This is a genomic window from Phenylobacterium sp., assembly GCF_024508875.1.
Lineage (GTDB): Bacteria > Pseudomonadota > Alphaproteobacteria > Caulobacterales > Caulobacteraceae > Phenylobacterium.
In genome coordinates this window covers 1-42,383 of record NZ_JANINU010000097.1, presented here as the reverse complement: position 1 = coordinate 42,383, position 42,383 = coordinate 1, and the positions used below count along the sequence as shown (strand labels likewise).

Genomic DNA, 42,383 nt, shown 5'->3' with positions numbered 1-42,383 from the left:
ATCGCCTATTTCGACAAGGACCGCGGCGCCGAGCCGTTCATCCGCGCCATCGGCGGCCGCTACGACGTGATCTCGCCGGGGGAGCCGACGGGCTTCAACCCGCTCGCCCTGCCCGACACGCCGGGCAACCGCGCCTTCCTAGCCGACTGGGTGGCCCAGCTTCTCACCACCGAGGGCGAGACGCTGGACTCCGAGGACCGGGCGATGATCGCCGACGCGATCGACGCCAACTTCGCCCAACCTCCCGGCCACCGCCGTCTGCGCTACCTGCGCGAGCTGTTCCGCGGCGCGCGGCGCCCGCACGCCGGCGACCTGGCCTCGCGCCTGTCGGCCTGGTGCGAGGGCGGCGACCACGCCTGGCTGTTCGACAACGCCGACGACCTGCTGGACATCGAGACCCGCATCCTGGGCTTCGACATGACCAAGGTCCTGGACGCGCCCGCGATCCGCATTCCAGCGATGATGTACCTGTTCCACCGGCTGGAGCAGCGCCTGGACGGCAACCCGGCCATGTTCATCGTCGACGAGGGTTGGAAGGTCCTGGACGACCCGGTCTTCGTCCGCCGCATCAAGGACTGGGAAAAGACCATCCGGAAGCGCAACGGCCTGGTCGGCTTCTGCACCCAGTCGGCCTCGGACGCGCTGGACAGCCGCATCGCCTCGGCGATCATCGAGCAGGCTGCGACCCAGATCTTCTTCCCCAACGCGCGCGCCAAGCCGGCCGACTACATCGACGGCTTCGGCCTGACCGAGCATGAGTTCGAGCTGGTCCGGTCCCTGCCCGACACCTCGCGCTGCTTCCTGATCAAGCGCGGCGACCACAGCGTGGTGGCGCGTCTCGACCTGGCCGGCCTCTCGGGCGAACTGGCCGTCCTCGCCGGCACCGAGCGCGCCGTGCGCCGCCTCGACGCCCTGCGCGAACAGGTCGGCGACGAGCCGGCCGCCTGGTTGCCCGCCTTCATGAACGAGCGCGACAGCCGCAAGGGCCGGAGCGCGGCATGAACGCCTGCCCGGCCATGATGGACGACGGCGTGATCCGCGGCGTGATGGCCACGGTGGAGTGCCAGACGCGCGCCTACGCCCAGGGCGGCTATCTGGCCCTGACCACCGGCTCGTCGGTGTTCCAGTCGGCCCTGACAGCGCTGCTGGTCATCTACGTGGCGCTGATCGGCTACCGGATGCTCTTCGCGCAAGGGGCGGTCCGGCTCGCGGATGCGCCCGGCATCGCCCTGAAGGTCGGGTTGATTCTGGCGTTGGTCACGAGCTGGGCGACGTTCCAGACGCTGGTGTTCGACACCGCCGCGCGCGCGCCGGTGGAGATCGCCAGCCTCGTCGCCGGCCCCACGCAGGAGGCGAGCAACACGGGCCTCGCCGCCAGCCCGGTCGACGGCCTGCAGGCCGCCTACCAGGAGTTCAGCGAGACCGCCGCCGCCTACGGTAAGCTCGCCGGCCCCAACGCGAAGGGCTATTCCAGTCCTCAGGCGGCCGCTGCAGAAACGGCGGCCGGAGCCGCCCTCGCCCTGTTCGTCGCCAGCGCCGGCGTGATCTCCGCCGCCACGCTCTCGATCGGCGTGCTGACCGCCGTAGGCCCGATCTTCATCGTCCTGGCCTTGATCCCCTACACCCGCGGACTGTTCGTCGGCTGGCTGCGGGCGATCACCGCGTCGGCGCTGATCCCGATGGTCGCCTGGGTGCTGATCGTCCTGATGCTCTCCGTCATCGATCCGTGGGTCGCCGCGCTGGGCGAACAGCGCGTTGGTCTGCAGCTCGACCCGCAGACGACCATGAGCGCCGCCGCCCTGGTCTTCGTCTTCGCCGCCGGCCAGGCCGCCCTGGTGATCGGCGCCAGCGTCATGGCCTTCGCCTTCCGGTTGCCGACGATGAACGGCGATCAAGGCTCACGGGGGGCCGCCACCACCCCCGCTCAGGCTGCCGGACCGCAGACGATCCCCCTGCCCTCGCGCGCCGAACGCCTCGCGCTCGACCTGCAACGCGACCAGGCCCAGGCCGCCTCGCGCAGCCGCACGGCTTCCGCCGCCGCAGCGGCGAGCGCCGCGTCTGCCGCCGCCACCCGCAACGTCTCCGTCACCCTCGACGAGACCCGCCGCCTGGGCGACACCTACCGTCGCCCCGCCTTCACCGCGCGCCGCGCGGGAGCTTCCCGATGATCCGCCTCAAAGCCCTCTCCCCCCTGGTCGTCGCGGCCAGCCTTACCGTGGCCGGCCCTGCCCTGGCCGTCACGCCCCACCCTGGCGGCGGCGACCCGCGCATCCACGTCGTCGAGTACGACCCTCAGGAAGTCGTCGAGCTCAAGGTCGCCCTCGGCTACCAGCTTTCGGTCGAGTTCGATCCGGCGGAGAAGATCGAGAACGTCGCCATCGGCGACTCGCTCGGTTGGCAGGTGACGCCGAACCGGCGCGCGAACCTGCTCTTCCTGAAGCCCATGTCGCAGCGCCCGCCGACCAACATGACGGTCATCACGAACCTGCGGCGTTACAACTTCGAACTCGGGCTCCGCCCCCGCGCGGGCGCCAAGAACGCACCGTTCAGCGTGCGTTTCCTCTATGCGCCGCCGGTGGTCGCCTATGTCGCGCCGCCTCCGCCCCCGGCCCCGCCGGTCGAGCGCAACGCCGCCTACTCGTACGAGGGTTCGGGCCGCACCCTGCCCGTGAAGGTCTTCGACGACGGCCTGGACACCTATTTCACCTTCCGCCAGGGCGAGGACCTGCCGGCCATCTTCGCCGTCGACGCCGACGGCGCGGAGGCGGTGGTCAACACCCGCCAGCGCGACGGCTACGTCGTCGCCGACCGAGTGGCCCGCGGCTTCGTCCTGCGTCGCGGCGGCGAGGTGACCCGCATCTACAACGACGGCTTCCGCATCGAGGAGGCCAGCGCGCTGCGGCAGCGCAAGAAGGACCCCTGGTGGCGGCGATGACGCGCAAGACCGAAATCTCCAACCAGCCCCTCAGCCCCGTGTTTGCGCGGGCCGCCAAGGCGCGCCCCCGCGTCGAAGCCCCGGACTCGCCCTGGACCGTCTGGGCGGGCGTTGCCGGCGCCGCCGTGCTGGGCGTGATGGTGTTCAACGGCTTGGCCAGCAGCCGCGAGGCGCATGCGCAGACGCCCCAGCCGCAGCCTGCCGCGGCTCCGACGCCCCAGCCTGCGCCGGCCGCGCAGCCGGCTCCGGTCCCCGCGCCGGCGACCGCCGCGCCGCCGCCGGTGGTGATGCAGTCGGTGGCCCCGCCCGCCGATCCCGAGCAGGCCCACTGGCGGGCTCCGACCGTCGTGGTCGACTTCAGCAACGCCGGCGCCCCCGCCGGCGACGCCGTCCAACTGGCCCAGGCCGCCACGACCGCCGCCGCGCCGCTGCCAGCCAACGACGTGCGCCAGTCGGCCGACGAGCGCTTCGCCGCCGGCGTCACGCGCGGCCTCGGAGACACGGCCCGGGCCAGCCAGATGCGCGATCTGGGCCGGGTGGTCCCGCAGGGCTCGGTGATCCCGGCGACCCTGGAGACGGCGATCAATTCCGACCTGCCGGGCGCGGTCCGCGCCGTGGTCAGCCGCGACGTGCGCAGCTTCGACGGCAGCCGGGTGCTTATCCCGCGCGGCTCGCGGCTCGTCGGCCAGTACAAGAGCGCGGCGGCCGTCGGCCAGACGCGCGCCTTCGTCGTCTGGTCGCGGATCATCACACCCACCGGCGTCACCATCGACGTCGGCTCCCCGGCGACCGACGAGCTGGGCCGCGGCGGCCTGGCCGGAGAGGTCGACACCCACTTCGTCCGCCGCTTCGGCTCGTCGATCCTGCTGACGGTGATCAGCGCCGGCGGCCAGGCCCTGGCCAACAGCGCCACCAACGGCGACAGCACCACGCTGGTGATCGGCTCGGCCGGCCAGGGCGGCGGCAATCCCGCGGCCATCGCGCTGCAGAAGCAGATCGACATGCCCGACACCATCAAGGTCGCCCAAGGCGCCCCGGTGCAGGTCTCGGTGGCGCGCGACCTCGACTTCTCGGGCGTCGTGCGATGAACGCCAACGTCTACCTCTCGGCCTATCTGGCGCCCCTGGCGCCCTGGCTGTCGCGACCGGACGTCACCGACGTTCTGATCAACCGTCCTGGCGAGGTGTGGGTCGAGACGACCGACGGCGCCATGTGCCGCGAGCCGGCCGACGAGCTGAACGAGCAGGCGCTGCAACGTCTCGCCCGCCAGATCGCCGCCGCCAGCCACCAGGGCGTCAACCGCGAGCAGCCTTTGCTGTCGGCAACCCTCCCCGACGGCGCGCGGGTTCAGGTGGTCGCGCCGCCCGCCACCCGCGGCGGTCTCGCCATGGCGGTACGCAAGCACCTCATCTCCGACCTCTCGGTCGCCGACCTCGCCAAGGACGGCCTGTTCGACGCCGCGCACCGGACCGACGCCGCCAAGGCCCGCGAAGCCGACGCCGAGCTGGAGGCGATCCTGGAGGGCGGCGACCTGCACACCTTCCTCAAGCTGGCCGTGAAGCGCCGCAAGACGATCGTGATCTCGGGCGGCACCGGCAGCGGCAAGACCACCCTGCTGAACGCCCTGGTCAAGGAGATCGACCGCGACGAGCGCCTGGTGGTCATCGAGGACGCGCCCGAGGTGCGCCTGGATCATGCCAACAGCGTTGGGCTCGTGGCAGTCCGCGGCGAACTGGGCGAGGCCAAGGTGGACGCAGACGCCCTCCTGGCCGCCTCGCTGCGCCTGCGCCCCGACCGCATCCTGCTGGGCGAACTGCGCGGCAAGGAGGCCTTCGCCTTCCTTCGCGCGGTGAACAGCGGCCACCCCGGCTCGCTCACGACCATCCATGCCGACAGTCCGGCCGGCGCCCTCGACCAGATCGCCCTACTGGCCCTCACGTCGGGCGTCGACCTGGGCTGGGAAAAGGTGCAGACCTACGTCAGCCGCGTAATCGACGTCGTCGTCCAGCTCGACCGGGTGGACGGCGCGCGCCGGGTGAGTGAAGTGCTGTTCCGCCCGAGGTAGTGTCCGGCGCGTCGACGCGCCGCATCGGTAACCATCTCTGTCGAAACATTCCTAAAGCGTTTTCGTGGCTAGGTATTCGGATGAACAACGCCCGAGCCTTCCTCGACCGGCGAGCCGAACCCCGCGTATCCGTAAACGCGCGTGGCCGGATCATGCACGGCGAAAAGCTGGGCATCTGGGCCGACTGCCTGATCAAGGACCTCAGCGATAGCGGCGCGAAGATCGAGCTTTCGCACCTCCACAAGGTCCCGCCGCGCTTTATCCTGATCCACTTCCAGGCCGGCATGGCCTTCGAAGTCGTGCTCAAGTGGCGGCGCGGCGACCTCGCCGGCATGGCGTTCGAAGTGAAGCACGACCTGGAACAGCCGGTTCCCCAGCGTCTCGAAGCCGTTCGAGCGGCCTGGCTGGCGCTGCGCTAAACGAACCCCAGGTAGCGCGTCCCGAAATTCCTTAGGCGCGGAAAGATCACGTCGATGTCGGCGTCCGAGACCCCGAACCAGCGGCCCAGCGTCGCTCCGTACTGATCCACCGACGTGGTCGGGATCGTCACGTTGCTGATGTTGTCCGGATTGTTGAAGCCGCTGACGTCAGCGCCGAGCGTCGGATACTGGCCGTATATGTCGCCGCCGCGAACCGCGCCGCCCATGATGAAGTGATGGCCGCCCCAGGCGTGGTCGGTGCCGTCGCCGTTCGTGGTGAACGTCCGCGCGAAATCCGAGGCGGTGAAGGTCGTCACCTGGCTGCGCCGGTCCAACCCGCCGATGTTCGACAGCGCCCCGTCGAAGTAGGAGAGCGCCTGGGCGACCTTGGCAAGGAGGTTCGGCTGGGTCGTGTTCTGGAAATCGTGAGTGTCCCAGCCGCCCAGGCTGACGAAGAACACCTGCCGGCGCACGCCCAGGCTGGAGCTGGCGGCGATCATCCGCGCGACGGTCTGGAGCTGCAGCGCCAGGGTGTTGGTTTCCGTCCGGCCCGTGATCGGGTTGGTGAAGGTCGGCGCGGTCGCCACGCTGGTCACCGTGGCTTGGGTGAACGCGCTGTTGATCGTGCTCGAGGCCGCGATCGAACGGGCGACGACCGTCGAGTAGTCGGCGGCGAAGTTGCTGGTCAGGTCGGTGTCCGTGACGAGGTCCCGCACCCGCGACGGCGCCAGGCTGGAGCCGAAGAGGCTTGAGCCCGACTGGCCCGAGATCACCACCGCGGGCTGGTTGCCGGTCGAAAGCTGGTACTGCACGACCGACTGGCCCGACAGGAACACCGCGTTGCCGGCCGCCGAGACGGCGGTGAACAGGGTGTTCTGGCCGTTCATGCTGGCGACCAGATCGGCGAAGCGGCCGCCCCAGCCCGTGCGGGCGCCCTCCGTCGAAAGCGCCTGCCAGGTGGACTGCTGGTCGTTGTGCGAGAAAAGGCTGGTCGGAACCGGCACGGACTTGGCCTGGTACTGAGCCTTGGTGATCGGCTGGACGAGCGTCCCGACATTGGCCAGCACCGCCAGTCGGCCCTGACCGAACAGGGTCTGCAAAGAGCCCATGAACGGATGCAGCGCGAAGGTGCGGCTGCTGGCATTGGTGCCGGCGGGGATCGCCTGCGCCGTCTTCGGCGCGATGGGCAAGACACCGCCCCAGGCCTCCGGGGACTCCGCGTCAGCCACCCGGCCGGTCACGGGGTTGGTCTGTCCCACCGGCGTCGCGGGCGTTCCGGCCGGCATCAGGGCGATCGGATCGGCGCCGGTGTTCCGCGCGGCGAAGTAGCGGCCCCAGGAGTCCTGGTCGGTGGCCAGCACCATGTTGTGGGAGTCGTTGCCGCCGTAGAGGAAGACGCACACCAGCGCCTTGTAGTCTGGGGCGGATTGGCCGGCGGCCGAGCCCGCGGCGGCGAGCTGCAGGGCGAACGGCGCGGCGGTCCCCAGCGCGCCGAACGCGCCGCCCAGGCGCAGGAGGTGGCGACGGTCCATTGTCCGGCTCATCGCTGCACCAGGTATTCGGACGAGGCCATGGTCATGTAGGCCGCAAGCTTCGCGCGGTTGAGCAGCGCTGCCTGAGGGTTGGTCGCCGGCACCGTGATCCCATTCACCGCCTCGACGATGCGCGTGCGCAGCCTGGACGACATGGCGCCGTTCGTCAGCAGCAGGTTCATCCGGTCGACCAGGGCGTTCGCGTCCGCGGCCAGGGCCGTCTCGGCGGAATAGGTCGTGCGGACATCGCGCGCGCCTGACACGGTGGCGCCGATGCCCGCGTCCACCGTGGTCTGCATCGTGTTGAGGTAGCCGGCCACCGTCACCTCGTCGACGATCTGGAACTCGGGGCCCACCAGCCCCGCCGCGCCGATCCGGCTATTGGGCGGCGAGTAGCCGGGGCGGAAGAAGTTGAACACCGACGGCGAGGTGAGGGCCGACTGGCCGAGCGATGTGTTGGCGCTCGTCGACGGGATTTGCCAGTCGCCCGACGTGGACGTCGCGCCGAACGCACGGGCCCAGTGGGCCATGCGCACCACGGGTTCGCGCACCTTTCCGTAGTTCAGCCCCACCGCCGTACCGGCGTTGCGCGCCTCGGCATCGAGCAGGATGGCCCGCACCACGGCCGCCATGTCGCCCCGCACGCCGGCCCCATTGTTGTTGAATACGCTGGCGACGCGCTGGACGTAGGCGGGGCTGGGATTGCTGGTCACCAGCCGCTGGATGAGCTGCCGGGAGATGAACGGCCCCACGTTCGGATGGTTGAACAGAGTGTCCAGCGCGATCTTCAGCTCCCCGGATGGATTGGCAGTCGCCGTGGTGGTCGCGGGGATCGTCATGCCGAGGAACGTCTTTGCGCTGGTCGAGTGGAACGCCGCGTAGGGGATCATCGAGCGCACGGCGGCGTCGGCGGCCTTGTTCCCGCCCCTGAACGTCGTGCTGGTCGGCGCAGGCGAATAGTAGCTGTAGCCCGTGAACACCTTGGCCAGGCCGCTGATGTCGTCGGCGGTGTAGGCGGCGATCGGCCGCCCGGAGATGTCCGTCTTAACGGAGCCGTCCAGGTTGAGCTGGTAGAGCCCGATGGTCATGAGCTGCATGACCTCCCGCGCGTAGTTCTCGTCCGGGTTCCGGCCGGTGGCGGGGTCTTCCTTTTGATTGCCCAGCCAGGTCAGGTAGATCCCCATCATCGGGTGCAGCGTCACCTGCTCCAAAAGGGTCCGGAAGTTGCCGAACGCGTTGGCGCCGAGCATGTCGTAGTACGAGCCCGCGCCGCGGACATCGATGTTGGCGTCCGTCAGCGAGATGACGAAGATTTCAGACAGCGCCAACTTCATCCTCTGGCGCAACTGGTCCGGCCCGGTGATCGCCTGTTCCCAGTACGAATAGTAGAAGTCGTTGGCGCTCAGGCTCGCCGATGGGTTCGCCGCGCGTAGCGTCGCTAGCCGCGCCTCCAGGTCGGACTGGTGGCTGGGCGGCGCCGCCATCGACATCTGCTGGTCGATCCACTGCGAATAGCCGGTCGTCCGCACCTGGCTGATCGCGCCGTCGGTTGCGCCATAGCTGGCCTGGGACAGGAAGCGCGAGGCCTCCGCCGCGGTGGGCTGGGCATCGCCCGCGCCCGTCGTGCGCACGCCGCTGCAAGCCACCAGGCTCAGCGCCGCCAACAGCGCGGCCCAGCGCGCCAACCCGCGCGTCGCGATCACCCTTGCCTGCACGCCCCAGCCCCCTTGGCTGCCCCACGTCCGCGACGGAACTTGCCGCCGGAAGCGTTTACGTCTCCGATGTAACGGTGGTTTACACGCTGCTTTGTTTCGCGTCCGTCGGCCAGCGACTTTCCGCTCGCCAGGACGAAGGACCGCAGCCTAGGGGGGCAGGATGGCGACCTTAACGGCCGGCTCGCTCGGCGTCGACTTCGACCTGCTGGATCTGGGCCCTCTCGCCGGCGCGACGCAAAGCGCGGCCACGCCGACCTCGGTCTCCCTCAGCATCTCGGGGGTTACGGCGCAGATCTTCGGCTCGGGGTTCACCTATGGCTCATCGGGGCCGCCATCGACCGGGACGATCCAGCGCATCGTCGTGAGCGTGGATGCCGGCCTCGCCTACGATATCGCGGGTCTGAACGTATCGTCCGCCGCGTTCCGCGGCTGGGTCTCCGCGGGAGACAACGCCGCCGCCAAGGCAGGCCTGTTCGTCGGCGACGACCAATTCGTGGGCTCCCCCGCGGCCGACAGGCTCTACGCCTACGCCGGGAACGACACGGTTGGCGGCGGCCAGGGGGCCGACACCATCGTCGAGCAGTCGGGCTCGAACTACCTGCGCGGCGACGAGGGCGACGACCAGATCACCGGTGGCTCGGGCTTCGACGACATCAACGGCAACATGGGGAACGACACCGCCTCGGGCGGACTGGGCGACGACTGGGTCGTGGGCGGCAAGGACAACGACCGCCTGTTCGGCGAGGACGGCGGCGACCTCGTCTACGGCAACCTGGGCGACGACTATTGCGACGGCGGCGCGGGCAACGACACGATCCGCGGCGGCCAGCAGAACGACAGCCTGAGCGGCGGCGGCGGCGACGACTTCGTCTCAGGTGACCGCGGCGACGACACCATGACCGGCGGCCCGGGGGCCGACATGTTCCACTCCTCGGCCGACGCCGGCGTCGACCGCGTCATCGACTTCAATGTGAACGAGGGCGACCGGGTCCTGCTCGATCCCGGCACGACCTACAGCGTCGCCCAGGTCGGCGGCGACACCGTCATCACCATGAGCGCCGGCCAAGTGATCCTCGCGGGCGTCTCCATGTCCACCCTCATCGCCAGCACGATCATCGTCGGCTGAGGCGGCGCGACGGTCGGAGCTACGCGGACGCGGCCGTCAGCTTGCCGGTGCGGCGCAGGCGATCGCCCACCTCGGTAAGCACCAGCAGGCCGCGCCCCGACCGGCGGATGTAGCCCTTGGCGAGGGCGTGCGCGACCTCCGGAGCGAAAGGCCGCAGGGCGGGGTCGTCTTCGGCCAGTCCCTCCTCCGAACGCCGCAGCAGGCGAAGCAGCGGGCGCACAGCCCTCACCTCGTCCTCCTCGAGCGCCGGCTGATTGTTGCGGAAGCCGTAGACGACGATCACCAGCAGGGAGATCGCCAGGAACGGCAGGAAGAGGGCTTCCATCGGCGGACTTCTCGGAAACGCGGCTGTTGAGGGCCGAAAATGCTTACCAGGCGGACACTAAGACGCGAGCGCCGACGGCCGCAAGAGCCTCGAATTCGTAGCTCCCACCACGGCTAAGCTATAAATCTGCTTAAGGAATTCTGAATCAAATACAATATTAACCGTCAACATTCTCGGTTTCGAAACATCGCTCCGGTAACCCTCTCTCTCAAGGGCGACAACGGCGGCCAAGCAAGGCCGTCCCCACTTCGGTCGATGGAGAGAGCTGTGGAAATCACAGTCAACAGCACGCAGGCGCTGAGTTCGGCGCTGCGCACGGTCCAATCTGGCGACACCATCAAGCTGGCGGCGGGCCAGTATTCGGATGTCGTCCTCTACAACATCAAGGTCGCCGGGAACATCACGATCACTTCGGCCGACCCCGCCCACCAGGCCACGATCAACGGCCTGATCGTCAACGGCTCGTCCGGCGTCACCTTCAAGGGCCTCGAGTTCTACGTCGACCCGACCAAGCAAGACGGGACGTATCAGATCTTCGGATCGTCGAACATCAACTTCGACCGCATCAATATGCACGGGTCGCTGGACGGGAATCCGCAGAACGACAAGACGGGTCTGGTCTTCCAGGAGGTCAAGAACGTCTCTGTCACCAACTCGGAATTCCAGCAGGTTTCGTTCGCGGTGGGCCATCAGAACAGCGACGGCGTCACCGTCTCCAACAACTACTTCCACGACATCCGTTCGGATGGCGTCCGCGGCGGCGGCTCATCGCATGTGACGATCACCAACAATCAGTTCCGTGACTTCTACCCGATCGAAAGCGACCACCCTGACGCGATTCAGTTCTGGACGACGAACGCGAAGTCTTCGGCCAGCGATATCGTCATCACCGGCAATATCGTGATGCGCGGCGCGGGCCAGCCCACGCAGGGTATCTTCTTCCGCGATGAGCAGGAGATCTACCCCTATAAGAACGTGACGATCTCCGACAACATCGTCATTGGCGCAAACTATAACGCCATCACTGTGAACCACGCCGAGAACGTCAAGATCACCAACAACACTGTGGCGGGGCTGGTCGATCAGCGGTCCTGGATCTCGGTCGGCACCAGCACGGGCGTGACCGTCACGAACAACAAGGCCACCGAGTTCGGGCTGGGGGCGACCAACACCGGGCTCGTCAGCAGCGGCAACACCCAGATCGCCGCCGCCACCGACGGGGGCAAGGCCGCCCTCGACACCTACCTTGCGGCCCACAGCACGGACACGGCTCTGGTCGCCAGCGTGACCACCCACTTCGCCACCGCCGCGACGCTGACGGTGAAGGCCATCGACGCCGTCATCGCCCAGGTCATCACCATCTCCGGTGGCGAGAGCGCCGACTATCTGGCGGTCGATGGCACGAAGTCCACGATGCTTAAGGGCGGCGGCGGCAACGACCAGTTGATCGGCGGCGGCCTGGGGAACAACACGCTGCACGGCGGCGGCGGCGACGACACGTTCTACGTCCGCTCCGCGCGGGACACGGTTGTCGAGGACGCCAACAGCGGCAACGACCTGGTGTGGTCAAGCGTCGACTACACGCTGCCGAACAATGTCGAACAGCTCTTCCTCAAGGACGGCGCCCGCGTCGGAACGGGCAACGCGCTCGACAACCGCATCGTCGGCCAAGACGGCAACGACACCATCAGCGGCCTGGGCGGCAACGACCTGCTGCAAGGCAACGCGGGCGACGACTACGTTTCGGGCGGCGATGGGAACGACACCCTCTATCTGGGCGCGGGCAATGATACCGGCCTCGGCGGAGAAGGCGTGGAGTTCATCGCCGCAGGCGCCGGCAACGACTCGATCTCGGGTGGCGGCGGCAACGACACCCTGCAGGCCGAGACGGGGGCCGACACCATGTCGGGCGGCCTCGGCGCGGATGTGTTCGCGTTCATCGATGGCGACCTCGGCACGGCGGTGACGGACCACATCACCGACTTCTCGTCGGCTCAGGGCGATCACATCGCGCTGATCATGATGGACGCCAACACGCTGAAGTCCGGCGACCAGGCCTTCGCCTTCATCGGCACGCAGAGCTTCCACAAGGTCGCGGGCGAACTGCGCTACGAGGTGGTGGGCGGATCGGCATGCGTGATGGGCGACACCAACGGCGATGGCGTCGCCGACTTCAAGCTGTGGCTCGACGGCGTGAAGAGCGTCTCGCAGGGCGACTTCTGGCTGTAACGATAGGGGCGCCGCCCTTGCGGGCGGTGTTCCCGGGGCTGAGGGGCCGGCGCACGCGCCGGCCCCTTTTGCCGTTCCGGCCGGTGATTGGTAACACACCGGTCGAACCAATCGTCTATGGTTCGAGTCCGCGTCGCACCCGGTGCGGCCCAGGGGGTGGTTGAGGTCGGTGGGTCGAGAGCGCTTTCTTGCCAGGCTTGACGGGCGGTCCATCGTCCGGTGACCCGCGGCGCAAAGATATATTTCGCGGCGAACCTCGTGGCGCAGGCGTCCGCCCTGCTGCGGTACGTGCTGCTGTCGCGTCTCCTGGGCCCTGAGCAGCTCGGCCTCGCGGCCATGCTGATCCTAACGTCGCAGTTCTTCGAGTCGGTCACCGACACGGCCGCCGACCGCTTCATGGTGCAGGACGCCAAGGGCGACGCGCCGACCATGCAGAAGACCGTGCAGTTGGCCCTCTTCGGGCGCGGGGCGTTCCTGGCCGCCGCCCTCGTCGCGACTGGCGTGGCGATGGGCCTGCTCAACATCAACCCCGGCCTTGGCTTCTCGGTCGCGACCCTGGCGGTCGTCCCGCTGATCGGCGGCCTGGTGAACCTCGACGTCTATCGCTACCAGCGCACCGGCGATTTCCGGGCCGCCAGCCTGTCGCAGGTGGTGGCCGAGGTGACCAGCCTGATCGCGACCGGCATCGCCGCCTACATCACCCGCGACCATACGGCGATCGTCTATGGTCTGGCTGTCCGCGGGCTCGCCACCGTGATCATTTCCCAACTCGTGGCCAAACGGCGCTACGCGTGGGGCTATTCGAAGCCCGAGGCCGAGACCTTCCGCCGCTTCGCCCTGCCCCTGTTCCTGAACGGCCTGCTGCTGTTCCTGGGCGGACAGGGCGATCGCCTGCTCGTGGGCTTCCTGGGCGCGGCAGAGCTCGGGAAGTACAGCGCGATCATGCTGCTGATCTACTACCCGGCGAACATGATCCTGCGGTTCATGTCCAACATCCATCTGCCCGAGATGGCGGCGGCCCGCGACGATCCGGCGGCGTTCAACGCCGCCAGCCGCCGGCTCGGCGGACGCACCCTTTTGCTCTCCGTCGGGATGATGGCCGGCTTCACCCTCGTGGGCCCCGTCGCCGCGCCCATCCTGTTCGGGCAGGAGTACGCCCAGCGCGCCGACATCTTCGCGCTGCTCGCCGCGTTGGAAGGCGCGCGCTTCCTGCGACTGTGGCCCGTGACGGTGGCCCTGGCAGAGGGCCGCACCACCATCGCTATGTTCGACAATGCCTCGCGCCTGCTGGCGCTGCCGATCGCTGCCGTCGCCATGCTGATGACCCGCAATCTGGAGGCCATCCTCATCGGCTTCGTGATTGGCGAGTATGTGGCGCTGCTCACCACCCTGGCCCTCCTCACCCGCGCCACCCACGTCTCGCTCATCCAGGAGAGCGGACGACTGGTTATGCTGGCCGTGTGCTCGCTCCTGGCGGTCGCCTGGTCCTATGCCGTGCCCGCTGGCAACGTCGCGGCGATGCTGGTCCTGCTTGTGTCGACAGTGCTCGCGGCGGGCCAGCTCATCCGCATGGAGAGGACCGTGATCGCCCAGTTCGTCGGCCTCGCCCGAGGCTGGCTCGCAGCGCGGCGGACGGCTTAGGGTCCGTCCCGCTCAGACGATCATCCGCGCGCCGACCCGCGGATCTGCCGAGTACGCGCTAGCCCTCGCGATCGGCGTACAGGAGGCGCAGGCCGTTCCAGGCCCGCCAGAGCCTGACCTTGAACAGCATGTAGACCGCCAACGGCCGGGCATGGACCGGCAGGCGCTTGTCCACGATCACCGACGCCGAATGGACCACCGCCGAGAACGGCATCGCCAGCGACTTCACCAGCCATGACAGACGCGAACGCCCGTAGCTGCGGTGCAGCTTGTAGGTTTCGGCCTCGATCCGCTTCCACTTGGTCAGCAATTCAGGCCAGGTGCGCCGCGGCGGGTGCATGACCAACGCCTTGTCGACATAGGCCAGGCTATAGCCGGCCGCATGCGCCCGATGGCCCCATTCCGCGTCTTCCGACACGTCGGGAAGGAATCCGCCCACCTTCTCGAAGATGGCCTTCGGGCAGAACAGCGTGGCCGTGACCGAGAAATGCTTCTTCTCGCAGTAAAGCCGGTTGTCGAAGCCGAATAGGACGTCGAACGCCTCGGCCGGCGTGATGCGACGCGAGTCCTCATACCAGACGTCGACCCGGCCGCCGGCCATGTCGGCCCGTTGCAGGCCCGTGAGCCCGGTTTCCAGCCAGTCCGTGTTGGGCACGCAGTCGGAGTCGGTGAACGCCAGGATCTCGCCCGTCGCCGCGGCCACGCCGCCGTTACGGGCCGGACCGGCGCCCCTCTCCTTGACGACCACCAGGCGGGCCCGACCGTTCACGACGGCCGCCACCGCGGCCTCGCCCTCCGGCGAGTTGTTGTCGGCCACGACGATCTCGAACGGCTCGGCATAGGTCTGCGACGTGAGACGCGACAGGCAGCGGTCCAGGCCCGCGAGGTCGCGGTAGTGCGGGACCACCACGCTGACGCGCGGCGCCGTCATTCCGGCAGCACCTGCACGTACTCGACCGTGAGGCCGCGCGTGTAGACCGGGCTCAGGAAGTTGCAGAGGAAGTTACCGGCGCCTTTCACGTGCTTCGGCTCCAGCAGCCTCATCTCCTGCTTCGCCAGTTCGGCGGCGGTGGCCTCCAGGTCCTCAACCTCCAGGGCGATGTGGTGCAGGCCGCCCATGCCCTTGTTGAACTTCAGCAGCGGCCCGCCGTCCGGCACTACGAACTCGATCGGCGAGCCCGAGCTGACCTTCGTGAAGATGCAGAGCGCGTGCCACTCGGGCACGTAGCCACGATAATCCTCCTCGAGGTTCAGCACGGCCATCATCGCCTGTACGTCCTCTTCGGACATCTGCACGATGCCCACGTGATGCAGCGGGGGATGCCCGCCGCCCAGTTGCGGCAGGCTGAGGTTGGACAGACCGGGCAAGGTCACGGCTGGGCCTCCGGGGGCTTCGCAAGTTGTTCGGCCAGCCACGGGGTGAGCATCTTCACGCCCCGCCGGTTCAGGTGGCCGTAGTCCGAATAGAGCGTGTAGTCGCTCGATAGGAAGTCGGCCGTCCAAACCTGGCCGAACTGGCGATAGAACGGCTCGTCGGCGACCGGTCGCGTGTCAGAATAGACCGGCAGACGCAGGAAGATCAGCCGCACGCCGTGCGCCTTCGCCAACGCCGCGATGCGACGCGTGTAGGTGCGCTCGATCGCGTACTCGGTGTCGATCATCGACGCCGGCAGGAGCTGGCCGTGACCGCTGTTGATCACCGCCTCGGCGTCCGCGGCGATCTTGGGCAGGGGGACGATGCGGTCCCGATCCACGACGCGGCCGTCCGGCAGGGTGAAGGTCAGCGTCGTGTCGCGGTCCGTACCCTCGTAGGCCTTGGAGAGGGTCGCCGTGTCGCCGAACGCCTCGGGCGCCCGGCTCTGCGCCCACAGCGACATCTGGCGATAGGGCAGCGTCGCAAGGTCGCCGGCGTAGTCCATGTTGACGAACATCGGCGCCAGCGCCACGTCGTCGGCGTCGGCCAGATAGCGGAACGCCGGGTGGCCCGTACGCGGCTGCTGCTCCACCACCGAGACGATCAGCGTCTTCACCTCGGGATGCTTCTCCAGCAGACGCTTGACGATGACGTAGTGGATGTTGCGCCCTTCCTGCGGCATCGACAGGTTCGCGACGTGCAGGCCGCCTTGGCCCTGGGCGCGCAGCAGCGCTTGCAGTTCGGGCGCCGAGACCCCCGCTTCCAGGCGGGAATTGCCAACCACGGCCATGTCGATGGGCGTCGGGTCGAGCTCGATGCGTTCGTAGACCCACTGGGCGTGGAATTGGATAGTGTCGCGAAGCTGCTGGAAGCGGACGTACGCGTTGTGCGGCAGCAGGCTGACCAGCGCGCACAGAGCCGCAGCGGCCGCCAGCAGCAGCACGATCAGAGGGCTGGCGCGGCGGGCTCCGAAGGTCGCCTCGACCGTGGCTTCAGCTTCGTTCAGATCCTTCGACGACATGATCGGACCCTAGAAGTTGAAGTAGATGAACTCGGTGGTGCCCCGCATGATGAAGGCGATACCGAGGAACAGGAACACGCTGGTCAGGGCGACGAAGCCCACGGTCGGCTTCCAGGCCAGCTTGACCGGCGGTGGATCGACCTTGCCCCACTTTTCCCACTCCAGAGCGGGCGTGATGCGGGTCATGAACTGCTGGGTGTTGGGCAGGAAGGCGATGATCGCCCAGCCTACGGCCATGGCCGCCAGGACGCCGGCCGCGCCGAACGGCACGGCGCCCACCCAGTCGAAGCCGTGCGCGCGCAGTCCGGCAATAGGGAACATCGCGCCGTAGAAATCCATGGTGACCGCCACGTCCTTGGCCCGGAAGGGAACACTGGAGACGACAAAGCTCGCCACGGTCAGGAAGTGGGCGAAGGCGGTCTGGTAGAACGGTCGCACGGCTCCCTTCTTCCGCTTCTTGCGGCGCAGGAAGGTCCAGAGTTCGTTGAGGCACATGTAGCTGCCCTGCAGCGCGCCGAAGATGAGGAAATTCCAGCCCGCCCCGTGCCAGACGCCGATGATCACCATCGACACGAACGTGGGGATCGCAACCGCGACGCCGAAGTTGCCCAGGCGGCTCTTCGTGTGCTCGGCCGCGAAGCGCGCCATCGGCACCTGGATCGGCTGGAAGATGTAGCTCTGTACGAAGCGGCTGAGCGTCATGTGCCAGCGCCGCCAGAAGTCGGCGATGTTGGTGGCCCGTAGCGGCGAGTGGAAGTTCAGCGGCAGCAGCACGCCGAACATCCGGGCCAGGCCGATGGCCATGTCGGAATAGCCGGAGAAGTCGAAATAGATCTGCAGCGTGTAGGTCACGGCCGCCATCCAGCCGCCCGTGAAGGTCGGCGAGACGCCGTCGGCCGACGCATTGAACACCGGGCTGGAATAGAGCGCGAAGGTGTCGGCCAGCACCGTCTTCTTGAAGAGGCCGATGCCGAAGATCGTAAGGCCGATCAGGATGTTGCGGGTCGCCGCGTTCAACCGTGGCGGCGTCTTGAGCTGCGGTTCCAGCTCGGAATAGTGGACGATGGGACCGGCGATAAGCTGCGGAAAGAACAGCACGAACGCCACGTAGTCGCCTACCGAGCCCAACTGGATCCGGCCACGGTAGAGATCGAACAGGAAGGCGATCTTCTGGAACGTGAAGAACGAGATCGCCAGCGGCAAGACGATCTTCGCGAGGTGGATGTCCAGCCCCGTGACTAGGTTCACGTTGTCGATGAAGAAGTTGAAGTACTTGAAATAGAATAGCAGGCCGAGATTGAAGAGCAGGCCGAAGACCACACTGGCCAGCCTGAGCCGGTCACGCCCCTCCAGACGCCTGATCGCCATCGCGACGAGGTAGTTCACCGCCATCGAGAACAGCAGCAGCAGGACGTACTTCGGCGCCCAGTAGCCATAGAAGAACAGCGACGCCGCGCCCAGGAACCACATCCGGAGCGGCCGCAGCGGTGACGCGGCGATCAGGTAATACCCGATCAGCACGGCCGGCAGATAGCCGAAGATGAAGACGATGGAGTTGAAGAGCATCCGGGCTCGCTACCGTTTTTCGGGTTTGTCGGCCGTCGTCACGCCGGTTCGGCGATGATCGAGCACGTTACGGCAGTGCGCTGCTTGAGCGCCCGGGACAACGTGACGCCCTGGGTCGTGTGGGCAGACGCCTCCACCACGCGGAACCCGCCGTCGACGAGCAGCCGTGCGGCTTCATCCGGCGTCCGCAGCAGGATCAGGTGGTCCGGCATCGGCGCGTTCAGCGGCACGTTCACGTAGATGTAGCCCCCCTTGGCCACGAGCGGCTTGAGGCGCTTCAGCGCGTCGACCGGGTCCTCAAGATGCTCGAGCAGGTGGCTGAGGATGATCAGGTCGAAGGGCTCGCCGTCCGGCTCGGCCTTGTGCATGTCCTGCACAGCGAACTTGGCGTTGTCGAGCGCGCCCAGCCGGGCCAGCGCCGCCCTCGTCTGATCCAGGGAGGCTTGGCTGAGGTCCCAGGCCGTCGCCTCGCCCATCTTCAACTCGCTGAGGCAGAGGTAGAGCAGCAGGCCATGGCCCGAGCCGACCTCGAGAACGCGCCCACCAGCCTTCACCCGCGCACCCAGCCGCTGGATGAAAAAGTGCAGGCTGGACAGGTGCATAAACCAAAGGACGTGGCTGTAGAGCAGCCCGTCCATGTAGCGGTGCATGAACTCGGGGTCCGAGTAGACGTGCGCGTTGGTCTCGGCGAACGTCGAGTAGCGGTAGCGCTCGGTACGGGCGAACGCGAGTTCTTCCTCTTTGATCCGCTCGCAGAGCCAGTGGTAGTTCTCCGCGTGCTCCCGCTCACTGCCGGCCGTCAGTTCCAGGACCGCGGCCGCCATCCTGTCACTGGCCTGAAGCACAGCTTCGGTGCGAGGCGCCAGGCTCTTGTCGATAAAGCTGCGGTGTTCAGGCCATACGTCTACGACCGTCTTCACCAGACGATCCAGCGCCGGATAGCGCTTCTCAACGTCGGAGAGTGGCGCCGTCTGGCCCACGGTCAGCTCGCCGCCGCGAGGGGTTGCGCGCCCAAGTCGTCGATGACCATCGGCAGACTGGGAGCCTCGTAGGCGGCCAGATCCAGTTCCCAGGTCGTCTCGCCTTCGACCGTCTCGCTCGTCTGGGTGAAGCCCAGCTTGGCGTAGTGTTCGCGCACCATGGCGTTCTTCGGCGACGGGATGTAGCGGCCGACCAGCTTCTTCGCGCCGTCGGCGCGGGCTGCTCCGGCAAGGTGCGCCAGCGCCGCCTCCTGCACGCGCCGCCCCAGCACGCGGCAGCTCATAAGCCAGGTGTCGATCTCCCATGCGTCCCCGGCCCGGTCGGCGATCAGGACGCAGATGATCCCGTTGTCGCCGAACTTGTCGACCAGCCGGATCTGGCTGGCGTGCCGACGAGGATCCGCCTCGGCGGCCTCGACCTGCGCTTCGGTGTAGCGGCGGGTCGTCAGGTTGAACTGGTTCGACTTGTTGATGAGCTGCGCCACTCGGGGGCGGGTGACCGCGTCCACCGGCCGGATGGTGCAGACCATGTCCAGCGAGGCCAGGTAACTGTCGAGATCGCCCGAGGCCTGCACCGCCGCGGCGCGCGCGGCGTTGGCCTGGTACATGGCGGCCCGGTCGCGGTCGTCCTGGGTGAAGGCCACGGCCTCGAAATAGCCGGCCGCCATCAGCAGGCGCGGATAGAGCGAAGGCTCCTCGGGCAGTTCCGGCACGGCGACCACGGGCAGTTCGCGACGCACCTGTGCGCGCTCGGCCGGGTTGTCGTCGAGGAACACCAGGGCGTCGACGCCGATGTTCAGCGTCTCGGCGATGGCCTTCAGATTGGCGGCCTTGTCGGTCCAGTTGGCCTGGAAGACCGCGATGTGGTCTTCCTTGAGCACCATCTCGGGATGCTCGCGGAACGGCAGCAGCGCGGCCGCCTCCTCGTTCTTCGAACAGACGGCCAGCACCACGCCGCGGCGGCGCAGTTCCAGCGCCGTCTGCTGGATCTCCAGGAAGGCCTCGCCCGCGGCAGAGCCCTGGCCCAGCGCGATCCCGGCCACGCCGTCGTCGCCGATGACCCCGCCCCAGAGCGTGTTGTCCAGGTCGAGCACCAGGCACTTGCGCGCCCGCCCGCGAAGCGACGCCACGGTCCGCGCGATCACGTCGCCGTACACCGGCGCCATCTCGGGCGCGAACGGCAGCTTGGACGCGTGCCAGTGGCCGGGCGCGTCCCAGCGCTCGAGGCCGATGGTTCCGGCGAGCCTTGCGATATCCACGAGCACGACGGCGCCCTCGGCCGCCCAGTCGCGGAGGCGATCGTTCAGTTCGGCGACCATGGCGTAGCCGGACGTCTTCTCCACGCGGTCGAACGAGCCGAACAGGGGCTCGATCGGCGGGACGATCGTCTGGACCATCACCGCGGCGGCGACTGCGGGCTTCAAGCCCTCAACGATCAGCTTGATTTGGGCGAAGGCCGCCGCGACGCGCCGATCGGCGGTCTCGAGGCTCTCCGCAGAGCGGTTCAGGCCCAGGCTCCGCGCGTCGGTCGCGACAAGCAGCATGTCCAGGCCGGCCGCGTGCAGCGAACTTCCCGGATCCATCGCCTGCTGCACGGCGCTGCCGTAATCACCCTGGATCGCCTCCAGCAGCAGGCCATGGCGCACGCCCGAGCCCGCGATCACCGGTGAAAGGAGCGACAGGGTGCCGTCGCCCAGCAGGCCCAGCTTGACCTTGGAAAACTGCGGCGGCGCCTTCGGCGAGGCGGCGAGCTCAGCCACCACCTTGGAAAGCTGACCCAGTTGGTTCTCGTCCAGCGCGGTCGTCGCGAGGGTGAGCGCACGCTCGTACAGGCCGTCCGCGGGTGCGGCGACCTCGGCCCGGAGCGCACGAACCCGCTCGCGGAAGTCCGCCGGGGCCTTGGGCAGCCACGCCAGGTCGGAAAGCATGGTCGAACTCCTCGCGCCGAGGCGCAGACCTTAAGCCGTCTTCGATTCAATCAGGCGAACGAGATCGCCCACCGTCTTGAGTGATTCGATTTCGGAATTCTTGAACTTGAAACCGAACTTGCGTTCGACGGCCACGACCAGGCGCACGTGGCTCAGGCTGTCCCACTCCTCGACGTCCTCGGCGGTCGTTGCGTCGGTGAGGTCCAGTTCGTCGATGTCGAACACGTCGAGCATGATCTCGCGGAGCTCGGCCAGGATTGTCTCGTGAGGCATCGCCACTATCGTTTCATCCGCAATGAAGGGACCGCGCCTCTCGGCCGCGGACGGGAGGGTGAACCTAGGCGAGCATCGTGAACGGACCCTTGCCGGACCCGCCCGCCCGCTCCGGGCGTCGGCCTTCCCTTAGCCGATGGTCGCCCTCGATCAAGGGGGCGCGCCCCTCAATTCGCGTTCGCCTGCTCCGGCGCCGCGTTCCCGACGGGCGGTGTTGCGACCTGCCCGGCCGGGGGCGACTTCGCATCGCTCCGGCTCCAGCTCTTGGGGATGAGACGCTTCTTGAGGCCGAGGATAGGTTTCTCGATGAAGTGCCACGAGAAGGCGGCGAACAGCGAGGTGGCCGCCAGGGAGATCAGGAAGTTCTCCAGGATGCTGTCGCTGCGGAACACGCTGTAGACAGTCTGCTGCACCGGGAACGCATAGAGATAGAGGCCGTACGAATAGTCGCCGGTGAAGATGATCGGCAGCTTGCGCGGAGCCAGGCAGCCGAGCGCCGCCGACGCATAGGCCACCACCAACGGCGAGAGCATGATCGTGGCGGCGACGTTCGTCAGCATGAGCCAGCCCACCGCGAGGGCGCAGGCCGCGGCCAGGAGGCCGCCGGGCAGTCGGTCCCGCAGCTTGCAGACGATGTTGCCCGCCAGGAAGTAGGCGATCAGCAGGCGGCCCGGCACCAGCGGCGCATCGGCGTAGCTGTAGTCCCGATAGTACCACAGACAGAACGCCGAGAGCGCCACGAGGGCCGCGACGAGCATCCAGGTCCGGCGATACATGCCGAGGAGATAGAGGCCGGCGAGGAGCACATAGCACTCGAGCTCGAACGGCACGGTCCACAGGCTGCGGTTGACCCACGGCACGGGGTTGTCACGGAACACGCCCGGAAGGTCGTAGTGGATCCATCCGACGGTGTTCAGGAAATAGCGGAAGAATTCCGGATGGGTGAAGTAGGTGGAGAGGGCCACGGTCGTCAGGATCGGACCGAGGATCAGCGCCGAGAGCAGGATTTCGACGCCAAGCGCAGGAAGGATCCGAAGTGCGCGTAGCAGGCCGAACGTCGGCAAATGCTGAATCCGCTCAAGGCTGAACGCCACCAGGAAGCCGCTCAGGGCGAAGAACAATGGAAGGACCATCCGCATGAACAGTTGGTACCATTCCGGCGTCACCCCCCGTTCGCCCCACACGACGGCAAACGTGTGCCACAGCATGACCAGGACCGAGAGAGACAGCCGCATGTAGTCGAAGCCGCTGGTCTCTCCAGCCGCGAAGCGCGCGCCGATGCTGCGACGTCCCACGACAAGCTGACTCATTCCGTTTCCCCATCCCTCTCTCGCCGCGGTCCATCTCGAACTAAGCGCCCGGCGTTCGACACTTCTAAGTGCCGGATAAAGCTTTGCTTTGAATGACTCTCGAACCGACCGGCACATACAGGCCCGTCATGCCCGCAAATTGCAAGTACGGCGCCAGGGCCCGTTTAGATGGGCCCTCGCTGGCCGAACACACCGGCCAGCCAGCCAGACCAGGCATAGCCCAGTTGGCGCCACGCCCCTCTCGGCGCGAAGCGCAGGAACGCCAGTAGAAAGGCGGCCGGCACGGCGACCGGCGTCCGCGTCGGAAAGCAATCGCGCGTCACCAGGATCTTGTTGCGCTCGTCGAGGTAGATGGGCCGGCGCGGCCGGTCCCGAAGCGCGGCGTGCGAACCGGTGGTGGCGCCCGCGTGATGAAGGCAGGCCGCCCCCGCCACGAACCCCAGCCGCTGCCCGCGCGCCACGGCGCGAAGGCACCATTCCACCTCCTCGCAATATAGGAAGTAGTCCTCGCGCATAGGCCCGACCACCTGCATGAAGGTTCGATCCACCACCATGCAGGCGCCGTTGATGAAGTTCTGCTCCGCTTCGATCGCGGCAGGATCGACGGGCGCGTCCACCTGCTCGCCCCAGCCGATGACCTCCGCGCGCGCCAGCCAGGGACGCCAGCGGCCGCCCCGCGACTGCACCTCGCCGCTGGGCAAATAGATGGTGCAGCCCACGGCGTGGACGTCGCCCTTGGCCAGCCGTTCCACGCAGGCCTTCAGCAGGCCCGGCTGCGGCTCCGTATCCGGGTTCAGCACCCACCAGGCGTCGGCTTCCGGCGCCGCGGCCATGGCGAAGTTCACGCCGCCCGCATAGCCGAGGTTCCGCGGCGCGGCGATGATCCGCACCGGCTGGCCGCCCGGGAGCGACTTGGGCAGCCCCCCCAGCAGCGCCTCATAGGCTTCCGGGCCGCCGTTCTCGCAGATGACCACTTCGAAGCCCTGGTGCTCGGACTGCGCCAGGACCTGCAGGCACTTCTGGATGTCCGCGAGATTGCGGTAGCCGACGATGGAGACGGCGACGTGCATCGACGATGGCGCGGCCACGGCGCTACGTGCGGATCTGGGCGTTCAGCCGGTTCGCGATCTCGCTGCCGACCAGCGCGGGACGCTCGCTCGGCGCGGTGGCGCGCAACAGGTCCTGGACGAACGTCTCCAACAGCTTGAATGCGGGCCCGCTCTCCCCCAGCGCCGAGCAGCGGATCAGCACCCCGTCGGGGACCAGCCCCTCGAACGAGTTGAGAAAGCGCGCCTCGCGCTGCTGCTTGCCGTCCTGCGGCAAGCGTTCGCCGACGCGGGTCCAGTAGACGATGTTCTCGCGGCGGTCTTGGTTGATCGCCACCAGCTTGCGGACCGGCAGCATTGCGCCGCCGCCGACGGGCAGATCCTCGGCGGCGCTGGACTCGATCGCATAGCCCACGGCCGGGTAGCAGACCTCTGGACGGTGCAGTTGCAGCGCATCGCTCTGGGTCTTCCCGTAGGCCGCCAGCAGCATCACGCCAGTTCCCGCGGCGTTGAAGTACACGCGCGAGACGATCTCGCTGTACAGCGTCTGGGCCAACCCGCCGGCCAGCTCGGGCGTCAGGTCGGCCGACGTCGCGTCCGCCTCCCAGCCGGGCATCTTCGACGGCAGCGCTTCCTCGATGGTGCCCTTCTTGAGCAGCAGCAGCTTGTGGCGCGGCCGCAGGGCCTCGGCGGCGCCCGCCGCCGCGACGGCCATGCCGGCGATGATCAGGTCACGGCGGGCGATCATGCGGCGGCCTTCTTGTTCTGAAGGAACTTCAGGTTCGAGAGCAGGTTGTCGATGCCGAACATGAGCAGCAGCGCCACCGCGAAGAGGAAGAGCCCCGCGGTCACGTGCAGGAAGCCCTGCCCCACCGCGTCGCCGAAGAAGTAGGTGAGCAGGATCAGGATCACGATCCGGATCGCATTGGCGACGATGGCGATCGGCACCAGCAGCGCGGCCAGGAACAGCGAATAGCGCCAGCTCGCCGAGCGCAGCAGGTAGATGTAGAACAGGCTGATCGCGATCAGGCCGATCAGCGAGTTCAGGCCCGAGCAGGCGTCCTCGACGAGGAGCTGGTACGGCCCCACCACCATGGTCACGCCCTCCCGGTAGATCGGGATGCCGAAGGGCTCGACGATCTTGGTGGCCATGAGCGAGACGAGTTGCTTCAGCGGCGCTGTGCCCTGGTCGATGATCCAGCCCGGCATCGGCAACAGGAAGCCCAGGTAGAACAGCGGGAACCAGCGCTTCAGCGTCTCGTGGAAGCCGAAGCGACCGTAGAAGTAGCTGACCCCGAAGCCATAGACGCCCAACGCCTCGAGGCTGATGAAGTCATAGGCGCGGCCAAAGACATAGACGCCCAGCGACAGCACGAAGCCGCCCATCGACAGCAGCGTGCGCATGCGATCGGGCGCGGGCTCGCTGGTCGGCCAGGCGCGCCACAGGATCCAGATGCCGGTGAACAGCACGATCGGGCCGTGGGCGCCGATCTCCAGCGTCCAGACCTCCTTGGCCAGCCGGTAGAAGGTCGGGGCGGCGATGAGCGCGGCGCCGACGAGAACGGGAAGATGCGGCAGCCAGCGCGCCAGCACCCCTTGCGTCGACGGCGACGCGTCGGCCCCAGCCTGCATGTCCTTCATCGACGTCAAACCTCGGTAAGGACGGTGCCGATGATCTGCGTGCCGTCTTCGAGCAGGGCTTCCGCAAACCCGACGATGTCTCGCATCAGGCTGGTGTCCCGGCGCGCAATGATGGTGGCGTAGCCGACAACCGCCGCGATCCGGCGGGCGTCCGCGAACGACCGGGCCGGAGGCGTGTCGACGATGGTGAGGTCGAAGTCGCGAAGATAGGTCTGCACCAGCTTCGTGAACGGCTCGCCTCCCAGCAGTTCGTGCGCGTTGGGCGCCTCGCCGCCGGCGTACACGATCGACAGGTTGGGCACGACGTTCGGATGCAGCGCCTCATGAGCGGAGCACTGCAAGGAGAGGCACTGGACCAGCCCCGCCGTCGGCGTCGTCGGACGGATGAAGCTGTCGACGCCCGGCGCGCGCATGTTGGCGTCCACGAGCAACGTCGAAACGCCGATCTGCGCCATGGCCACCGCCAGGTTCACCGACGTGAAGGTGCACATGGCGTCCGGGTCGGGCGCCGTGATCGCGAGCCCCCGGCGGCCGTCGCCGAGATGGCGCGCCACGATGTTCGTGCGCATCGCCCGGATGGCCTCCGCGAAGTCGGGCCGGTCGTTGTTCAGCATCACGACGTCGCGAGAAAACTCGTAGCCATGCACCAGTTCGGTGAGGGCCGGGACGTTCGCCGGCCCTGTCTCGCCGGCAAGAGCGGTTGCCCGGGTCATGCGGAGCCTACTTCGGTGTGGATACGGGCGCGCTTGAGCGCGGCCAGCCGCGGGCGGCGGGTCTTCTTGACGCTATGGTCGGAGATGATGGTCAGCACCGGCACGCCCAGGGCGGCGCGCAGGTCGTCGGCGCTGCGCACACGGCGCTGCACGATCTCGAGCAGGATCGCGATGCCGAGGCCCATGGCCAGGCCGCCGCCCAGGGCGCCGCCGATGAACAGCGGCTTGTTCGGGAACTTCGGACTGTCGGGCTTCAGCGCATCGCCGAGCAGCGAGACCGCGGTGGCGGCCACGTCGGCTTCCTGGCGCAGCTCGGCCGCGCGGGCCGAGGCCTTGTTGAGTTGCTCGCGCCGGACGTCGATTTCGTCCTGCATGAGGCGCAGCTTCTCGACCTTGTCGCGCTGGGCCATGACCTTGGCCTTCTGCGCCTCCAGCATCCCCTGGGTGACGCGGCTGGCGCTGATCGTCGCGGTGGCCGCCGCGTTCTGGGCCTGGCGTTCCTGGTCGACCTGTGCGCTCAGCACCTCGTGCTTGCGCCGCATGGCGATCAGGTCCGGGTGGTTCGGGCCAAGGGTCTTCGACGCCTGCGCGATCGCCGAGTCGAGCTGAGCCAGCTCGAGGGCGGCCGAGGAGGCCGACTGGCCGGAGGGCGCAGTGATGATGGGGGCCGCGGCCGCCGACGCCAGCGCCGCCAGACGGGCGCTGTCGATGTCGACCTTGTCGTCCTGCAGGACCAGGCCGGTCTCGCGCTCGAACGCCGACTTGGCGCCCTCCGCGGCCAGCAACTGCTCGCGGGCCTTGTTCGCCTGCGCGTCGTACCAGTCGGCGTTGCGGCGCGCGCCTTCACGGCGATCCTGCAAGTTGGCGTCGATGTAAACCTTGGCCAGGGCGTTGGCCACGTCGCGCGCCCGGTCGGGATCCTTGTCGGTGTAGGCGATCTCGATGATGTTGCTGCCTTCGATGAGGTGCGCTTCGACGTTCTTGGCCATCGCGCGCGAGGCCCAGGTCGTGAAGTTGTCCTCGGCCTCGTCCGCCTTGCGCTTGGCGTAGCCCTCCTGAAGGTCGGAGTCGTTCTGCAGGTTGAGCGGCTGGATGACGCGCGCCGACATGGCGTCGTCCTTGATCAGCTCGGTCTGCGTCTGGATGTACGCGCGCAGGAACGGCGACGACAGCACCTGGCCGGTCACCGGGTCGGGCTTGATCACGTCGAGCATCACGCGCGACTTCGCCTCGTACTTCGGCGTCAGCGCGAAGACGGCGGCGGTCGCGATCACCGCCAGGACGACGGGCACGAGGAAGATGATCATGCGCCGCGCCCACAGGATGCGGGCAAACTGGAGGATACTCACGACCGGGGCCCTCTTCTCGTCCTAGAACAGCCGCTCGCCGACCACGAGGACGTCGCCGGCCTGCAGCTTGTCGTCCAGCTTGAGCTTGACCTTCTTGCCGCCGCGGGTGGCGGCGACCTTCTTGTCCGAACCGGATTCCGTCAGGCCGCCCGCGCGGGCGATCGCCTGCCGCACGGTCATGTCCGTGGTCAACGCGAAGGCGCCGGGGCCTTGGACGGCGCCGTAGATGAAGAACTGGTCGGCCAGCGGCGCGAAGATCTTGTCGCCGGGCGACACGTAGGGGTCCGCCTGCAGGTCGCCGGTCGCCAGATCCTTGATCAGGAGGCGCTTCTCTTCGCCCTTCTCGGTGCGCAGGACCAGATAGTCGGCCGCGTCGGCGCGGACGCTGCCCACGCGGGCCAGGATCTCGGACATGCGATAGGGGCGGTTCATCGGCACGAGGCCGGGCGAACCGACCGCGCCCAGGACCGTCACGTAGCGGCTGGCAAAGGCGACGACTTCGACGCTCACGATCGGGTCGGCGAAGAAGCCCCCGTTCTTCAAGGCGGTGCGCACGGAGTCGGCGACCTCGGCCGTGGTCTTGTCCGCGGCCAGCAGGCGGCCGATCAGCGGAAGCTGGATCGTGCCGTCCGCCTGCACGCGGGCCCGGCCGCCGAAGTCGGTCCGGCCCACGAGGGTCACCTCGACCACGTCGTCACGGCCCAGCACATAGCCCGTATCGCCAGCGGGCGCGTCCGACGCCGGCGGCGCGCTCTGGATCGCGGCGCTCGCAGGCGGGGTCTGCGCCGAGGCGATCGGACCGTAGACAACCGCGGCGCAGGCGGCGGCCGCGAGGAAGATGCTGTTGGTTTTCGCGCGCATGGCCACTTTCTTGAAGCTTCAGAAGGGGACGTCGACGGAGAGCGACACCGCCGTGTTACTGTAGTCGAAGGCCGGAAGGTTTGTCTCGCGCTCCTCCTGACGCACTTCGAGCGAAATACCTGCGCCTTGCGTCCTCCGGTAGCGGATCGCGCCGTAGACCACATCATTCACGGAGTTCGTTAAGATTGGCCCCAATATGGCGGTGCCGTCGCCCTTGGAGGTCGTCCGCTCGTTGCGGTAGCCGCCCTCGAGCTCCATCCGGGTCCCGAGCTTGTAGTTGGCGGAGATGCCCCAGTCCCGGTTCAGGTCGTAGAGCTGGCCGATCCGGTTTGACGGCGTGACACTGCGATTGCCCGTCAGCTTCAGGTCCAGGCGAGTGCCGAAATGGTAGGTGATCGCCGCGTCGTAGGTGGTGGCGTTCGTCTTGAGCGGCACGCCCACGGGCGCCGCGTTGCGCTTGATCAGCGTGCGCTGGGCGGTCGCCTGGGTTTCGATCCGCGTGCCGAACTTGCGCTCGTAGGACACGCCGTAGCTGGTGACGTCCAGCCGGTCGCCCAGCGCGAGCGTCATCGGATCGCGATTGGGGAACTTGGTCTGGGCGAAGTTGGCGATCACGCGCAACGTGCCCAGCGACGGTCGGGTATAGGCCAGGACCGCAGTCGCGCTGTCGGTGGTGGCGTTCTGGGTCTTCTGCCGGACCGCCGAATTGGTCGTCTTCTCGCTCTGGGCCGACAGCACCATCCCGAAGCCGCTCGTCGGCTGGCACTCCAGTGCGGCCGCGTAGTTCGTCCGCTCCTGGAGGTTCTTGACGATGTCGCCGATGATGTCCTCGAGCTGCGCCTGATCGGCCGAATAGCCGCCGTAGGCCAGGGCCCGACACGAGGCGCCGAACATCTTCACCGCGCCGCCGGAGATGTCGGCCGTCCGCGTGTCCAGCTTGGTGTTCTTGCGATAGAACGTGTATCCGGCAGCGCCCTTGAGGAAGAGGGCTTGCTTACCCAGCGGCTGCACGAAATCGACGGTGCCCGACGCGTTGAACAGCGTATCCTCGGGACGTAGGTTGCGCTGACGGGCGATGTCGTCGTTGCCGCGGGCGACGTTGGTGTCGTACGTCACGGTTCCGCGCACGCCGAGGTCGAGCTGCCGCTTCGGGGTCACCTGCGGCAATTCCTGGGCGAAGGCCGACGCGCAGGACGCGGAGCCGAGAAGCGTCAGCAGAAGTATCCGGACTCGACGCATTCGACCCTGCGATGTGTTTCTGGAATTGCGTCCGATGCATAGCAGCAGGCGCCAATCGATGGAAAGCGCCGCCGGGGCGGTTGCGCGCCCTGCCCCCTTGTCTCCGAGGCGCTTCATGGTTTGGCAGGGCGACTCGGTTATTCGTGCCCGCGTCCGCAGACAGGGCGCAGCGGCCGCGGGTTTGCCCGGGCCGGTAGGGGAGACGACATGCAAGCGAGCGCGAGTGCTGGCGCCGAACACGCCACGGGAGGCCGCGGCGCACGCGGCGCGCTCAAGATCTGCCTGGCCGCGTCGGGCGGCGGTCATGTGCGGCAACTCCTCGACCTCAAGGGTGTGTGGTCCCGTTTTGACTACTTTTTCCTTACCGAGGACACCGCGCTGGGCCGCTCGCTAAAGGACCAGCACCGCACCTACTTCATCCCGCACGTCGCCTGGGGGCAGGTGAAGAAGGGCAATCCGTTGCCGGTTTTCGGCCGCGCGCTGAAGAGCATCTGGCAAAGCGCCGCCATCCTGCTGCGCGAAAAGCCGGACGTGATCATAAGCACCGGGGCGGGCGCGGTGTACTTCGCGGTGGTCTGGGCGCGGCTGTTCGGCGTGCGCGTGATCGTCGTCGAATCCTTCGCCCGGTTCGAGAAGCCATCGCTATTCGGCAGGCTCGCCGCGCCGCTCGCGCACGAGATGATCGTGCAGTCCCCGAAGCTGGCGACGTTCTATCCGAAGGCCAAGGTCTTCGACCCCTTCAAGGTGCTGGACCGCCAGCCGCCGCCGAAGGAGCCGCTGCTGTTCGCAACGGTGGGCGCCACCCTGCCCTTCGAGCGGCTGGTGAACTCGGTCGCCGAGGCTAAGCGGCGAGGAACGATCACCGAGCGGGTGATCATGCAGACCGGCGTGAAGGTCCCGCCGATCGACGGGATCGAACTGGTGGAGAGCCTGAGCTTCGATCAGGTGGGCGAGATCCAGGCGAAGGCTGCGACCGTAGTTTGCCACGGCGGCACCGGCTCGCTGATCACAGCCCTGCAGCAGGGTTGCCGGGTCATCGCGATGCCGCGCATGGAGGCGCGAGGCGAGCACTACGACAACCACCAGGAGGAGATCGTCGGCGCGTTCGTGGCCCGCGGCCTGATCGCCAGCGCCGAGACGGTTGAGGAACTGGAAACCGCCGTGCGCGAAGCTCGGACGCTGGATCGCGTGGTGGCCACCACCGAGCCGGCCGCCCTGACGGCCCACCTGACGTCGATCCTCGACGCTCTGGCGGACAAACGCTCGTCTGGCGCGAAGCCCTAGTCGCGCGTATCCATCCGGACACTGCGCGAGCCCGGAAAGACGATGCCCAAGCTGTTCAGCCCCCGAAGCGCGCCCGCCCCGGTCGTTCCCGCCGAGCCCGAGCCGCCGGTGCTGCCGTTCTACCGCCAGCGGCGCATGAACCGCTGGGCCAAGCTGGCGGTCTACGCGGGCCTTGCCGTGCTGTGTTTTGCCTACGGGTTCGGCTACGCGCGGTTCGCGCCGTTCCTGATGGTGCCCTTCGCGATCCCGCTCGCGCTCCTGGCGGTGCTGGTCATCTGGGCGCTTCCCTCGGGCGACTACGCTCCCACCAAGGCGCTGCAGCCGCTCTACATCGCGTTCTTCGCAGCCCTCTTCGTCTGGCCCAACTACCTCGCCATCGCATTGCCGGGTCTGCCGTGGATCACGCTCCTGCGGCTCACAGGTCTGCCGTTGCTGTTCGTGATGCTGGTCTGCCTGTCGGTGTCCGACCAGTTCAGACGGCGCGTTATCGACATCTTCAGCTACGATCCGTGGATCTCGCGGATGCTGATCGCCTTCTTCGTGCTGGTGACCCTCTCCGTCGGCTACTCGGTCTCCATAGGCCCGTCCGCGAGCCGATACATCGTCGCCGTGACGAACTGGTTCTGCATCTTCTTCGTCTCGCTGGTGCTGTTCAGCCGCCCGGGGTTCGCCCGCCGCTGGATGTGGTTCTTCATCTCCATGGCGACGGTCGTCTGCATCGTCGGCGCCTATGAATCCCGGATCCACCACGTCGTGTGGTCGAACCACATCCCGTCCATCCTCAAGATCGAGGACGAGGCGGTGCTACGCGCCCTGTCCGGACTGTCGCGTGCGGCGACGGGCAAGTACCGCGTGCAGGGCACCTATGGCACGCCGCTCGGCTTGGCCGAATTCCTGGGCCTGGTCGCGCCGTTCGCGGTGCACCTCATCCTCACGTCGAAGACCAACGGCCCGCGCATCTTCGCCGGCGCGTATCTGATGCTGGCGCTCTACGTCGTGCTGGAAACCGACTCCCGCCTCGGCCTGATCTCCAGCCTGCTGTCGATGCTGCTCTACCTGCTGTTCTGGGCCCTCCTGCAGTGGCGGCGCAACAAGGGCAGCATCATCGCGCCCGCGATCGTCCTCTCCTATCCGGCGATCTTCTGTGTCGGCGTCGCCGCGACCTTCGCCATCGGGCGTCTGCGCGCGAAATTCTGGGGGAACGGCGCCCAGGCTTCGAGCGACCAGAGCCGCATCGAGCAGTGGAACATCGGCATCCCCAAGATCCTGAAGCATCCATGGGGCCACGGTCTCGGCCAGTCCGGCAACGTACTCAACTACGTCGGCCCCGACGGCATTCAGACGATCGACTCCTATTTCCTGTCGATCCTGCTGGAGTATGGGGTGATCGGCTTCATCCTCTACTATGGGATGTTCGCCCGCGGCGCGTGGATCGGCGCACGGACGATCGCGCGTGGCAATGTCGACGACGAGCTGCAACTGCTGATGCCGCTGTCGATCTGCCTCATCGACTTCATCGTCATCAAGTCCGTGTTCAGCCAGGACGACAACCACCCGCTCGCCTTCATGATCCTGGGCGCCGTGGTGGCCCTGTGCCGTCGCGCCGATGCCGCGCAGGGGGCCGAGGCCACCGCCCCCGCCGCGCGCCGGCTCAGCCGGTCAGCACGCTCCCCAAGACCTCAGCTCCAACCTGCCGCATCTGGTCTGCGAAGAGAGACAAGTCCTGGGCGAAGCTGATGTGGCGGCGGGCCACCAGCAGGCAATAGCCGGTCGCCCTCGCCACGTGGAAAGCCGTCGTCGAACGGTTGGCCGGGGGCGCGTCCACCACCGTGATCTGGAAGCGGCGCAGGCTCAGCTCCAGCATCTCGTCGAAGGCGCGTGAGAAGATCCGCGCCTCGCCGTCGCTTCCCGCGTGACCCGCATGCAGCACCGCGAGGTTCCGCTCGCCGGTCAGATCCAGCGCCTCGTTGAAATCGACCTCGCCGCGTAGCACTTCCGCGAGACCGGGGCCGGCCCACTCGGCCTGGAGCCGCGCGCCCGCGGCGGGACGCTGCAGGTCTGCGTCGATCAGCAACGTCGAGACGTCCAGCCGGCTCAGCGCGCGGACCAGCTCCGTCGCGGTCGTGGTCACGCCTACGCCGTCCGTGACGCCCGCCACCGTGAGCCCGCGCCGCCCGCGGCTGACCAGCCGGCGGATCACCTCGTGCGAGAGGTGATCGACCGCATCCTCGCCCAGTCCGGCGCGCGGATGGTCCAGGCGATCGGCGACGTCCGGCGCGGAGGCGCCCCAGCGACCCAACCTCAACGGGCCTCTCCGGGCTGCGCCTCGCCGGCGGCGACCCGCGCCGCCTTGGCGGGCCTGGCCGGCTTCGATGGCTTCGTCGCCTTGGCCGGCTTGACGCGGCGCGCTTGGCGCCGACGTTCCTTCGCGACCTTTGCACGGCGCTGCCGCGGCGGCGCGGGCAGGTTCGCGAGGACCGGTGCGCGCGTCGCGCCTTCGAGGTCGTCGGTCGACCGAACCTTGCGGCCCAGGAGCTCGGTCAGAAGCGCGAGCAGCCCGCCCAGCCCGCCGCCCAGCACGATGCAGCCGCCCACGATCAGCGGCGGATTCGGAAATTCCGGAGCGCCGGGCAGGCTCGTTTCACCCACGGGTGTGATGCCGGTCGCCGCGATCTCGGCGTCGCCACGCAGCTTGGCCGACCGCGCTGTTTCGGACTCGTACTGAGCCCGCATCAGGTCGATCTCGTCCTGCAGGGCCTGGGCCTGGGCCAGGGCATCGCGCTGCGACACCACCTTCGCCGTCTGGGCGCCGAGCTGGTTGATATAGGCGCGAGCCTGGATGTCGACGCGCCCGGCGCTGGCGCGGGCGTCCTCGCTCTCCGCCGCGGCCGTCGCGGCCAGGGCCGCCCGGCGGCGTTGCGCCTCCTGGAACGTCGGGTTGTTGGGGCCGAGCGTCCGCGAGAGTTGCGAAATCTGGGAGTCGAGTTCGGCCAGTTGCTGGTTCGCGCGCAGCGGCACGGGATCGGCGGCCGCCACCGGGCGGCTGGTGACGGACGCCACCGAACGCAGGATGTCGGATTCCATGTCGCGGCCGCGCGCCTGGATCACGACGCCGGTGCGCCGCTGGAGTTCGGTCTTGGTATCCTCGAGCTTAGCCAGGGCGGCCTTCGTCTTCTCGGCCTGCTGCGCGTACCACTGCGAGGTGGCGATGTTGCCCGCCTGGCGCCGTGCGATCGTCGCCTCGATGTAGGCCCGCCGCACGGCGTCGGCGACGACGCGGGCGTTCTGCGGAACGGTCGAGCGGAAGCTGATCTCCAGCATATTGCTGTCAGGCACCATGGTCGCGTAGGTGCCCGACATGATCGGCTGCGCCGCCCAGCGGCGGATGTCCATGTCCGTGCCGTCGGTCCGCGTGTCGTACGCGGCCTGGAATTCGGGGTTCTCGAGCCAGCCCAGCTCGTCGACGACCCGCCCGGCCACCTCATAGTCGCGGATCAGCTCGATCTGGGTTCGGACATAGGCTGCCGCCGTGTCGGACGTCAGCACCTGGCCCGTGAGCGGATCCGGCTTCACAACCTCGAGCATGACGCGGGACTTGGCGGCATAGCGGGGCGGCAGGGTCTTCCAGACCACCACGCCGCCCGCCAGCGTGCTCAGCATCGCCACCAGCACGATGGCGCGCCGGGCCCACACGGTCTGCAACACCTTGGTGAGGAACATCTACGCGCGTCTCCGAGCCGGGCGCAGGCTGCCCCGGCCGTCTTCACCGGCCCATCCCGAATCGGCCGGCGGCGCGCTGGACGAAACGGGAGAAAACTGGTCCATTCATACCCTGCGGTCGAGGCGGCGGGGCACAATAAATCGGTCGGCCGCTTAACGATTTCATTAAGGGTTGCGCCGCCCCTGCCGGCTTTCGCGTATCCTTAGTCTGCGCGGCCCGGACTTTGCACCGGCCGGCTGACAACCAACTCCTAGCCAGGACGAGTTCCCAAGATGTGCGGTATCGGCGGGCGCGTAGACTTCGACCGGGGCATCAATCCGCGCGGCATGGCCGCGATGGTGACCGCGCTGGGCCGCCGCGGCCCGGATTCCACCGGCACCTACGTCAACGGCCCCTGCGGCCTCGCCCACACGCGGCTCAGCATCATCGACGTCGAGGGCAGCCCACAGCCGATGCTGGCCCCAGACCGTGGTATGGCCATCGTCTACAATGGGGAAATCTATAATTACAAAGCGTTGCGGCAAGAACTCGAAGCGGCAGGCGAGCGCTTCGCCACCCACGGCGACACCGAGGTGATCCTGCGCTGGCTGGCCCGCTCGGGTCCGTCGGCGCTTCCGAGGTTCGACGCGATGTTCGCCTTCGCGCTCTGGGACGAGCGGAACCAGAAGCTGCTTCTGGGCCGCGACGCGCTGGGCGAGAAGCCGCTGTTCTACGCCACGCCCACCCCCGGTTCGATCGTCTTCGGCAGCGAGATCAAGGCGATCCTCGCCCACCCGGACGTGGACCGCAGCCTCAACATGGATGCCTTCCGCCAGGCGCTGCGGTTCCGCGCGGTGTACGGTTCCGAGACGCTGCACCAGGGCGTGCGCCAGCTCGAGCCGGGCTGCTATCTCGAATTCGACCGCAACGGCCTAAAGGTTGGCCGCTTCTTCGACCTCGTCGCCGAGGCCCGCACGGCCCGCGACGCCCAGCGGGGCCTCAGCCACGACGAGTTGGTCCGGCGCGGCCGGGACCTGTTCCTGGACTCCGTCGAACAGCGGCTGGTGGCCGACGTGCCGGTCGGCGCCTTCCTGTCGGGCGGCCTCGACTCCAGCCTGATCGTCGCGGCCATGCGCAAGATCCGCGCGCCCAGCGAGCAGATCCGCACCTATTCCGTCGGCTTCGCGGGCGACCCCCATTCCGAGTTGCACTTCGCCAGCCTGATGGCCGAGGCGATCGGCTCCACGCACCGCGCGATCAACGTGGGCCCCGAAGCCTACATCAAGCGCTTCGCCGAGCTGTCGGCGTGCCGCGACGGGCCGGTCAGCCAGCCCGCCGACATCGCCATCGCCGAGATGAGCAACGTGGCCAAGCAGGACGTGAAGGTCGTCCTGTCGGGCGAAGGCGCCGACGAGGTCTTCGCCGGCTATCCGAAATACGCCTTCGCCTCGGCGCCCGGCGCGCTGCGGGCCGCCGCTCGTATCCTGGGCTCGGGCAACCTGGCCTCGCTCGCCGGCCTCGCCGGCCTCGACAAGCGCCGCGCCCTGGTCGCCGCCCGCGCCCTGGCCGAGCCGCGGGAGGTCGACCGCCACGTCCAGTGGTTCAGCTACCTCGACCGCGCCGACCTGCACCGCATCCTGCCCGGCCTGGACTGGAGCCCGGCCAACTGGGAGCGCGCGATCGCGAGCCAGAGCGATGCCCTGTCCCGCGTCGACGACCGCGACGGCCTGCTGCGGATGCAGATGCTGGATTGCCTCACCTGGCTGCCCGGCAACATGCTGGAGCGCGGCGACCGCATGACGATGGCCGAGGGCCTGGAGGTGCGCCCGCCGTTCCTCGACAAGGAACTCACCGCCTTCGGCCTGGCCCTCCCAGCGTCGCTGAAGGTGCGCGGCGCCACCGGCAAATGGATCGTCCGCCAATGGGCCCGCGAGCTGGTGCCGGACGATATCATCAGCCGCAAGAAGTGGGGCTTCCGCACGCCGCTGAAGGAGTGGTTCCGCGGGCCGATGAAGGACTTCCTCGTCGACCACGTCACCGCCAGCCATGGCCTCTGCCAGGAATATGCGGACGCGGCCGAGGTGCGGAAGCTGGTGGACGCCCACGTCTCCGGCCAGGTCGACGCTGGCGAGACACTGTGGACGATCCTGTCGGCCGAGGTCTGGTACCAGAACGTCTATCGCCCGGGGCAGGACGCCGAACGCGCCGACGCGGCCTAGATGTCCTCGCCGTCGTAGGTGCGCCGGCTCATCTCGTCGGCGCCCTTCAGGCGACCGTAGTGGCCGACCTCGATGCCGGTCCGCAGCACGCGCCCCGGATTCCCGGCCACGATCGAGCGCGGCGGCACGTCCTCGAACACCACGGCGCCGGCGGCCACGATGCATTCGTCGCCGATCGTGACGCCCGGCAGGATGACGCTGCCGCCGCCCACGAAGCAGCGAGCCCCCACGACCACCGGTCGCGGCGGCCCGTCGCCAGTCCGCGTGGTGATAAGAGTCTTGAAAGCCACGAGGGTGTAGTCACCGATCGTTATGGGCGCGCCCTTCGACACCTCGAACCGCGAGCTGAGCGAGATGCTGGGGCCCTCCCCCAGGATGACGCCCTGCGCGCGCAGCAGAATGTTGCGTAGGTCGAGAAGGAAGCTCCGCACCGGGCGCAGTTGGTCGAGGGATTTGAGCGCCATGGACGGGCCTCCGGGGTCTGCGTAGCCTCTTAGACCCGATTCCTTTCCGTATCCTCGCCTGCGCAGCACAAGGACCAGGCTTGTTCAACGCTCTTCACAGTCGGTTTCAGCGGCTCATCCAGACCGCCGTGTGGGGCATGGACATCCATCCGTCCGCGCGTATCGCCACCACTGCGCTCATCGATCGCACCTGGCCGCGCGGGGTGCACATCGAGGCCGGCTGCGTGATCGAGGACCACGCGGTGGTGCTGACCCACGACATGACGCGCGGCCTGCACGTCGACACCCGCCTGGGCGCGCGGTCGCACCTGGGCGCGCGGTGCATCGTGATGCCCGGCCTGACGATCGGCGCCGACTGCGTGATCGCGCCCGGCGCCGTCGTGACCAAGGACATGCCTCCCCACAGCTACGCGATCGGGAACCCCGCTAACGTGTCCCCTCGCGAGGCGTAGGAATTCCCCTCACCCGCTGCAGGGTCACCATCACGGGATAGTGGTCCGACCCCAGCTTCGGCCCACGCTCGACCTTGACCGTGGCCCAGTCGCGGCCCGCGTAGATGTGGTCGATCGGCAGGACCGGGAACGGGAAGCCGAAGCGGTTGTGGCTGACCGCCTCCGCCGGCCACGTCGGGACGGCGCGTGTCTGGCGGACCAGGCCCAGGGCCGCCTCTTCCCGCCGCCGCCCCGCCGACCATGGCGTCGAGTTGAAGTCGCCCGCCAGGATCGTGCTTTTCGCGGGGAATCGGCGCGCCATGTCGCGTAGCGCCGCGGTCTCGTCGGAGGTGCGGGCGAAGCGGGTCGGCCGGCCGCGGTGGACAGCCAGGACCGTGTAATCACCCCGTGCGTCGCGGAAGCGGGCCGCCGCCACCTTGCGCGGCGCCATCCAGTCCCAGGTCGGACCGTTGTCCCAGTAGGGCTTCGCGGCGGCCTTGTAGTAGATCGTCGCCGGGCAGTTGCCGCAGCTCGCCAGGTACCCGAGCGTCGGCAGCTCGTCGCCGATGTCCGGCGTCTCCTCCATCACCAGGATGTCGGCGTCCTGCGCCTTCAGCCAGGCGAGGAGCGCCGGCCCCCGCCGGTTGCCGTCCAGCGCGTTGAGTTGGATCACCTTGATCTGCAGCGCCGGGTCGAGACGATCCGCCCGCACTTGTCGATAGAGGAAGACGGGCGCCATCGCCCAGGCCGCGGCGCCCAGGCCGATGACCAGTATCGCGAGCGCCGCCCGCGTGGCCCGCACGTCGGGCCGCAGCAGGAAGACCCCGGCCGCCGCCGCCACGCCCACGACGAGGAACGGCAGGAAATGCGAGAGGATGTCCAGGCGCACGCTGAACCGGCCGCCGAACACGGCCAGCGCCGCCAGGACCGAGGCTGCGCCGGAGCCCAGCAGCAACAGCCCGATGAAGAGCCTTCTCAACCCACCCCCCGGGGAACTTGCCGCCGTCCGAGGCGTCCGCGACCTGCGGCGCTGCGTACCTTGGCGGTTAATCAAAACGAAGGAGCCCGCGGGCGATAGTTGGATTCGGAAACGTTTGCCCTAAAACAGCCCGACGGCGTTATCACAACGCCCGCCTCGGCTGGCCTGGGCATATGGAGGCGTTCTTGAGCTTGCTCGGCAGGATGACATCGATGTTCAAGCGCCGTCCTGCCCCGACGCGCGCGCCCGCCGCGGGCGGCCCCCGCCCGCCGTCGAACGTCACCCCGCCCGCGTTCCTGGAATCCCGCCGCGAGCGTGGCGAAGGCGTGCTGCCCCGCTTCCAGACCATGGCCAGCGACCAGCCCTATGCGGGCGGCGCCGACAAGATGGCCTCGTTCCGCTCGCGCCTGCGCCAGGCCTTCACGCCGTCGCACCCGGTGGCCGACGGCCGCATGTTCTCGGGCCGCCAGGCGCTGCTGCGCACGATCATCGGCGCGATCGAGAACCAGCGCCTGCACGTCGTGCTCTACGGCGAGCGCGGCATCGGCAAGACCTCGCTGCTGCACATGCTGCGCGCGGCGGCCACCGACGCCCGCTACCTCGTGGTCTACACCTCGTGCGGCGCCCTCTCCTCGTTCGACGAGATCTTCCGCGGCGCGGCAGCCGACATTCCGCTGCTGTACCACTCTGGCTTCGCACCGACCGACTCCGAGGCCGAGCGCGGCTCGTCGCTGCTCGACCTGCTGCCCCAGACCCAGATCTCGCCCCGGGTCTTCGGCGACCTCTGCGCCAAGCTGACCGGCACCCGTGTCCTGATCATCCTGGACGAATTCGACCAATGCGAGTCCGCCGCCTTCCGCCGTGACATCGCCGAACTGATCAAGACGCTGTCCGATCGGCTCGGCCGGGTGCAACTCGTGCTGTCGGGCGTGGCCGGCGACCTGTCGGACCTCGTCGAGCACATTCCTTCGATCCGCCGCAACATCTTCGCCCTGCACGTGGAGAAGATGAGTGACGCCGAGATCGCGCTGATCGTCGCCAACGGCGAGCGCGAGACGGGCATGACCTTCGAGCCCACCGCGACGGCCTTCGTCGTCGCCGCCTCTCGCGGCTCGCCCTACCTCGCCAACCTCATCTGCCATCACGCCGGCCACATGGCGCTGAACCAGCAGCGCACGACGGTGAAGCCTGCCGACGTCGCCCAGGCCGTGGAACAGGCCGCCGAGGAGTTCGCCGGTCGCGTGTCCCGCCCGCTGGTGACGCGTGTGGCCCGGGTGATGGAAGGCAACGGCGGCGGCGTGGCCGCGGCCGCCCGCGCGGCGCTCGCCGGCGACGGCGCTTTCACCCTGCAGGATCTGGTCAGCGACCAGGACATCGAGGCCAAGCGCGCCCAGCAACTGGTGTCCACGCTGCTGACCGAAGGCCTGCTGCGAGAGGTCCCCGGCGACGAGGCGCCCAGCTATCGGTTCACCGACGACGGCCTGCCAGCCTACATCTGGATGTCGTGGGCGCGTGACGGCCTGGAGGCCATTCCGGTCCCCCCGCCGGTCCGCAAGACGACGTCCACCGGCGCCTGAAGCCGCAGGCCGGGGTCGAAAGATCCTGGCCCGAAGCCCGGCTTCGATGTCCTCGATCTTCCGTACGCCCGCAAGGCGAAGCCGGCTGCGCGATGATGTGCGTGCGGCCCAAACGCAAAACGCGCCCCGAGGGGCGCGCCGCAGTCTCTGAACTCAAACGCCTCCTGGGCTCGGGCGCGGCCCGAACCCAGGCTTGGCCCACCTTACTTCGCGGCGGGAGCCGCGGGGGCGGCGGCGGCCGGAGCCGCGCCCTTGGCCGCCGGCGCGCCGGCCTTGCCCGCCGGCGTCTTGGGCGGCTCGAAGGCCGGGGCGTATTTGATGTTCGGCTTGGCGGCCGTGTACATCGCCTCGAGCTGCTTGCCGACGGTTTCCTGGGCCTTGCGGGTCCGCAGCATGTTCGTCGCGTACATCACGGCCGGCTCACCCGTGAACGGGGCCGACTTGCTGCCGGTGATCCGGTTGAACACGAACGAGCCGCGCTGCGGGATCACGAACACCTCGCCCGGGGGCAGGCGCTGGATCTGCGCCAGCAGGGCGGGATTCACCTGCAAGGTGTCGAGGGTCGAGACGCTCTCCTGGAACGGCACGTTCTCGGACGACAGCAGGGCCTTGACCTCCTCCAGGCTCTTCAGCGGCTGGAAGCGGGCCGGGTCGATCTTGTTCGGCGCCGCGACCAGTTGATCGACCACCAGGACCTTGCGGTCGGCGAACATGCCGGGGTTCTGGGCGATGAAGGCGTCGGCCTCGGCCTTGGTCGGCACGGCCGTCTTGGCAGCCAGGCTGCGCTGGTAGAGCTGGGCGAGCAATTGCTCTTCGCCGCGCTGGACGTCGAGGTTGTAGTTCGGCGTCTTGTCGAGCTTCGCCTCCTTGGCCTTCTCGACCATCAGCTTGCGCACGATGATCTGCTGCAGGACCTGTTGCTGGGCCTTCTTCATCACCTCGGGATCGCGCGACGAGAAGCCGCCCATCTCGCGGCGGAGCTCCAGGGCGGTGACCTCCTGGCCATCGACGGTGGCGACGACCTGGCCGGTCGGCTTGCCGCCGGACATGAGGCTCTTGACCTTGTCGCAGCCCGCGAGGCCGAGGCCGGCGCAAAGGCCCACGACAAGCAGGACAGACTTCTTTTGCATGCTCGCTTCCATCAATGAATTCGCAGGCGACACCTAGGACTACGCTTGGTGAACGTTGCGTTCACGCACAAACCTGGATTGCTGCCTCTGGCCCCCGCGACGTTCGACTCCCAGGGAACACGGTAGCGGTTTCTCGCCGACCTGAGGAGTCGCCGGAAAGCGCGGAGTCACCCAGGGCGGGGTCCAAAGGAAAAGGCCGCCGTCCCGGCGGGGCGGCGGCCTTCCCATTGCATCGGTCTCGTCGGATCAGGCGAAGGCCTGACGCCGCCGCGCGCGCAGCATCGCGCCCGCGCCGCCGAAGCCCGAGATCATCAGCGCCCAGGTCGCCGGTTCAGGAACCGGGGCCGGAGCGAAGAAGCCCGTGCCCGACCAGGACGCGTTGACACCGCCATTGCCCTTGACGACCAGCGTTTGCGGGCCTCCGGAAACCACCGGCAGCGGAGCCGCGGTGTAGGCGTTCCAGACGTAGGTGTTCGGAACCTGCGACAGCGTCAGAGCCACGCCGTTGAAGGTGACGCTCGTGAAGTTCAGGCCGCTGAGGGCCTGGAAGCTCACCGAGCTCAGATTGAAGCCCACCGAGCCGGTCGGCAGGGCGAAGTTGAACGTGTCCGTGAAGTTCGTGCCGTCCCACTCGTGGTGCGACGTGCCGTCGGTCGCGTCCGCGCCGTTGACGTAGATGCCGTCGCCGGTGGGGTCGCTGATCTTGTTGTCGCTGAAGGTCAGGGTGGTCGGTTGGTCCGCGGCGGCGGTCCAGTTGTCGATCACCGTGGTGGCGGAGGCGTTGGTCGAGATAGCGCCGGTGGAAAGCGCGATCGCGGCCGCAGCCATAAGCTTGGTTACAGTACGCATGAACTAGCACCCTTTTTAACTGGGCGTTCACCGTAAGGGGGCCGCACGCAAGGGTCACCCTTCTTCGCCTATGGGGCGAGTAGGAGACGGCGGGTTTCCTTGCAGCGCAAAAATCTCAGCAAATTCCGAGACCGAACGACCGACGCCGCGCGCGAGCGGTCCGCGACCGGGAAAAAGATCAACAGCTTTCTGCAGTTAGCTGGGTAGTCCGAACGAACCTATTCCCGCGACGCCAATTCGAGCAGGTACTTGCCGTAACCGCTCTTTCCCTGCGTCTTCGCTTGTGCAGCAAGCTCCTCCCGGTCGATCCAGCCGTTCTCGAACGCGATCTCCTCGAGGCAGCCGATGCGCAGGCCCTGGCGCTGTTCGTAGGTGCGGATCAGCTCGCCCGCCTGGATCAGGCTGTCGTGCGTGCCGGCGTC

Annotated in this window: 37 protein-coding genes and 2 pseudogenes; 14 read left to right on the top strand and 25 right to left on the bottom strand. The window is 68.1% G+C overall.

Going from position 1 to position 42,383, the window contains the following annotated elements; translation table 11 throughout:
- From Q0L11_RS08925 to Q0L11_RS08900, 6 genes and pseudogenes are all read left to right on the top strand, one after another.
- Positions 1-1,002: pseudogene (locus Q0L11_RS08925) on the top strand (VirB4 family type IV secretion/conjugal transfer ATPase); the annotation flags it as partial.
- On the top strand, positions 999-2,168 hold the full coding sequence (locus Q0L11_RS08920; protein ID WP_296596766.1) for a type IV secretion system protein: 1,170 nt from the start codon (positions 999-1,001) through the stop codon (positions 2,166-2,168). The pseudogene Q0L11_RS08925 and the gene Q0L11_RS08920, both read left to right, overlap by 4 nt.
- The gene (locus tag Q0L11_RS08915; RefSeq protein WP_296596765.1) at positions 2,165-2,935 is read left to right on the top strand and encodes a TrbG/VirB9 family P-type conjugative transfer protein; all 771 of its coding nucleotides are present in this window, start codon (positions 2,165-2,167) and stop codon (positions 2,933-2,935) included. Before Q0L11_RS08920 ends, Q0L11_RS08915 begins: the two co-directional genes overlap by 4 nt.
- The gene (gene virB10 / locus Q0L11_RS08910) at positions 2,932-4,023 is read left to right on the top strand and encodes a type IV secretion system protein VirB10 (RefSeq protein WP_296596764.1); all 1,092 of its coding nucleotides are present in this window, start codon (positions 2,932-2,934) and stop codon (positions 4,021-4,023) included. The genes Q0L11_RS08915 and virB10 overlap by 4 nt, the downstream gene beginning before the upstream one ends.
- On the top strand, positions 4,020-5,000 hold the full coding sequence (gene virB11, locus Q0L11_RS08905; protein WP_296596763.1) for a P-type DNA transfer ATPase VirB11: 981 nt from the start codon (positions 4,020-4,022) through the stop codon (positions 4,998-5,000). Before virB10 ends, virB11 begins: the two co-directional genes overlap by 4 nt.
- Before the next feature lie 80 nt (positions 5,001-5,080).
- Positions 5,081-5,419, top strand: coding sequence for a PilZ domain-containing protein (locus tag Q0L11_RS08900; RefSeq protein ID WP_296596762.1), 339 nt, complete (start codon positions 5,081-5,083; stop codon positions 5,417-5,419).
- Here Q0L11_RS08900 and Q0L11_RS08895 read toward each other — a convergent pair.
- Positions 5,416-6,951, bottom strand: a complete 1,536-nt coding sequence (locus Q0L11_RS08895) for a DUF1501 domain-containing protein (RefSeq protein ID WP_296596761.1) — start codon at positions 6,949-6,951, stop codon at positions 5,416-5,418. The two genes, Q0L11_RS08900 and Q0L11_RS08895, sit on opposite strands and share 4 nt — an antisense overlap.
- A gap of 8 nt (positions 6,952-6,959) precedes the next feature.
- Positions 6,960-8,666, bottom strand: a complete 1,707-nt coding sequence (locus Q0L11_RS08890) for a DUF1800 domain-containing protein (RefSeq protein ID WP_296596760.1) — start codon at positions 8,664-8,666, stop codon at positions 6,960-6,962.
- Positions 8,667-8,826: 160 nt separating this feature from the next.
- Here Q0L11_RS08890 and Q0L11_RS08885 point away from each other — a divergent pair, with 160 nt between their 5' ends.
- The gene (locus tag Q0L11_RS08885; RefSeq protein WP_296596759.1) at positions 8,827-9,792 is read left to right on the top strand and encodes a calcium-binding protein; all 966 of its coding nucleotides are present in this window, start codon (positions 8,827-8,829) and stop codon (positions 9,790-9,792) included.
- A 19-nt stretch (positions 9,793-9,811) separates the two neighbouring features.
- Here the strand turns inward: Q0L11_RS08885 and Q0L11_RS08880 are convergent, their stop codons facing one another.
- Positions 9,812-10,117, bottom strand: coding sequence for a hypothetical protein (locus Q0L11_RS08880; protein ID WP_296596757.1), 306 nt, complete (start codon positions 10,115-10,117; stop codon positions 9,812-9,814).
- 267 nt (positions 10,118-10,384) lie between these two features.
- Between Q0L11_RS08880 and Q0L11_RS08875 the strand changes: the two genes are divergently transcribed.
- Entirely contained in the window at positions 10,385-12,346 is a 1,962-nt protein-coding gene (locus tag Q0L11_RS08875) for a right-handed parallel beta-helix repeat-containing protein (RefSeq protein WP_296596756.1), read from the top strand.
- Between the two features lie 219 nt (positions 12,347-12,565).
- Positions 12,566-13,987 (top strand): oligosaccharide flippase family protein, encoded by a 1,422-nt coding sequence (locus Q0L11_RS08870; protein ID WP_296596755.1) that lies wholly within the window; start codon positions 12,566-12,568, stop codon positions 13,985-13,987.
- Between the two features lie 58 nt (positions 13,988-14,045).
- On the opposite strand, the gene Q0L11_RS08865 is transcribed toward Q0L11_RS08870, so the two are convergent.
- The 15 genes from Q0L11_RS08865 to Q0L11_RS08795 all read right to left on the bottom strand — a co-directional run bounded on the left by Q0L11_RS08865 (position 14,046) and on the right by Q0L11_RS08795 (position 29,328).
- On the bottom strand, positions 14,046-14,918 hold the full coding sequence (locus Q0L11_RS08865) for a glycosyltransferase (protein ID WP_296596754.1): 873 nt from the start codon (positions 14,916-14,918) through the stop codon (positions 14,046-14,048).
- Entirely contained in the window at positions 14,915-15,361 is a 447-nt protein-coding gene (locus Q0L11_RS08860) for a VOC family protein (RefSeq protein WP_296596753.1), read from the bottom strand. Before Q0L11_RS08860 ends, Q0L11_RS08865 begins: the two co-directional genes overlap by 4 nt.
- Positions 15,358-16,422 (bottom strand): hypothetical protein, encoded by a 1,065-nt coding sequence (locus Q0L11_RS08855; RefSeq protein WP_296596751.1) that lies wholly within the window; start codon positions 16,420-16,422, stop codon positions 15,358-15,360. The genes Q0L11_RS08860 and Q0L11_RS08855 overlap by 4 nt, the downstream gene beginning before the upstream one ends.
- Positions 16,423-16,431: 9 nt before the next feature.
- Positions 16,432-17,988: an MBOAT family O-acyltransferase gene (locus Q0L11_RS08850; protein WP_296596750.1), complete on the bottom strand. Its 1,557-nt coding sequence runs from the start codon at positions 17,986-17,988 to the stop codon at positions 16,432-16,434.
- Positions 17,989-18,026: 38 nt separating this feature from the next.
- Positions 18,027-18,968, bottom strand: coding sequence for a class I SAM-dependent methyltransferase (locus Q0L11_RS08845; protein ID WP_296596749.1), 942 nt, complete (start codon positions 18,966-18,968; stop codon positions 18,027-18,029).
- A gap of 2 nt (positions 18,969-18,970) precedes the next feature.
- On the bottom strand, positions 18,971-20,896 hold the full coding sequence (locus tag Q0L11_RS08840) for an HAD family hydrolase (protein WP_296596748.1): 1,926 nt from the start codon (positions 20,894-20,896) through the stop codon (positions 18,971-18,973).
- A 30-nt stretch (positions 20,897-20,926) separates the two neighbouring features.
- Positions 20,927-21,169 (bottom strand): acyl carrier protein, encoded by a 243-nt coding sequence (locus tag Q0L11_RS08835; protein ID WP_296596747.1) that lies wholly within the window; start codon positions 21,167-21,169, stop codon positions 20,927-20,929.
- 167 nt (positions 21,170-21,336) lie between these two features.
- Complete coding sequence (locus Q0L11_RS08830) at positions 21,337-22,479, bottom strand: acyltransferase (RefSeq protein WP_296596746.1); 1,143 nt, start codon at positions 22,477-22,479, stop codon at positions 21,337-21,339.
- A gap of 164 nt (positions 22,480-22,643) precedes the next feature.
- A complete protein-coding gene (locus tag Q0L11_RS08825) occupies positions 22,644-23,567 on the bottom strand; it encodes a glycosyltransferase family 2 protein (RefSeq protein ID WP_296596744.1) in 924 nt (307 codons plus the stop codon).
- A gap of 4 nt (positions 23,568-23,571) precedes the next feature.
- Complete coding sequence (gene epsI / locus Q0L11_RS08820; protein ID WP_296596743.1) at positions 23,572-24,273, bottom strand: exosortase-associated protein EpsI, V-type; 702 nt, start codon at positions 24,271-24,273, stop codon at positions 23,572-23,574.
- Positions 24,270-25,166, bottom strand: coding sequence for an exosortase V (gene xrtV, locus Q0L11_RS08815; protein ID WP_296596742.1), 897 nt, complete (start codon positions 25,164-25,166; stop codon positions 24,270-24,272). Before xrtV ends, epsI begins: the two co-directional genes overlap by 4 nt.
- Before the next feature lie 5 nt (positions 25,167-25,171).
- Positions 25,172-25,879: a CpsD/CapB family tyrosine-protein kinase gene (locus Q0L11_RS08810; protein WP_296596740.1), complete on the bottom strand. Its 708-nt coding sequence runs from the start codon at positions 25,877-25,879 to the stop codon at positions 25,172-25,174.
- A complete protein-coding gene (locus Q0L11_RS08805) occupies positions 25,876-27,228 on the bottom strand; it encodes a Wzz/FepE/Etk N-terminal domain-containing protein (RefSeq protein WP_296596738.1) in 1,353 nt (450 codons plus the stop codon). Before Q0L11_RS08805 ends, Q0L11_RS08810 begins: the two co-directional genes overlap by 4 nt.
- A gap of 21 nt (positions 27,229-27,249) precedes the next feature.
- On the bottom strand, positions 27,250-28,089 hold the full coding sequence (locus Q0L11_RS08800; protein ID WP_296596737.1) for a polysaccharide biosynthesis/export family protein: 840 nt from the start codon (positions 28,087-28,089) through the stop codon (positions 27,250-27,252).
- Between the two features lie 18 nt (positions 28,090-28,107).
- Complete coding sequence (locus tag Q0L11_RS08795) at positions 28,108-29,328, bottom strand: hypothetical protein (protein ID WP_296596735.1); 1,221 nt, start codon at positions 29,326-29,328, stop codon at positions 28,108-28,110.
- A gap of 207 nt (positions 29,329-29,535) precedes the next feature.
- Between Q0L11_RS08795 and welK the strand changes: the two genes are divergently transcribed.
- Both welK and Q0L11_RS08785 read left to right on the top strand, forming a co-directional pair.
- Entirely contained in the window at positions 29,536-30,612 is a 1,077-nt protein-coding gene (gene welK, locus Q0L11_RS08790) for a beta-1,4-glucuronosyltransferase WelK (RefSeq protein WP_296596734.1), read from the top strand.
- 42 nt (positions 30,613-30,654) lie between these two features.
- Positions 30,655-32,349 (top strand): O-antigen ligase, encoded by a 1,695-nt coding sequence (locus tag Q0L11_RS08785; protein ID WP_296596733.1) that lies wholly within the window; start codon positions 30,655-30,657, stop codon positions 32,347-32,349.
- On the opposite strand, the gene Q0L11_RS08780 is transcribed toward Q0L11_RS08785, so the two are convergent.
- Both Q0L11_RS08780 and Q0L11_RS08775 read right to left on the bottom strand, forming a co-directional pair.
- Complete coding sequence (locus tag Q0L11_RS08780) at positions 32,264-32,917, bottom strand: AAA family ATPase (protein WP_296596732.1); 654 nt, start codon at positions 32,915-32,917, stop codon at positions 32,264-32,266. The genes Q0L11_RS08785 and Q0L11_RS08780 overlap by 86 nt on opposite strands.
- Positions 32,914-34,332 (bottom strand): hypothetical protein, encoded by a 1,419-nt coding sequence (locus Q0L11_RS08775; protein ID WP_296596731.1) that lies wholly within the window; start codon positions 34,330-34,332, stop codon positions 32,914-32,916. Before Q0L11_RS08775 ends, Q0L11_RS08780 begins: the two co-directional genes overlap by 4 nt.
- Positions 34,333-34,605: 273 nt before the next feature.
- On the opposite strand from Q0L11_RS08775, the gene asnB reads away from it, so the two are divergent.
- Entirely contained in the window at positions 34,606-36,531 is a 1,926-nt protein-coding gene (asnB, locus tag Q0L11_RS08770; RefSeq protein ID WP_296596730.1) for an asparagine synthase (glutamine-hydrolyzing), read from the top strand.
- Here the strand turns inward: asnB and Q0L11_RS08765 are convergent.
- On the bottom strand, positions 36,528-36,995 hold the full coding sequence (locus Q0L11_RS08765; RefSeq protein ID WP_296596729.1) for a DapH/DapD/GlmU-related protein: 468 nt from the start codon (positions 36,993-36,995) through the stop codon (positions 36,528-36,530). The two genes, asnB and Q0L11_RS08765, sit on opposite strands and share 4 nt — an antisense overlap.
- Positions 36,996-37,075: 80 nt before the next feature.
- Here Q0L11_RS08765 and Q0L11_RS08760 point away from each other — a divergent pair, with 80 nt between their 5' ends.
- The gene (locus Q0L11_RS08760; protein WP_296596728.1) at positions 37,076-37,447 is read left to right on the top strand and encodes a DapH/DapD/GlmU-related protein; all 372 of its coding nucleotides are present in this window, start codon (positions 37,076-37,078) and stop codon (positions 37,445-37,447) included.
- Here the strand turns inward: Q0L11_RS08760 and Q0L11_RS08755 are convergent.
- Positions 37,422-38,405: an endonuclease/exonuclease/phosphatase family protein gene (locus Q0L11_RS08755; protein ID WP_296596725.1), complete on the bottom strand. Its 984-nt coding sequence runs from the start codon at positions 38,403-38,405 to the stop codon at positions 37,422-37,424. The genes Q0L11_RS08760 and Q0L11_RS08755 overlap by 26 nt on opposite strands.
- Positions 38,406-38,617: 212 nt before the next feature.
- Here Q0L11_RS08755 and Q0L11_RS08750 point away from each other — a divergent pair, with 212 nt between their 5' ends.
- A complete protein-coding gene (locus Q0L11_RS08750) occupies positions 38,618-39,982 on the top strand; it encodes an ATP-binding protein (protein WP_296596724.1) in 1,365 nt (454 codons plus the stop codon).
- 203 nt (positions 39,983-40,185) lie between these two features.
- Here Q0L11_RS08750 and Q0L11_RS08745 read toward each other — a convergent pair whose 3' ends face one another.
- The 3 genes and pseudogenes from Q0L11_RS08745 to Q0L11_RS08735 form a co-directional block, all read right to left on the bottom strand.
- Positions 40,186-41,112, bottom strand: coding sequence for an EpsD family peptidyl-prolyl cis-trans isomerase (locus tag Q0L11_RS08745; RefSeq protein WP_296596722.1), 927 nt, complete (start codon positions 41,110-41,112; stop codon positions 40,186-40,188).
- Between the two features lie 246 nt (positions 41,113-41,358).
- The gene (locus Q0L11_RS08740) at positions 41,359-41,961 is read right to left on the bottom strand and encodes an FxDxF family PEP-CTERM protein (RefSeq protein WP_296596720.1); all 603 of its coding nucleotides are present in this window, start codon (positions 41,959-41,961) and stop codon (positions 41,359-41,361) included.
- A gap of 218 nt (positions 41,962-42,179) precedes the next feature.
- Positions 42,180-42,383, bottom strand: a pseudogene (locus Q0L11_RS08735) (glucose-1-phosphate thymidylyltransferase); the annotation flags it as partial.

Coding starts and splice junctions, on each gene's coding strand:
- epsI (WP_296596743.1), bottom strand. CDS start 24,273: ATGATCGCCCGCCGTGACCTGATCATCGCCGGCATGGCCGTCGCGGCG.
- Q0L11_RS08880 (WP_296596757.1), bottom strand. CDS start 10,117: ATGGAAGCCCTCTTCCTGCCGTTCCTGGCGATCTCCCTGCTGGTGATC.
- welK (WP_296596734.1), top strand. CDS start 29,536: ATGCAAGCGAGCGCGAGTGCTGGCGCCGAACACGCCACGGGAGGCCGC.
- Q0L11_RS08810 (WP_296596740.1), bottom strand. CDS start 25,879: ATGACCCGGGCAACCGCTCTTGCCGGCGAGACAGGGCCGGCGAACGTC.
- Q0L11_RS08915 (WP_296596765.1), top strand. CDS start 2,165: ATGATCCGCCTCAAAGCCCTCTCCCCCCTGGTCGTCGCGGCCAGCCTT.
- Q0L11_RS08920 (WP_296596766.1), top strand. CDS start 999: ATGAACGCCTGCCCGGCCATGATGGACGACGGCGTGATCCGCGGCGTG.
- Q0L11_RS08850 (WP_296596750.1), bottom strand. CDS start 17,988: ATGCTCTTCAACTCCATCGTCTTCATCTTCGGCTATCTGCCGGCCGTG.
- Q0L11_RS08795 (WP_296596735.1), bottom strand. CDS start 29,328: ATGCGTCGAGTCCGGATACTTCTGCTGACGCTTCTCGGCTCCGCGTCC.
- Q0L11_RS08900 (WP_296596762.1), top strand. CDS start 5,081: ATGAACAACGCCCGAGCCTTCCTCGACCGGCGAGCCGAACCCCGCGTA.
- xrtV (WP_296596742.1), bottom strand. CDS start 25,166: ATGAAGGACATGCAGGCTGGGGCCGACGCGTCGCCGTCGACGCAAGGG.
- Q0L11_RS08835 (WP_296596747.1), bottom strand. CDS start 21,169: ATGCCTCACGAGACAATCCTGGCCGAGCTCCGCGAGATCATGCTCGAC.
- Q0L11_RS08800 (WP_296596737.1), bottom strand. CDS start 28,089: ATGCGCGCGAAAACCAACAGCATCTTCCTCGCGGCCGCCGCCTGCGCC.
- Q0L11_RS08865 (WP_296596754.1), bottom strand. CDS start 14,918: ATGACGGCGCCGCGCGTCAGCGTGGTGGTCCCGCACTACCGCGACCTC.
- Q0L11_RS08895 (WP_296596761.1), bottom strand. CDS start 6,951: ATGGACCGTCGCCACCTCCTGCGCCTGGGCGGCGCGTTCGGCGCGCTG.
- virB11 (WP_296596763.1), top strand. CDS start 4,020: ATGAACGCCAACGTCTACCTCTCGGCCTATCTGGCGCCCCTGGCGCCC.
- Q0L11_RS08775 (WP_296596731.1), bottom strand. CDS start 34,332: ATGTTCCTCACCAAGGTGTTGCAGACCGTGTGGGCCCGGCGCGCCATC.
- Q0L11_RS08885 (WP_296596759.1), top strand. CDS start 8,827: ATGGCGACCTTAACGGCCGGCTCGCTCGGCGTCGACTTCGACCTGCTG.
- Q0L11_RS08745 (WP_296596722.1), bottom strand. CDS start 41,112: ATGCAAAAGAAGTCTGTCCTGCTTGTCGTGGGCCTTTGCGCCGGCCTC.
- virB10 (WP_296596764.1), top strand. CDS start 2,932: ATGACGCGCAAGACCGAAATCTCCAACCAGCCCCTCAGCCCCGTGTTT.
- Q0L11_RS08855 (WP_296596751.1), bottom strand. CDS start 16,422: ATGTCGTCGAAGGATCTGAACGAAGCTGAAGCCACGGTCGAGGCGACC.
- Q0L11_RS08740 (WP_296596720.1), bottom strand. CDS start 41,961: ATGCGTACTGTAACCAAGCTTATGGCTGCGGCCGCGATCGCGCTTTCC.
- Q0L11_RS08750 (WP_296596724.1), top strand. CDS start 38,618: ATGTTCAAGCGCCGTCCTGCCCCGACGCGCGCGCCCGCCGCGGGCGGC.
- Q0L11_RS08830 (WP_296596746.1), bottom strand. CDS start 22,479: ATGAGTCAGCTTGTCGTGGGACGTCGCAGCATCGGCGCGCGCTTCGCG.
- Q0L11_RS08840 (WP_296596748.1), bottom strand. CDS start 20,896: ATGCTTTCCGACCTGGCGTGGCTGCCCAAGGCCCCGGCGGACTTCCGC.
- asnB (WP_296596730.1), top strand. CDS start 34,606: ATGTGCGGTATCGGCGGGCGCGTAGACTTCGACCGGGGCATCAATCCG.
- Q0L11_RS08785 (WP_296596733.1), top strand. CDS start 30,655: ATGCCCAAGCTGTTCAGCCCCCGAAGCGCGCCCGCCCCGGTCGTTCCC.
- Q0L11_RS08765 (WP_296596729.1), bottom strand. CDS start 36,995: ATGGCGCTCAAATCCCTCGACCAACTGCGCCCGGTGCGGAGCTTCCTT.